Origin of the sequence: Kitasatospora sp. NPDC002040, from assembly GCF_040296785.1 — a bacterium.
Taxonomy (GTDB): domain Bacteria; phylum Actinomycetota; class Actinomycetes; order Streptomycetales; family Streptomycetaceae; genus Kitasatospora.
Genome location: NZ_JBEOXV010000021.1, coordinates 1 through 55,799, shown reverse-complemented (window position 1 = coordinate 55,799; position 55,799 = coordinate 1). Strand labels below are relative to the sequence as shown.

The window sequence follows — 55,799 nt, the reverse complement described above, 5'->3', positions numbered from 1 at the left end:
ATCAGCGTGCTGGGGGTGTGCACCGGGCCTCCCGAGGATGCGTCAGGCCCGGTACCGGGAGCCGGTACCGGGCCTGTTCATCGCAGCACGGCCGCGGTGGGACCGCATCTCGTCAGCGGCCGCCGCACAGCCCCCTGATCGCCAGCCGGGAGACGTTGGTCAGGCCGCGGATCAGCACCGGCGTCAGCAGGACCAGCACCAGGCCGAGCAGCGAGATGCCCGCGATGTCCCGGACCGAGGTCACGTAGTAGACGTGGTGCACCCCGGCGTCGGTGGTGTAGTCGTACAGCTGGTAGCCCGGCCAGTCGGTGTAGCGGGCGAACACCCACTGGTAGGCGGGGAAGAGCGCGAGCGCCCAGCCGACGGCCAGGAACACCACCGTGAGCGTGAAGCTCAGGATGCTCCACGGCAGCATCAGCACCTGGTACAGCGCCGCCTTCCAGCCCGCGCCGTCGCCCAACCGGGCGGTGACGGCGCCCCAGAAGCCCGGCCGCTTGGGCGCCACCGGCGCCGGGGCCGGCACCTCGGTGGCCAGCAGGGTGGCGGCCCGGTACCGGTCCAGGGCGGCGAGGCCGCGCGAGCCCGCGGTGAGCAGGGCGAGCACCGGCAGGCCCAGCGCGGTGACGAACAGGCCCAGCCCGAGCGAGAAGAAGCTGACCACGAAGGCGAACCCCAGCACCGCGAGCGGCAGCGACGTCAGCACGAACCCGACCTCGCGGTAGGTGGCCGCGGCGAAGGGCGCGCGCCAGAACCCCGGCTGCGCCCTGCTGCTCCGCCGCTCGGCGTACGGGTAGGTCTGGCTGGTCATCACCGGCTCCTCGGTCTGCTCGTGCTGCTCACTGCCCACCCCTCCAAGGTGCCCGATCCCGGCCGCCGCCGACATGAGGGCCACCGGCGGGTTCGGGGTAGGGAGAACCCCACCCCCGCCCGGGTGAACGGTCCCCCGCCCGGGCACCGGCTACCGTACGAGGGTGAACGACGACGACCTCCGGCTCAGCCCGCGTACCCGTGCCGACGACCTGCTCCGCTGGGCGGCCGAGCAGGGCCTGGAGCCCGTGCCGGTGGAGGCGCTCCGCACCGTGCTGACCCTGCTCGAACTGGGCGACGGCCGGATGCACGACGGCTACCCCGAGGTGAGCTCGCCGGTGGTCGAGCAGCTGCTGTACGAGCGGATCTACATGTACGTCCAGCCGGAGTCCGACCCCGGCGCGTACGGTCGGGCGGTGCGGCTGCTGATCGAGCATCAGCGGGCCGCCAAGCGGCTGAACGCCAAGCGGCAGGAGCGGCTGAACGCCGAGGTGGAGTGGCAGGGCGAGCTGCTCTGCGGGCTGCTCCGGCAGCCGCACCTGGTCACCTGGCCGCGCCTGTACGCACTGCTGCTGCGCGCGGACGGGGTGGACACCGCCGATCCGGCGGCGGTCCGCGGCTGGCTGGACGGCTTCCGGGAGCTGACGGCGGAGCAGCGGGCCGAGGCCTTCGGCGCCCTGACCGGGCTGGACGAGATCGACGCGGACGGCGGCTGGGGCCGGACCAGGCTGATCTCGATCGGGATGGCCACCGACGGCGCCCGGCTGCTGCTGGAGAACCGGCTGATGCAGCGCAGCTACCGCAACCTGGCCGGGCTGAACGCGCTCGGCCTGCCGATGCCGGACGAGCTCTCCGGCGACTTCGACGGCTTCGAGGCGGCCGTGGCCGAGGAGGCGCTCCGGCTGTGCGGCGAGTGGACCGTCCCCGGGCTGCCCGCGCTGCTGGTGCACGAGTACCCGGACCTGGCGCCCGAGCCGGGCACGGAGGAGATCGAGGCCTACCTGAGCGAGCAGGCCGCCGAGGAACAGGCCGCTGCCGAGCAGGCCGCCGAGGAACAGGACTGACGCGTCGGGCCCCACCGGAACCGGTGGGGCCCGCTCGGGTCAGGGGTTGACGCCGCGCTCGCGCAGCCAGTCCAGCGGGTCGACCGGGGTGGCGCCGCCGGGGCGGACCTCCAGGTGCAGGTGCGGGCCGGTGACGTTGCCGGTGGCGCCGACCTTGCCGAGCACCGTGCCGGGGGCGACCTCGCCCGAGGCGGTGGCGATCGAGGACAGGTGGCAGTACCAGATCTCGGTGCCGTCGGAGAGCGTCTCGATCACCCGGTAGCCGTACGCGCCGGACCAGCCGGCCGAGGTGACCGTGCCCGCGCCGACGGCGGTGACCGGGGTGCCGGTGGGGGCCGCGAAGTCCAGGCCGGTGTGCAGGTGGGACCAGTACGAGCCGGACTGGCCGTAGTGCGCGGTCAGTTCGTAGTTGGTGGTCGGCGGGGCGAAGGAGCCGTGCTGCTCGGCCCGCTCGGCCGCGGCCGCCTGGACGGCGCGCTTGGCCTCCGCCTCCTGCGCGGCGGCCAGCCGGGCGGACTCGTCCGCGGCGGTCCGCTGCCCGTCGGCCTGCTGCTGGATCCGGGCGGCGAGGGCCAGGCCCGGGTCGGCGGAGAGCGGGAACTGCTCCCCGGCCTGGTCGGCGGAGTCGGCGGCCGAGACGGCGGGCGGTACGGCCACCGGCGCGGCGGCGGCCGGGGTGGCCGCGAAGGCGGTGGCACCGAGCGCGGCGGTCATCGCGGTGACGCCGATCAGCGGGCCGCCGGAGCGGGGCTGACGGGGCATCCGGTGCCGGGCGGGGTCCGGGTGGTCCAGCAGCAGCTGGCTGCCCGAGTCGGTACGGGGGTGTGCCGGGGAGTGCGTCGACGCCACGGAGGCGCGCTCCTTTCCTTCCTTCGCGCCTACCGGGTTAGCTGACGGGTTCGGAGCAGGAAGGTCTCCTACGACCGGGTTGGGGCCCGGCCGATTCACCCCAAGGAACGGTGGTTCCCCGGCTCCCGGACCCCCGGTGAAGGCGGGGTCCTGAGGATTAGGCGACGGCGCACGGTGCCGTTCTGGTACGGCGTTGCCGACCGCGCTGCGTTATCAAACGTTAATCCTAGGAGCCCATGATTCCAAGCGGCTTGAGAGGTGCAGTCCACTTCTTCTGACGACCCGTGACCGGAATGCGGCTTCTGTCCGTTCACCCGGTGACTGTGCGCCACCACCGGTTGAGTATGCGTACTCAGGCGTGCGGCAAGGGAGTTGGAGATCCTCGGGGCATGAGCAATTCGATGAAGCCGCAGACCACCAACGCCTACTACCTGCAGGCGGTCCTCTCCTTCGCCCTGGCCACCGCGGCCCTGGCGATCGGGATCGCCTACCTCCCGGTCAGCCCCTGGATGCGCGGCTTCCTGGCGGTCGGCCTGCTCTACGAGATCACCTCGGCGTTCACGCTGGCCAAGGTGATCCGCGACCGCCAGGACGCCGGCCAGATCCACTCCCGGGTCGACCAGGCCCGCCTCGACAAGCTGCTCGCCGAGCACGACCCGTTCCGGGTGGACGGGATCTGAGCGGCGCCCGCAGCGGTCAGCCGGCCGCCCGCTTGGCGGCGTAGGTCTCCCCGCCGGCCGCCCAGTTCTCCAGCGCGACCTCCTCGATCACCACGGTGACCGCCGCCGGGCTCACCCCGGTGATCCGGACGTAGGTCTCGGTGAGCTCGCGGGCGATCTCGGCCCGCTGCTCCACGGTCCGACCGGCCAGCTGCTTGACGGTGATGAACGGCATGACGGCCCCTCGGGTTCGGTGCGGTGCGATCACCGGAACGCTATCCCACCGTCCCTTGACGGCTAAGGCTATTAGCCTTAGCTTTATGGCTATGACGCAGACCTTCACCACCCAGTACCTCGATCTCCCCGCCGGCCGCCTGGCCTACGACGACACCGCCACCGAGACCGGCCTGCCGGTCGTGCTGCTCCCCGGGATGCTCGACTCCCGGGTGGTCTACCGGCACCTGCGCCCGCTGCTGACCGCGGCCGGCCACCGGGTGATCACGCTGGACCTGCGCGGCTTCGGCGAGTCCTCGATCGCCTGGGACGACTACTCCCCCGCCGCGATCACCGAGGACACCCTGGCCCTGCTCGACCACCTCGGCATCGAGCGGGCCGCGCTGGTCGGCAACTCCTACACCGGCGCCACCGTGGTCCGGGCCGCCGGGCTCGCTCCGGAGCGGGTCGCGGGCATCGCCCTGATCGACGCCTTCATCGAGAACCTGCCGCCGACCGCGGTCCAGCGCGCCCTGTTCAAGGTGCTCGGCTCCGCCCTGGTGCACTTCCCCGCCGTCTGGGGCACCTACCTCGGCAAGGCCTACCCGACCGCCCGGCCGGCCGACTTCGAGGAGTACCGCACCGCCGCCGTCGCCGCGCTGCGCACCCCGGGCCGCAAGGCCGCCACCCGGGCGTACGCCACCGGGGACTCCGCCCCGACCGGCTGGAGCGCCGAGGTGCGCTGCCCGGCCCTGGTCCTGATGGGCGAGAAGGACCCCGACTTCCCCGACCCGGCCGCGGTGGCCGACCGCCAGACGGCCGCGCTGAAGGCCCGTAAGGTGATGATCGACGGTGCCGGGCACTACCCGATGGCGGAGTTCCCGCAGGCCACCGCCGACGCCCTGATCCCCTTCCTGCACGAGGTCGCCTGATGCCCAGGGCCGGACTCTCCCCCGCCGCCGTGGTCGACCACGCCCTGGAGCTGATCGACGGCCAGGGCCCGGAGGGCCTGACCCTGGCCGCCGTGGCCGCCCGGGCGGGTGTCGCCACCCCCTCGCTCTACAAGCACGTCACCGGCGGCCTGACCGAGCTGCGCCGGCTGATCGCCGTCCGGGTCACCGAGGAACTGGCCGAGCGGCTGGCCGAGTCGGTCCTCGGCCGCAGCCGGGACGAGGCGATGACCGCCCTGCTGAACGCCTACCTGGACTACGCCGAGCGCTACCCGCGCCGGTACGCCGCACTGCCGCAGGCCCCCGACCCGGACCAGGACCTGACCCGGGCCGCCGCCCGGCTGGTCGGGGTGATCGTCGCGGTGCTGGACGGCTACGGCCTGACCGGGTCGGAGGCGGTGCACGCCGCCCGGGCGGTCCGTTCGACGGCGCACGGTTTCGCCTCGCTGTCGGCGGGCGGGGCGTTCCAGCTCGGCGTGGATCTGACGGTGACCCGGGAGCGGCTGGTCCGGGTCATGGTGGAGGGCTTGCGGGCCTGGCCGGACCCGGAGTAAACCTCAGTTCGTCGGAACGGTATCCGTTCGGGTGGTTTTCGAGACCATTCCGTCGCCAAGCCCGTCCGACACTGGCAGCCTGCAGGCATCCCGCCTGTCACCAGCACGAAGGATGTGGGCAGATGACGCAGACCGCCCGGACGGCCCGTCCCGCCACCACCCTCATCCCCGGCCAGCGCGCCCCGCTCGCCGCCCCGGCCTCCGCCGCGCCGCCCCGGCCGCAGCCGGGCAGCGGCCGCCGCTTCCTGGAGGTCCTGTTCGGTGCCCGCTCGCTCCGGCCGGTCACCGCCGGAGGCCCGCAGTCGTACGGCGAGTGCGACGGGCAGTAGCAACGACCGGGCGGTGCGGGCAGCAGGGCCCGTTGGCCGTCGATAAAAGGTATGAACCGGACATCTGACGCTAGATTGGCCTGACGGAAGGTCAGCCCCGGCGGAGGACAGGTGCCCGCAGTCACCACGATGGCCCGGCGGTTTGCCGGGCGGCTGCGACGCGGGCCGGCCGGCCGGTGGTCCAGCCAGCTGCTGGACGGCGACCCGGCCGCCGAGAAGGCCGCGCTCGGCCTGCTCCTGGTCCTGGTCGGGCTGCTCGCCCTGTTCGCCATCTGCTTCCCCACCGGGTGTCCGCCCTCCGCGCTGGTCCTGCCGCTGATCCTCGGCGGCTTCCTGCTGCACACCCGGCGCCAGTTCTCCCTGCTGCTCGCGGTCGCCACCGGCCTGCTCGCCTGCTGGTTCCTGCGCCGGCCGCTCGGGGTGACGCCCGGATCGGCCTGGGTGGTCGCCGCCTCCGCCCTGGTGGTGCTGCTGACCTCCCGCTACCGCAGCCGGCTCGGTCTGCGCGGCACCCGGGGCGACTCGATGCTGCTCGAACTCTCCGAGCGCACCACCGCCCTCGGCCGCCTCCCCGACCGGCTGCTGGACTGGCGCTTCCATCAGGCCCTCGCCCCGGTCAGCGGCACCTTCTTCTCCGGCGACTTCCTGCTCTCCGCGCACCGGCCCGACCAGGACCTGCTGGAGGTGCTGCTGGTCGACGTCTCCGGCAAGGGCAGCCGGGCCGCCGCCCGCTCGATGCACCTGTCCGGCGCCTTCGCGATCCTGCTCGGCTCGGTGCCGCCCGAGTCCTTCCTGCCCACCGCCAACGACTACCTGGCCCGGCTCGGCTGGGACGAGGAGTTCGCCACCGCGGTCCACTTCGTCCTGCACCCCTCGGACGGGCACTACCGCATCTTCACCGCGGGCCACCCGCCGGCCGCCCAGTACCACCGCGAGGCCGGCGGCAGCTGGCTGCTCGCCGGGGAGGGCGGCCCGGCGCTCGGCATCCTGCCCGGCGCCCCCTACCCGCCCACCGTGGGGCGGCTCGCCCACGGGGACTCGCTGCTGCTCTACAGCGACGGCCTGGTCGAGGTGCCCGGCGAGGACATCGACGACGGGATCGCCCGCCTGCTCCGGGCCGCCACCCCGCTGCTCCGCTACGGCAGCGGCGACCCGGCCGCCGAACTCCTCGGCACCGTCGCCCGCAACGTCGCCGACGACCGGACCCTGGTCGTCGTCCGCCGCCTCGGCGCCGGCGCCTGAGGCCCGGCCCGGGCCCGGTCGCCCGTGTGCCTAAACCGCCAAATATCGGGTGATCAAATAGGATGTTCAGCATTACGTAGGGCAGGAGAGCGAGCGGAAGGGCGGGGCTTCCGATGGACCTGACCTCGCCATGGCTGCCGCCCGAGGACGACCCCAGGACGCAGGGCCCGCGGACGCCGATGCGGTGCGTGCGGCTGCTGCTCCGCTGCGGGAGCGCCACCGAGCTGCTCGGCACCGTGCTGGCCGAGGGGCCGACCTGGATCACCGGTGAGGGCTCCGCGCTGTACCTGACCGACGGCGAGGGGATGCTCCGCCTGGCGGCGTCGCACGGCCTGCCGGAGTGGGCGCACGAGCTGTACAGCGTGGTGGACCCGGAGTCGGACCTGCCGGCCGCGCTGGCGCTGCGGCGCCGCGAGACCCTGCTGCTGAGCCCGGAGCAGACCAGCGCCGACTACCCGGACACCCATGCGGGCCGGGGTACGGGGCTGGTCGCCCTGGCCGTGCTGCCGTTGCTGGTGGACGGGGTGGCGCTCGGTGCGCTGGCCGTGGCGCTGGCCCACCGCGGCACCGTGCCGCACCGCGACATCGACGTGCTGGAGACCCTGGCGGAGGCGGTCGCGCACCGGCTCTCGCACCTGATCGACCACGTCCAGGCCGCCGACCACCACGGGCCGGTGCCCGGGGTCAGGGAGGGCGGGGTGCCGAGCGGGCAGCCGCTGCTGGCGCTGGCGGCGCTGGCCGCCGGGGCGGGTGCGTTCGACCGCGACCTGGTCACCGGGGAGACGGCCTGGGACGCCCGCGCGTACCGGCTGTTCGGGCTGGAGCCGCCGCCGGACGCGGACACCGCGCCCGCACCGGACCTGGCCAAGCTGGTGCACCCGGAGGACCTGGCGGACCTGCAGGCCGCGATGGCCGAGGCGCTCGCCTCCGGCGGTCCGTACCGGCTGAACTACCGGGTGCGGCGCGACGACGGCTCGACCGCGCAGGTGCAGGAGGACGGCGAGGTGATGCTCGACACCCACGGGCGCCCGGTCCGGGTGGCCGGGATCCTGATCGACCGTCACCGCACCGGCGCCCCGGCCGGGTCGGCGCCGGGCCGGGCCGACGGGCCGGTCGCGGGGGCCAGGTCGGCGCTGCTGCTCGCGCTGACCCGGACGCTGTCCCGGGCGGTGAGCGTCCGGGACGTGACCACCGCGATGACCGACATAGCCAGGCCCGCGCTCGGCGCGGCCGGGCTGGTGCTGGACCTGGTGGAGGAGGGCCGGCTGCTGCCGATCTCGCACACCGTCTTCGGCGGCCCGTACCGGACCGAGCTGAGCCGCCTGCACGACCTGTCCACCGGGGTGATGCAGACCGCACTGGCCCGGGCCGTGCCGCTGTTCAGCGAGCCGGGCCGGCGGGGCGGCGACCGGACGGCGCCGGCCGCCTGGGCGGTGCTCCCGCTGGTGGCGTCCGGGCGGCAGGTCGGGTCCTGCCTGATCACCTTCGCCACCGAACGGTCCTTCAGCCGGGAGGACCGCACCATGTACTCGGCCTTCGCCGGCATCCTGGCGCAGTCGCTGGAGCGGGCCCGGCTGTACGACACCCACCACCACCGGGCCACCGAGCTGCAGCGGGCGATGCTGCCGCGCAGCCTGCCGAAGCTGGCCGGGGTGGCGGCGGCCGCGCGGTACCTGCCCAGCACCGAGGGGATGCAGATCGGCGGCGACTGGTACGACCTGATCCGGCTGCCGGAGGACCGGGTCGGGCTGGTGATCGGGGACGTCCAGGGGCACAACGCCGAGGCGACCGCCGTGATGGGACAGCTCCGCAGCGGGCTGCGGGCGTACGCCACCGACGGGCACGACCCGGCGGCCACCCTGGCCAGGACCAGCCGCTTGCTCGCGGAGCTGGACACCGACCTGTTCGCCACCTGCCTCTACCTGACCCTGGACCCGGCCACCGGGGTGCTGACCGGCGCCCGGGCCGGGCACCCGCCGCCGGTCCGGATCGCCCGGCACCGGGCGGTGGAGCTGGAGCTGCCCGGCGGGCCGCCGCTGGGCGTCGACCCGGGCGGCAGCTACCCCCTGACGGTGGGTCGGCTGGAGCTCGGCGAGACCCTGCTGGTGTACACGGACGGCCTGGTCGAGGACCGGGGCGAGGACTACGACGACTCGGTGCAGCGGATGATCGGCGGGCTGGAGCTGTGGAGCCGGCGGACCGGCGGCCCCGAGCGGTCCACCCCGGACGCCGGGCTGGACCGGCTGGCCGACCTGCTCACTCTGAACGTGACCGAACGAAACTCCCGGCCGGACGACGTCGCGCTGCTCCTGCTGCACCGGACCTCGGCGATCGACTGAAACTACTTGCCGGTAGCGATAATTGACCGTACACGGCCGCCGACCTGCGGTTTCTGAGGCGGTCTTAAGGCGGCCGGTCCAGGTTTTGACCGGATCAGATCACTGAACGTCAGATCCGTTCATACTTCCGTAGGATCACCACCCTAGAATTCGCCGCGTGACGATGACTCAGTGGTTCGGTGCGGCCCTCGGCGCCATCGCCGTCCTCGCGTTCCTGGCCGCCACCCGCTCCCGCGCGGTCAACCGCACCCTCCGGACCCGGCTGGCCGGGCACGAGCGGCAGAACGCCGAACTCCGCGAGCAGCTCAGGGCCGAGGCCGAGCGCCGGACCACCGAGAGCGCCGCCGTCCAGCAGGAGCAGGAGCTGAACGCCTCTACCCAGCGGGCCTTCCTCAGCGTGGCCCGCCGGATCCTGGTGATGGCGCACGACCAGCAGGCCGGGCTGGACGAGATGGAACGCACCCACGACGATCCCGAGTTGCTGGAGGGCCTGCTCCGCGCCGACCACGCGGCCGCCCAACAGGCCCGGCTGGCACAGACCCTGGCCGTGCTCTGCGGCGCCAGGGCGGGCCGGCACTGGCCCGAGCCGGTCGCCCTGGAGGACGTGGTGCGCGGCGCGCAGTCCCGCATCCTGCCGTTCCAGCGGGTGGTGGTCAGCAGCCGGATCGAGACCGCCGTGGTCGGCGCGGCCGCCGAGGCGCTGATCCACGCGGTGGCCGAGCTGCTCGACAACGCCACCCGCTACTCCCCGCCCAGCACCCAGGTGTTCGTCTCCCTGATGCCGGTGCACAACGGCGCCGTGATCGAGATCGACGACGGCGGCGTCGGGATGCCCGAGCACGCGATCGAGAAGGCCGCCGCCGCGCTGGCCGGCGGCTCCGGCCTGGAGGTCTCCCGACTCGGCGAGGTGCCGCAGCTCGGCCTGGCGGCGGTCGGCCGGCTGGCCGAGCAGTACGGCTTCCGGGTCACCCTCAGCTCGGCCCCCTCGCCGTACGGCGGGGTCCGGGTGGTGGTGCTGCTGCCGACCGTGCTGCTCACCGAACCGCTGCCGACCCCGTCCGGCCCCTCCAGCGCCCAGCGCACCTCGGTGCCGACCAGGCCGGTCGCCCCCGCCACCGCGGGCAACGGCGGCCTGCCCCGCCGGACCAACCGGCGCGGCGGCAGCGAACCGACGGCCACGACCTTCGGCGGTACCCCCGTGCCGCCGCGCTCCGCCCGGGAGGCGCAGGCCTTCATGTCGCTCTTCCAGGCGGGCACCGCCAGCGGCCGCTCGGCCGCCAGGCAGCAGCAGGACCCGTACCCCGACTCCCCCCAGCGCACCGGAGACTTCCATGACCCCGAATCCTGACCTCGGCTGGCTGCTCGCCGACATCGTCACCGTTCCCGAGGTCCAGCACGCCATCGTGGTGTCCAACGACGGTCTGGAGATCGGCCGCAGCCAGCAGATCGCCCGGGACGATGCCGAGCGCCTGGCCGCCGCCTGCTCCGGACTGCAGTCGCTGGCCCGGGGTGTCGCACACGGCTTCGGCGGCCCGCAGAGCAGCACCCGGCAGATCATCGTCGAGTACGGCGGCGGCTACCTGTTCGTGGTGGCGGCGGGCGCCGGGGCGCACCTCGCGGTGGTCACCGGCGAGGCGGTGGACGCGGGTCTGGTGGCGTACCAGATGCAGGTGCTGGTCGAGCGGATCGGCAGCCACCTGACCAGTCCGCCCCGGGCGGAGCATGCGGCCGGGGGCGCCCGGTGAGCGGCCCGGTCCGCCCGTACGTGATCACCGGCGGCCGGAGCCGTCCGAGCCGCAACGTGCTGGCCCTGGAGAGCCTGGTCTCCACCGTCCCGGGCACCGCCCCGGAGCCGAGCGCCCTGAACCGGGAGCAGCAGCGGATCCTGACGATCTGCCAGGAGCTGCTCTCGGTCGCCGAGATCGCCGCCCACCTGCGGCTCTCGCTCGGCGTGGTCAAGGTGCTGATCGGCGACCTCTGGGACCTGGGCGCCGTCCTGGTCCGTCCCCCCGTGCCGCAGGCCGAGCGCCTGCCCGCCACCCTCCTGGAGGAGGTGCTCCTTGGCCTCCGCCAACTCCGTTGAGCCCCGGCCCGCCTATCTGCCGGACACGGTCCAGGGGGCGGTGAAGATCCTGGTCACCGGACCGTTCGGGGTCGGCAAGACCACCCTGGTCGGCTCGCTCAGCGAGATCGCCCCGCTCCGGACCGAGGAGACCATGACCGCCGCCGGGGCGGACGTGGACGACCTGACCGGGCGGCCGGACAAGACCACCACCACGGTGGCACTGGACTTCGGCCGGATCACCCTGAACCCCCGGCTCGCGCTCTACCTCTTCGGCACCCCCGGGCAGCAGCGGTTCTGGCCGCTCTGGGAGGACCTCTCGCGCGGGGCGCTGGGGGCCATCGCGCTGGTGGACCCGCGCCGGATCGAGGAGAGCTTCGACGTGCTGGGGCAGTTGGAGGAGCAGCGGATCCCGTTCGCCGTGGCCGTCAACACCTTCCCGGACTCGCCGGACCACCCGGAGGACGAGCTGAGGACGGCGCTCGACCTGCTGCCCGAGGTGCCGATCCTCAAGTGCGACGCCCGGGACCGCCGGGCCTCGTACGACGTCCTGATCGACTTCGTCGACCATCTGCACGCGACCGCCGTTCTGGAGCTCCAGTGACCACGCCCACGCCGGACGGGGCCGTCTCCCCGCCACCCGGCTGCCCCGCCCACCGGCCCGCGGACCGGCCCCGGGGCGTCACCCCGCTGTTCGGCGCCGCGGTGGCCGAGGACCCGCACGGCCTGTACGCCCGGATGCGGGCGCAGCACGGACCGGTGGCCCCGATCGAGCTGGAGCCGGGGGTCGAGGCCTGGCTCGTGCTCGGCTACCCCGAGCTGCTCGAACTCACCCGGAACGAACAGCTGTTCTCCAAGGACTCGCGCCGCTGGCGGGTCCCCGCCGAGGGCCGGCTCAAGCCGGACTCCCGGCTGCTGCCGATGACCTCCTGGCGGCCGACCCTGCTCAACCTGGACGGCGCGGAGCACCAGCGGCTGCGGGCTGCGGTCTCCGAGACGCTGGCCCGGATCGACCACCGGCAGCTCCGGCAGGCCACCGAGACCGCCGCCGACACCCTGATCGACAGCTGGGGCCCGGACGGCACGGCCGACCTGATCGCCCAGTACGCCCGCCGGCTGCCGCTGATGGTGTTCACCCAGCTGATCGGCCTGCCGGCCGCGGCCGGGCCGCACATCGTCGAGCTGATCAGCCACTTCGTGGACAGCAGCGACAAGTCGGTCCGGGCCAACGCCGAGTTCCAGGCGATCCTGCTCGACCTGGTCCGGCAGCGCCGGGACCGCCCCGCCGCCGACCTCACCTCCTGGCTGTTGGCCCATCAGGCCGCGCTCAGCGACGAGGAGGCGGTGCACCACCTGGTGGTGATCATGGTCGCGGGCAACGAGACCACCATCAACTGGACCGGCAACACGCTCCGGCTGCTGCTCACCGACCGCCGGTTCCGGGCCACCCTGGCGGGTGGGCGGCTGACCGTCTCGGACGCCCTCGACGAGGTGCTCTGGCGCGACCCGCCGACGCAGAACTTCCCCGGCCGCTGGGCCACCGGCGACACCGTGCTCGGCGGCCAGTACATCAGCGCCGGCGACATGCTGGTGCTCGGCCTGGCCGCCGCCAACGCCGACCCCTCGGTGCAGACCGCCGACGGGGTCAGCGGCAACCGGGCCCACCTGGCCTGGGGTGCGGGCAAGCACGTCTGCCCGGCCCAGCACCCGGCCCGGCTGATCGTGGAGACCGCGGTGGAGACCCTGCTGCACCGCCTCCCCGATCTCCAACTCGCCGTCCCCGGCCACGAACTGGCCTGGCGTCCGTCCCCGTGGTCGCGAGCCCTGGTCTCGCTGCCGGTGCTCTACAGCGCCTTCACCCCGCCGCGCACTCCCCCTTCCGAAAGGCCCGTATGGACGCCACCGTCGCCCCCGTCAGACTCGACCCCTTCGGCCGGGACCAGCACGCCGAGAACGCCCGCCTCCGGGCGGCCGGGCCCGCGGTCCTGGTGGAGCTCCCTGGCGGGGTGGTGGTCTGGGCGATAACGCAGCACGACACGCTCCAGGCGCTGCTGAACGACCCCCGGGTGGGCAAGAACGCCCAGCTCTGGACCACCTTCAGGGAGGGCCGCCTGCCGGAGGGCTGGCCGCTGCTCAACTTCGTCACCGTGCCGGGCATGGTCACCGCCGACGGCGACCACCACCGCCGGCTGCGCGGGCTGGTCACCCAGGCGTTCACCCCGCGCCGGATCGCCGAGCTGGCCCCCGCGATCGAGGCCAGGGCGGCCCGGCTGCTCGACGGGGTGGCCCGGCTGGAGGGCGACTTCGACCTGCGCGAGCACTTCGCCTACCCGCTCCCGATGCAGGTGATCGGCGAGCTGCTCGGCCTGCCGCCGAAGCAGCAGGACGAGCTGCACGAGCTCTCCAACACCCTGGTCTCCAGCTCGGCCACCCCCGGCGCCGCGATCGCCGCGCAGCAGGGCCTGTTCGCGCTGCTCGCCTCGGTGGTCGCGGGCAAGCGGGCCGAGCCCGGCGACGACCTGACCACCGATCTGATCGCGGCCCGGGAGGACGACGACCGGCTCACCGAGCAGGAGCTGGTCGGCACCCTGCTGCTGATGCTGGTCGCCGGGCACGAGACCACGCTCAACCTGATCACCAACGCGGTCCGGGCGCTGCTGGCCCACCCGGAGCAGCTGGCGGCCGTGCTCGACGGCAGGTACGGCTGGGCGGCGGTGGTCGAGGAGACGCTGCGGTACGACTCGCCGGTGGGGCAGTTCCCGCTCCGCTACGCGACCGAGGACATCGAGGTCGGCGAGGTGGTGATCCGTCAGGGCGACGCCCTGATCGCCTCCTACGCCTCGGCCGGACGCGACGACGGGCACTACGAGGACGCGGACCGCTTCGACCTCGGCCGCAAGCCCGCCAAGCACCTCTCGCTCGGCCACGGCCCGCACTTCTGCCTCGGCGCCGGGCTCGCCCGGCTGGAGGCCGAGACGGCGCTGCGGCAGCTCTTCACCCGGTTCCCCGGCCTGCGGCTCGCCTCCGACGCGGCGCCGGAGCCGATCGCGTCCTTCGTGAGCAACAGCGTCCAGACCCTGCTGGTCCGCACGGACTGAGCCGGGGGCACGTCGAACGCCCCTGATGGCTCAGGTCGAGGTAACCGTTCCGGCTACGCCTCGTTGGACCGGCCATGCGTAAGATCACGGCTCTTGCCGCCCTCACCATGGCCGGTCTGGCCTTCGCCGCGCCGGTCGCCCAGGCGGACAACAACATGGGCGGGAAGCTCAGCACGGACCACCCGGTGGGTGCGGCGGGCACCTGCGTGGAGCAGCTCGGCAGCATTCCGCTGGTCGGCAAGCAGGCGTCCGCCGCCACCCCGGTGTGCGGCGCGTACGCGGTGGTCCCCCGGGGCTGATTTCTAACCGAACAGGGCGTTCAACTCGCCGTACTCGAGGCCGCCTTCGAGGGCGCCGTAGGTGCCGGTGCCATAGACCTCCGCGGCCGCGCGGCGGACGGCGGCGTAGGCGACCTTGGCGAGCCCGGGGCCGAGGCTGATCCGGGCGACGCCGAGGGCGGCGAGTTCGGCCACGGTCGGGGCGCCGGGGCCGGCCATCACGTTCAGCGGGACGTCGGGCAGGGCCTTGACCAGCTCGGTGATCGTCGCGGCGTCCGCGACACCGGGGACGAAGATGCCGCTGGCTCCGGCCGCGACGTAGGCCCGGGCCCGTTCGACCGCCTCGTCCAGGTCGCCGGCGCCCGCGAGGAAGACGTCCGTACGGGCGTTGAGATAGAGCCGGATCCCGGCCGCCTCCGCCGCCGCCCGGGCCGCCGCGACCCGCTCGGCCGCCTCGGCTACCGGCCGGAGCGGGGCGGCTCCGCCGTGGTGGGCATCCTCCAGGTTGAGGCCGACCGCGCCGATCGCCAGCAGGGCCGTGACCGTGTCGCCGACGCCGGCCGGGTCGGCGGCCAGGCCGTCCTCCAGGTCGGCGGTGACCGGGACGTCGACGGCCCGGACCACCAGCTCGGTCTGGGCCAGCGCCCCGGCCAGGTCGAGGCCGCCGCCGTCCGGCACGCCCCTGGTCCAGGAGACGCTGGCGCTGGCGGTCGCCACGGCGGGCGCCCCGGTGGCGGCGACCAGGCGGGCGCTCGCCGCGTCCCAGACGTTGGCGAGCACCAACGGGGTGCCGGGTACGTGCAGTCGGTGCAGAAGTTCGGCCTTGGCCTGCTGAGTCGTCGTCATACCGCTCACCCTGTCAGCTGGTGCCGGTCCCGGACCGGCGGATTTCGGACCCGGACGGATCAGTTCTGCTTCGGTGCCGGGCTCAGGCGGCAGGTGACGCCGATCCGGTTCCAGGAGTTGATCGAGATGATCACCGCGAGCAGCTGGGAGAGCTCGTTCGGCGCGAACTGCTTGGCCGCCTCCTCGTACACGTCGTCCGGCACATGGCCCTCGCTCAGCCGGGTGACGGACTCGGTCAGCGCCAGGGCGGCCCGCTCCTTGGCGGTGAAGTACGGGGTCTCCCGCCAGGCGGGCAGGGCGTACAGGCGGTGCTCCTGCTCGCCGGCCTTCCGGGCGTCGGCGGTGTGCATGTCCAGGCAGTAGGCGCAGCCGTTGATGCTGGAGGCCAGGGTGCGGACCAGCTCGCCGATCACCGGGTCGACCAGCGGGCGGGAGGCGGCGTCCAGGCCGATCATCGCCCGGTACCACTCGGGGGAGAGCTCCGGCATCGAGAAGCGCTGCTCGGGGGCGGGGACGTAGTCAGGGGTTCCGTTCGTCATGATCTTCACCCTAGGTGCGCTGCGGCCCGCCCGTGTGGTTCATTGGGCCGATGGAATCCTGGGCCACTTTCGGCGGCGACCTGCACCTGGATCTCTCCGCCGGCCGGGCGCGCGGCCTCGGGCTGCGCGCCGCGCTGGAGGATGCGCTCCGCTCGGCGGCCCGGGACGGGCGGCTGGCGGCGGGTACCAGGCTGCCGTCCTCCCGGACCCTGGCGGCGGACCTGGGGATCGCCCGGAACACCGTGGCGGAGGCGTACGCGCTGCTCACGGCGGAGGGCTGGCTGACCGCCCGTCAGGGGTCGGGCACGGTGGTGGCGGAGCGCGGCACCCCGACGGTGTCGGCCGCACCCGTCGGGCCGCAGCGGACGCCCGCGGTGCGGTTCGACCTGATGCCGGGGCGGCCCGATCTGGCGCTGTTCCCCCGCTCGGCCTGGCTGGCCTCCGCGCGCCGGGCGCTCGCGGTGGCCCCGCACGAGGCGCTCGGCTACACGGACCCGCGCGGACGGATCGAGCTGCGCCGGGCGCTCGCGGACTACCTCGCGCGGGTGCGTGGGGTGCGCACCGATCCGGAACGGCTGCTGATCTGCGCCGGTTACACCCAGGGGCTCGGGCTGCTCTGCGGCGTGCTGCGCGAGCGGGGGGTCGGCGCCGTCGCGGTGGAGGAGTACGGGCTGCCGCCGCAGCAGGCGGTGATCACGGCCGCCGGGCTGGCCGCCGTCCCGCTGCCGCTGGACCGCGACGGGGCCAGGACGGAGCTGCTCGGGGGCCTGGACGTCGGTGCGGTGGCGCTCACTTCGGCGCACCAGTTCCCGACCGGGGTGCCGCTGCGGGCGCACCGCCGGGCGGCGGCGGTGCGCTGGGCCCGGGAGACCGGCGGGATCGTGATCGAGGACGACTACGACGGCGAGTTCCGCTACGACCGCCAGGCGGTCGGGGCGATGCAGGCGCTGGACCCGGAGCGGGTGGTGTACGCGGGCACCGCGAGCAAGAGCCTGGCGCCCGGGCTGCGGCTCGGCTGGCTGGCGCTGCCCGCCGCGCTGGTCGAGCCGGTGATGCGGCAGAAGGAGCTGGCCGACGGCCAGTCCGGCGTGATGGACCAGCTGACGCTGGCCGAGCTGATCATCTCGGGCGGCTTCGACCGGCACGTCCGGCGCTGCCGGCTGCACTACCGGAACCGCCGGGACCAGTTGATCAGCACGCTGGCGGCGCGGGCGCCCGGGGTCCGGGTGACCGGTATCGCGGCCGGTCTGCACGCCGTGCTGGAGCTGCCGCCGGGCTCGCTCAGCGATGCCGAACTGCTGCGGCACGCGGGCTGGTCGGGCCTCTCGCTGAACACCATGTCGGGCTGCCGGGCCGATGCCGCCGAGCCCGTCCCGGACGCCCCGTCCGCGCTGGTGATCGGCTACGGCACCCCGCCCGACCGGGCCTGGCCGGGGGCGCTGGACGCGCTCTGCACCCTGGTCAACCTCTGACCCGGGGTCAGTTCCGGGAGCCGAGCGCGAACAGCAGGGCCAGGAAGCCCAGGAAGGCGTGGGTGGCGACCATGTAGATCAGGACCCGGTTGAGCACCCGGCGGTCGGTCCGGTGCCCCGCGTCGGTGGTGAGCTTGGCCATGACGGCATCCCCTTTCAGTGCGGGTTGCCCAGGCAGAGGTTGCTGCCGGGGCTCTGGAGCAGGGTGTGCAGGAAGAGCAGCTCGACGCCGTCCGACGACTCGGCGGCGATGCAGTGCGGGGTGAGCGAGTCGAAGTGGGCCGAGTCGCCCGGGTCGAGCAGGTGGGTCTGCTCCCCGAGGGTCAGCCGCAGCCGGCCCCGGGTGACGTACAGCCACTCCTCGCCCGGGTGCACCCTTACCACCGCGTCCTGGAGGCCGGGCGGGACCTGGACGTGCAGTGCCTGGAGCGCGCGCCCCGGCGCACCCGCCCGCCGGTAGCCCCAGCCGCCGGCCCGGTCGGGCTCGATCGCACCGCCCCGGATCACCGGCTCCGGCTCGCCGGGCTGCTCGCCGAGCAGATCGGAGACGGTGGTGCCGTACGCCCGGGCCAGCCCGAGCAGGACCGGGAGGGAGGGCTGGCGGAGCCCCGTCTCCAGCCGGGAGAGATAGGCTGGGGAGAGACCGACCCGGGTGGCCGCCGCCTCCAGGGTGAGGCGGCTGGCCGACCGGTGTTCGCGCAGTCGGGCGCCGAGGCCCCCGACCTCCTGGTCCACGTTCATGGCTTCAGTTCACACCCGCCGTGCCTCAGCGGCAAGCAGTTTGCCCCAGAGGCAAATCAGGGGCGCGGGATGTTCCGCAGGTTGCTCCGGGCCAGGTCGATCATCCGGCCGACCCCGCCCGAGAGCACCGTCCGGCCCGCCGCCAGCGCGAAGCCCTTCAGCTGGGCCGCCGTGATGTGCGGCGGGATGGAGAGCGCGTTCGGGTCGGTGACCACGTCGACCAGCACCGGCCCCGGCCGCTCCAGCGCCTCGGCCAGCACCTCGCGCACCTGCGCCGGGTCGGTGACCCGCCACGCCTCGATGCCGACCGCCCGGGCCAGCGCCGCGTAGTCCACGTCACCGTTGTCGATCTCGGCCTCGGGGTACCCGCTGACCAGCATCTCCAGCTTGATCATGCCGAGCGCGCCGTTGTTGAACACCACCGTCTTGACCGGCAGCCGGTACTTCGCCACCGTCAGCAGCTCACCCAGCAGCATGCCGAGACCGCCGTCCCCCGACATCGAGACCACCTGCCGCCCGGGCGAGGCCAGTTGGGCCCCGATCGCGTGCGGCAGCGCATTGGCCATCGAGCCGTGCAGGAACGAACCGATCACCCGCCGCCGCCCGTTCGGGCTCAGGTAGCGGGCCGCCCAGACGTTGTTCATCCCGGTGTCGACGGTGAACACCGCGTCCTCGGCGGCGAGTTCGTCCAGCACCGAGGCGACGTACTCCGGGTGGATCGGCACCTGCTTCTCGATCTTCTTCGTGTAGGCGCCGACCACCTCCTCCAGCGCCTTGCAGTGCTTGGTCAGCAGCGCGTCCAGGAAGGTCCGGTCCCGCTTCTGCTCCAGCAGCGGCAGCACCGCCCGCAGGGTGGCCGCCACATCGCCGTGCACCGCCAGCTCCAGCGGGGTGCGGCGGCCCAGCCGGGTGGCGTCGTGGTCCACCTGGACCGTGTTGGCCCCGGGCAGGAAGGAGTCGTACGGGAAGTCGGTGCCGAGCAGCAGCACCAGGTCGGCCTCGTGCAGCGCCTGGTGGCAGGCCCCGTAGCCGAGCAGCCCGCTCATCCCGACGTCGTACGGGTTGTCGTACTGGATCCACTCCTTGCCGCGCAGCGAGTGCCCGACCGGCGCCAGCACCCGCCCGGCCAGCTCCATCACCTCGCCGTGCGCCTCCCGCACCCCCGCCCCGCAGAACAGCGCGACCCGCTCGGCCGCGTTCAGCCGCTCGGCCAGCGCCTGCACCTGGGACCACGGCGGGGCCGCCACCGCCTGCTCGGTCAGGAAGCTGCCGGTACCGGTCGGGTTGGCCGCAGGCAGCGCGGCCACGTCCCCGGGGAAGACCAGCGTCGAGACACCCCTGGCCCCGAGCGCGTGCTGCACCGCCACCCGGAGCAGGCGCGGGAGTTGGGCCGGGGTGGAGACCATCTCGCACCAGCTGCTGCAGTCCGCGAAGACCCGTTCCGGGTGGGTCTCCTGGAAGAAGCCGGTGCCGATCTGGGCGCTCGGGATGTGCGAGGCCAGCGCGAGCACCGGCAGGCCGCTGCGCTGGGCGTCGTACAGACCCTGGATCAGGTGCGTGTTGCCGGGGCCGCAGCTGCCCGCGCAGACCGCCAGCCGCCCGGTCAGCTCCGCGTCGGCGGCGGCCGCGAAGGCGCCCGCCTCCTCGTTCCTGACGTGCACCCACGCGATGCCGTCGGTCCGCCGGATCGCGTCCACCACGGGGTTGAGGCTGTCGCCCACCACCCCGTAGACCCGCTCCACCCCGGCCTGCCGGAGCACCTCGACCATCTGCTCGGCCACAGTGACCACGGATTCACCTCTCGCTTCTTGCCCGGTGGACGCCGGGCACTCGGCCGTGCGGTTCGGCGGGTGCCCTACTCGGCAGCCAGGTGGGGCGGTTCGGCGCCGCTGCCGACGGTTGGGCCGGGCTGCTGCTGGCGGCGGGCCGGCTCGCGGCCCGGGGGCTGGGTGCAGCGCTCGGGTGTGTCCGGGACGGACATCGGGCGGGAGGCGGGCTTCCCGGCCTCGACCCGGAGCGGTTCGCCGTCGTGCAGGACGGTCAGGACGGTGCCCCGGCGGAGCGTGTAGGTGGTGCGGGTGTGGGTGATCTCCACCTGCAGCAGGTTGCCCCGGACCTTCATCGCGAAGGCCAGCCGCCGCAGCCCGGCGGGCAGCCGGGGCCGGAACGACAGGTGCTCGCTGTGGTCGCGCAGGCCGCCGAAGCCGGCCACCAGCGCCAGGCAGGCACCGGCCAGCGACGCCATGTGCAGGCCGTCCCTGGTGTTGCCGCCGAGGTCGTACAGGTCCATCAGGGCGGCTTCGGCGGTGTAGTCGTACGCGAGGTCCAGCTGGCCGACCTCGGCCGCGATCACCGCCTGGGTGCAGGCGGAGAGCGAGGAGTCCCGGACCGTCAGGCGCTCGTAGTAGGCGAAGTTGCGGGCCTTCTGCTCGTCGGTGAAGGCGTCGCCGCGCACCTGCATGGCCAGCACCAGGTCGGCCTGCTTGACCACCTGCTTCCGGTACAGGTCGAAGTACGGGTAGTGCAGCAGCAGCGGGTACTTCTCCGGCGGAGTCGCGTCGAAGTCCCAGAACTGGTGGTCGGTGAAGCCGTCCGCCTGCGGGTGCACGCCCAGCTTCTCGTCGTACGGGATGTACATCGCCCGGGCGGCGTCCCGCCAGGCGGCGGTCTCCTCGGTGTCGACGCCGAGCCCGGCGGCGATCACCTGGTGCCGGGCGGCGGCCTCGGCGGCGGCCCGCAGGTTGGTCTGCGCCATCAGGTTGGTGAAGACGTTGTTGTCCGCCACCGCGCTGTACTCGTCCGGGCCGGTGACGCCCTCGATCCGGAACCGCCCGGCCGCGTCGTGGTGGCCGAGCGAGCGCCACATCCGGGCGGTCTCGACCAGCAGCTCCAGGCCGTACGCCTGCTCGAACTCCACGTCGCCGGTGGCCCGGACGTACCGGGCCGCCGCCACCGCGATGTCGGCGCCGATGTGGAACGCGGCGGTACCGGCCGGCCAGTAGCCGGAGCACTCCTCGCCCCTGATCGTCCGCCAGGGGAACACCGCTCCGGCCAGGCCGAGTTGGGCCGCCCGCTCGCGGGCCAGCGGCAGCGTGGTGTGGCGCCAGCGGAGCGCCTGTTTGACCGCGTCCGGCAGGCAGTAGGTGAGCACCGGCAGGACGAAGGTCTCGGTGTCCCAGAAGCTGTGCCCGTCGTAGCCGGGACCGGTCAACCCCTTGGCGGGGATGGCCCGTTCCTCGCTCCTGGCACCGGCCTGGAGCACGTGGAAGAGCGCGAACCTGACCGCCTGCTGGAGTTCGACGTCGCCGTCGATCTGGATGTCGCTGGTCTCCCAGAACTCCTTGAGGTACTCCCGCTGTTCGGCCACCAGGCCGTTCCAGCCGGTGTACCGGGCGGCGGTCAGCGCGGCCTCCACCTGGTCCCGGACGGCCGGCAGCGAGCGGGTCGCCGACCAGCCGTACGCGGTGAACTTGGTCAGCCGCAGCTCCTCGCCCGGGTGCAGCACCGTGGTGACGCTGATCCGGCCCTGGTCCTCGGCGCACTCGGCGGTGACGTGGAAGCCCTCCGGCCCCTCGATCAGGTGGTCCATCCCGACCGCCACCCGCTGGCCGCTGTACCTGGTCCGGTGCACCAGCACCGCCTTGGTGCCCGACGCCAGCCCGGACTCGGCCACCAGCGGCGCCTCCAGCACGGCCGCCGCCCTGGGATCGGCCTCGGTGCCGCCCGGCAGCTGCTCGTTGGCCACCAGCTCGGACTGCAGCACCACCCGGATCGGGCCGTCCACCGCGGTCACCCGGTAGTCCACCGCCGCGATCGCCCGCTGGGTGAGCGAGACCAGCCGGGTCGAGCTGACCTTGACCGTCCGCCCGGCCGGCGAGGTCCACTCCGCGTCCCGCCGGAGCAGGCCCTCGCGGAAGTCCAACCGCCGCTGGTGACTCTTGAGTTCGCCGTACCTGAGGTCGAAGGGCTCGTCGTCCACCAGCAATCGGATGATCTTGCCGTTGGTGACGTTGATGACGCTCTGGCCGGACTCCGGGTAGCCGTAGCCGCCCTCGGCGTACGGCAGCGGGCGGAGCTCGAAGACGCCGTTCAGGTAGGTGCCGGGCAGGCCGTGCGGCTCGCCCTCGTCCAGGTTGGCCCGCAGGCCGATGTGGCCGTTGGAGAGCGCGAAGACCGACTCGGACCGGGCCAGGTTGCCCAGGTCGAGGCCGTGCTCGGTGACGCCCCAGGGGTCGACGGTGAAGGCGGACTGCGGGCTCATCGGGCGTCCTCCTGGCCGTCCTGGCCGTCCTGCTGACCTTCGATCAGTTCGGCCAGGTCGTCCACCACCAGGTCCGCGCCGTGCTCGCGGAGCGCCTGCGCCTGGCCGGTCCGGTTCACCCCGACCACGGTGCCGAAGCCGCCGGCCCGGCCGGAGGCGACGCCCGCCAGCGCGTCCTCGAAGACGGCGGCATTCCCGGGTTCGGTGCCCAGCGCCTTGGCGGCGGCCAGGTAGGTGTCGGGGGCGGGCTTGCCCGGGAGGTGGTCGCGGGCGGCCACCAGGCCGTCGATCACCACGTCGAAGAGCTCGTCGATCCCGGCCGCGCGCAGCACGTCCCGGCAGTTGTTGCTGGACGAGACCACCGCGCGGGGCAGCCCGAGCTCGCGCAGGCGGTGCAGGTACGCCACCGAGCCCGGGTAGGGCTGGACGCCCTGTTCCTTGATCATGCGCAGCACGGTGTCGTTCTTGGCGTTGCTCAGCCCCTGCACGGTCCGGCTGCCCGGCCGGTCGTCCGGACCGCCCTCGGGCAGCACGATGCCGCGCGCGGCGAGGAAGGTCCGGGTGCCGTCCAGTCGTGGTCGGCCGTCCACGTAGGTGTCGTAGTCGGCGGCCGGGTCGAACGGGACGAACTCGCCACCGCTGCGGGCGGATTCGGCCCGGAGGAAGGTGTCGAACATGTCCTTCCAGGCAGCCGCGTGCACCTTGGCCGTCTGCGTCAGCACGCCGTCGAGGTCGAACAGGAACGCTTGAATGTGGTCCGGAAGCCCCAGCATGACTATCAGTCTGGTCCTCTCCGGGCGCGAAACCGCCCATTCGCAGCGTGCTTGGCGCGTCGCGAACGGGCGGCTCCCCGGATGCCCCGGGACGTCACATCGGTGCGGGCGTGATCAACGAGAAGGTGGCGCCGTCCCGGTCCTGGACCAGCGCGACCCGGCCCCAGGGCTGGTCGGTCGGCGGGCTCAGCACGTTGCCACCCGCCTTGACCAGCGCGTCCACCGTGCTGTCGACGTCGTCGGCGGCGAAGTAGGTGCGCCAGTGCGGCGGCGTCCCGGGCGGGTCGTCGGCGAGGTTCAGCACGCCGCCGACGCTGCGGCCCTCGACCTCGTACGAGAGGTACTCCGGCATCTGCTCCATCGGGGCGACCCTGGCCCCGAAGACGGCGTTGTAGAACGCGCCGACCTCGCCGGGGGCGCTGGTGTGCAGTTCGTTCCAGACCACCGCGCCGGCCTCGTTCACCACCTGCGCGCCGAGGAACTCCAGCGGCTCCCAGACCCCGAACACCGCCCCGCTCGGGTCGGCCGCGACCAGCATCTTCCCGGTGTCGCCGACCGTCATCACCGGCAGCAGCACCGTGCCGCCGTTGTCACCGATCGCGGTCAGGGTGGCCTCCGCGTCGTCGGTGGCCAGGTAGGTGGTCCAGCTCGGCGGCACCGCCGGCTGGCCGGGGCCCGGATCGACCGGGCCCATGATCCCGGCCACCGGCCGGCCGTTCAGCGCGCAGACCGCGTACCCGCCGAACTCCGGCGCTCCGACCTCGCCCTGCCATCCCAGCAGGTCCCGGTAGAAGTCCAGGGCGGCCTGCTGGTCCCGCGAACTCAGGTCCACCCAGCACGGTGTTCCCACCGCATACCGTTCAGTCACCTCGACCATGCGTCATCTCCGATCGAACCGGCCCCCGCGCCCACCCTCACCGCCGGGCCGCCGTCCCGCCACCGGAACAGGGCCGGGGCGGTGGCGGGGAACCGGCGGCTCAGCCCGGCTCGGGGGCGCCGATCCGGACCTCGTGGCGGGCGGCCGCCGGGGCGAGGAAGCGGCTGAGCCGCTCACCCTCCTCGGCGAGTCCGGTGCGCTCGGGCGCGGTGAGCCGGCGGAACGGGCGGACGGTCACCACCGCCTCCTCCTTGGTCGCGGCGAACCGCCAGGTCGCGCCCACGAAGCCGTCCAGCAGCACCGAGCGCGGCATCTCGTTGCTCCGGGCGAGGAAGCCCTGCTCGGTGAAGTCGACCGTCAGCACCCGGTCGCGGTCGGCGTGCGAGAGGAGCAGGTTGTCGAAGTCGTACAGGTAGCGCACCGGGGCCGGGGTGTCGGCGGGCGGACGGGGCGCGTCCGGCAGGTCGAACAGCTCCCGGCCCTGCTCGTCCCGGAACACCGCCAGCTCCGGCCGGAGCCGGTCCACCACCTCGGCCAGCCGGGTCAGGCCGCACCACTGCTGGACGTCCTTCACCGAGGCCGGGCCGAAGCCGGCCAGGTAGCGGCGCACCAACTCCTCGATCCGGGCGGCCGGTTCGAGCTCCCGACCGGGCCACTGCTCGACCGGGGTGTGCGCGACCGGGCCGCTGCGGCCCCAGAGCCCGCGCGGCGGCACCTGCACCAGCGGCACCGAGGCCCGGACCGCCTGCGCCATCGCGGCACCGTCGTACGCCGGGAACCGCTCGGCCAGCAGCTTGCCCAACTCGGCGAAGGTCAGCGGCCGTTCGGCGAACGCGGCCCGGCCGGCCGCGGTCAGCGCGTCCCGGTCGATGCCCTTGAGCTTCCGTCCGAACGCACCCATCGTGCCGCGCTCGATCATCGGCTCCACCAGCGGCCGGAGCCAGAGCGCGTCCTCCAGCGTCGCCAGGTGGATGGTGCCGCGCATCAGCGCCATCCGCAGCAGCCCGCCCTCGGCCAGCAGGGCGGAGGTCTCGTCCGGCGTGTACCCCGCCAGCCTGGTCCACAGGCCGACGTACCAGGTCTGCGGGGTCTGCGCCTGCAGGCCGACCAGCCGCTCCAGTGCCTGCCGGACCGTCAGGTCGGACCGCTCCAGCAGCAACTGGCGGGCCAGGGTGGCCCGGTTGAGTGCCCTGGCGTCCATCGTGGTCATCGCTCCCCCTCGGGTCCGGTGCTGGCTGCGACCGTACCGGCAGCGATCAGGCCGCGCTCGGCCGACGGGCCGCCAGCGGCACCAGCGCGGCGAACTCCAGCGGGGCGGAGGGGTCGACGGACATCTCCGCCGGGGCCGGTTCGGCGCCCGCGCGGACCAGCAGGTCGCCGATCGCCGCGATCATGGCGCCGTTGTCGGTGCACAGGCCCAGCGGCGGCACCCGCAGGGTGATCCCGGCCGAGGCGCAGCGGCGCTCGGCCAGCTCGCGGACCCGGGAGTTCGCGGCCACCCCGCCGACCACCACCAGGGTGGTGATGCCGTGGTCGGTGCAGGCCCGGACGGCCTTGCGGGTGAGCACGTCGGCCACCGCCTCCTGGAGCGCGGCGGCGGCGTCCGGCACGTGCGGGTGCTCCTGCGCCTCCACCCAGCGGGCGGCGGCGGTCTTCAGGCCGGAGAACGAGAACGCGTACGGGTCGTCCTTGGCCCCGGTCAGCGGGCGCGGGAAGCGCACCGCCCTCCGGTCGCCGGTGCGGGCGGCGCGGTCGATCGCCGGTCCGCCGGGGTAGGGCAGGCCGAGGATCCGCGCCACCTTGTCGAAGCACTCGCCCGCCGCGTCGTCCAGGGTGTCGCCGAGGTGCACGATCGGGTCGGTGGCCAGGTCGCGGACCAGCAGCAGCGAGGTGTGGCCGCCGGAGACGATCAGCACCACGCACGGGTTCGGCAGCGGCCCGCCGTCCAGGGTGGCGGCGGCCACGTGGCCGGCCAGGTGGTGCACCCCGTAGAGCGGCACCCCGAGCGAGAACGCGTAGCCCTTGGCGGCGGCCACCCCGACCTGGAGCGCCCCCGACAGGCCAGGACCGCTGGTCACGGCCACCGCGCCGACATCGGCCAGGGTCAGCCCGGCCCGCTCCAGCGCCTCGGCGACCACCGGGGCCACGGCGTGCACGTGCGCCCGGGCGGCGATCTCCGGCACCACGCCGCCGAAGCGCGCGTGTTCGTCCATGCTGGAGGCCACCGCCTGCCCGAGCAGCACCCCGTCCCGCACCAGCCCGGCACCGGTCTCGTCGCAGGACGACTCGATGCCCAGCACCACCGGTGAATCCGGCATGACCTACCTCGCTGCTCCTGGAAAGTACCTGCACATAGTGTGCAACAAGGCCGATGGCCGTCGTACCGGCGGCCCGGGGCGGCCGACCCGCTGATCGCCTGTCAAGCCCACCCTCACGGCGGCAGGTTGAGGGTGTGGGCGACGCGGGGCGGGAGCGCGAAGGTCCTGCTGGTCGTGCACAACGTCACGTCCGCGACCAGGCTGCTCGACGTGCTGCCGCCGTTCCGGGGCGGGGTCCGTTGCCCGAACCGGCCGCCCCGCTGACCGGGCCCGGGGCCGGTCCCGACCGCCTCGGTAGAGTGCGGGCATGTCACTCGGTCAGATCCTCCTCGGCCTCCTGGAGTCCCAGCCGCGCCACGGCTACGACCTGAAGCGGGCCTACGACGAGCAGTTCGGCCGGACCAGGTCGCTGCACTACGGGCAGGTCTACTCGACCCTGTCCCGGCTGCTGAAGAGCGGGCTGGTCGAGGTCGAGGGCGTCGAGCCGGGGGACGGTCCGGAGCGGAAGCGGTACGCGATCACCGAGGCCGGGGTGACCGACGTCGGCGAGTGGCTGGCCCGGGCCGAGAGCCCGGAGCCGTACCTGCAGAACACGCTGTACGCCAAGGTGGTGCTGGCGCTGCTGACCGACCGTCCGGCGGCGGAGGTGCTCGACCTGCAACGGACCGAGCACCTGAGGCAGATGCGGGTGCTGACCCGGCGCAAGGACGAGGGCGATCTGGCGGACCAGCTGATCTGCGACCACGCGCTGTTCCACCTGGAGGCGGACCTGCGCTGGCTGGAGCTGACCGCGGCCCGGCTGGACGAACTGCGCGGGCAGGTCGGCCGATGACCGCGCCGGCCTGCGCCGCCCCCGGGCAGCGGACCGCACCGGCCCTGCTCAGCGGCACCGGTCTGGCGAAGGCGTTCGGTCCGACCACCGCGCTGCACGACGCCTCGCTGAGCATCGAGGCGGGCGAACTGGTCGCCGTGATGGGCTCCTCCGGCTCCGGGAAGTCCACCCTGCTGCACTGCCTGGCCGGGATCGTCCGCCCGGACGCGGGCAGCGTCAGCTACCGGGGCACCCGGCTGGAGCAGCTCACCGACACCGGGCGGAGCGCCCTGCGCCGCAGCGACTTCGGCTTCCTGTTCCAGTTCGGCCAGCTGGTACCGGAGTTGACCTGCCTGGAGAACGTGGCCCTGCCGCTGCGGCTGAACGGGCTGCGCCGCCGCCCGGCCGAGCGGCTGGCCCGGGAGTGGCTGGACCGGCTGGAGGTGGCCGACGCCGCCGGGCAGCGCCCGGCCGCCGTCTCCGGCGGCCAGGGCCAGCGGGTGGCGATGGCCCGGGCGCTGGTGACCTCGCCGAAGGTGGTGTTCGCGGACGAGCCGACCGGCGCGCTGGACTCGCTGAACGGCGAGCGGGTGCTCCGGCTGCTCCGGGCCGCCGCCCGTGAGTCCGGCGCGGCCGTGCTGCTGGTCACCCACGAGGCCCGGGTCGCCGCGTACGCCGACCGCGAGGTGGTCGTGCGCGACGGCCGCACCCTGGCCCACTGAGCCGCCGGACCACGCAGCGAGCCGCAGACCCCGGGGTCTGCGGCTCGCTGCGTGGTGCTACCGGTCGGACCGGCTGCCTACCGGTCAGATCGACTGCCAGTCCGGCTTCGCCGCGTACGTGGCGCGGAAGTAGTCGGCCAGCTTCAGCCGGGACGCGGCCGCCTCGTCCACCACCACGGTGGCGTGCGGGTGCAGCTGCAGCGCCGAGGCCGGGACCAGCGCGGAGAGCGGGCCCTCGACGGTGGCGGCGACGGCGTCGGCCTTGCCCTCGCCGGTGGCCAGCAGCACCAGGTGGCGGGCCTCCAGGATGGTGCCGATGCCCTGGGTGATGACGTGGTGCGGGACCTGGTCCAGGTTGTCGAAGAAGCGCGCGTTGTCGAGCCGGGTGCGCTGGGTCAGCGTCTTGATCCGGGTCCGCGAGGCGAGCGAGGAGCACGGCTCGTTGAAGCCGATGTGCCCGTCGGTGCCGATGCCGAGCAGCTGGAGGTCCACCCCGCCGGCCGCGGCCAGCGCCTGGTCGTACGCGATCGCCTCGGCGGCGACGTCCTCGGCCGCACCGTCCGGGCCGATGAAGGAGGAGGCGGTCAGGCCGAGCGGCTCGATCACCTCGCGCAGCACCACCGAGCGGTAGGACTCCGGGTGACCGGTCGGCAGGCCGACGTACTCGTCCAACTGGCAGACCCGGGCCCGCGAGACGTCGACCGCCCCGCTGCGCACCTTGGCCGCCAGCGCCTGGTAGATCGGCAGCGGCGTCGAGCCGGTGGCCACGCCGAGCAGCGCGTCGGGCTTGCGCGTCACCAGCTCGGCCATCGCCGAGGCGATGAGCTCGCCGCCGGCTGCGGCATCGGGGACGATGACGATTTCCATGGCTCCACCGTTCTGCTTCGTGCTCGCGCTATGGTCTAGACCAGACGGATCCAAGCCTATCGCGCCGGCTGCTCCGCAGGCATCCCTGGCACCGGATTCCACCCGTCAGGTCCAGCCCTTGAGACCAATGCGACCGCGAACCGGTCCCGGCGGCAACCGGGCCCGCCGCACGCGGCTGCGTTCAGCTGCGGGCGAGCTCGTCGAACCAGCGCACCACCTCCGGGGCCGAACGGATCGCGGTGCCGGAGTGGTCGGCCGCCGGACCCTGGTCCACCACCCGCGCCCGCACGCCGTGCCGGGCCAGATCGGCCGCGCAGGCCCGGGCGTTGGCGATCGGCACGTCCGTGTCGGCGGCCCCGGCGTAGAGGCGCACCGGGACGGCGGGCCGCCAGTCGCAGCTGCCGTCGGTGGCGGCGACGGCCGCCGCGAGCGGGCCGTGCGGGTGACGGATGTTCGCGAGCCACTCGGGTGTGAGCAGCTCCTCCGGGGTCCCGGGCAGCCCGGCGGCGATGTCCTGCTCCAGGTGCTCGCCGTCGAACAGCGCGGGCACCGTCTGCGCGTAGGCCCCCCGGAACACCTCCGCCGGGTTCCGGTACAGCGGGCGGAGCCGGTTCTGCGCGGTCAGGTAGTACGAGAGGTAGAAGACGGCAGTGGCCGGGGCGACCCGCCCGTCGGTGATGCCCGGCAGCTCGGAGCCGGCCAGGTCGTACGGACCGGCCATCGGGGCCAGCGCACGGAGCGTCAACCCGTCCCGGCCACGCGAGAGTTCGCGTCCCAGCGCCATCGCGACCTGGCCACCCTGGGAGAACCCGGTGGCGTACACGTCCCGGCTCACCGGCCGCCCCAGCCGGTCGGCGGCGGTACGGGCCGCCTTGATCATGTCGACCGAGGCCGTCACGGCCGACCGGGTGTCCATGTACGGGTGCGGGCCCGGCCCGCCGCCGAGGCCCAGGTAGTCCGGGGCGGCGACCGCCCGGCCGGCCGCCGCGTGCAGGTAGGGGGTGAGCCGGTTGTCGCCCGGGGCTCCGGACGGGGCGCTGTCGCGGTGGGCCACGGTGCCGTGGGTGTCGGAGACCAGATCGAGCCGGCGCGGGCCGCCGACCGGCAGGACCAGCAGTCCGGTGGCGGTGGTGGGGCGGCCCTGCGGGTCGACGGTCGCGTAGGTCAACCGGTGCGCGGTGACGCCGTACCGGACCGTCCCGGGGTCGATCCCCAGCGTGCCGAGCGCCGCCACCACCTCCGCCCGGTCGAGCACGGCGAGCGGGGTGACCGAGAGCAGGGTCCCCCGGGCGGTGCTGCTCTGCGCGGTGGTGTTCTGCGCGGTGGCGGTCGTTGCCATGGCGGGTGCGGCGGGCGCCACGACCAGTGCCAGTACGGCGGCGACGAGCACCGCGTCGATGCTGCGCCGGAGCCCGGTCCTGTGCTGATTCATCGTCATGCCCGGAACGCTACGGACCCGGGCCGGAGCCCAACATCCGACCGTCCCCCGCCCGTTGAGGGGGTTTACCCCCGGTCCCCGCCGGGGGGAATCCACCGCCCCGGCGCTCCGCGCCTCAGCGGCCGATGCCGACGGCGACGGATTCGATGACGCCCTGCCAGACCCGGCGATAGCCCTCCCGGAGCGGGCCGCCGACCAGGTCGAGCACCGCCGAGGCGGCGTCGAGCAGGGGTTCGGGGTCGTCCGTCCGGGACAGCCGGGCGTGGCCGTCGAGCAGGGCGGCGCCGCGCTCGGGGTCCGCCTCCAGCAGGCGGCGCGGCAGCCACTTGCCGCTGCCCGTCCAGGCCCGGTGGTGGTCGCACAGCAGGTCCGCCGCGGTGTTGAGGACGAACCCGGCGACGGCCAGGCGCTCGAACACGTCGGTCGCGTCGCGCAGGTCGTCCAGGGCGTCGGTCAGCCCGTAGCGCTTGGTCTCCACCGCGTCCTGGCCGAGCTCGGCCGGGCCCTGGCGCAGGTCCGCCTCCGCCAGCGCCCGGGCCCGCTCGGCCTCCCCGTCCACGTCGACCAGGACCAGGCCGGTGGCGTACATGCTCTGCATGACCGCGCGACGGGTCGCCAGGTCCACCGCGAAGAGGTCGCGGAGACCGGCCCGGGTGTGGACGAAGAGCTCCACCACCCGCCCCTCGAAGCGGAGCGTCTCCCGGTACGTCTCGCCGCCGCTGGCGGTCAGTACCGCGAGGTCGAGGTCACTGCTGGCGGTGGCCCGCCCCGAGACCGTGGAACCCGCCAGCACCGCGGCCAGGGCGCCGGGGAACCGGTCGCTGACGATACGTCGGGCCTGGTCGATCGGGTCGTGGTTCATCCGACCACGGTGCCACACATCGTCCGGAGCGTCACACCGTCCCGGCCGGGTCGCGGTAGAGCGACGCGCCGAGGGCCGGCAGCCGCTCCGTGCACCGCAGTAACCGGGCGTACCGATCCCAGCCCAATATGCTCGGCGGCGCGATCCGCCGAGCGGAGAACGTCCGGGTGGGCGGCCCGCGCCGTTCCGCACAGGTGCACATCCGCTTTCTCGAAGTTGAGGACACTGGCCTGCAGGACTGGGTTGCTTCGGCATCCCTGGTCGGGCTGTGGCACGACGTCGCACTCTTCCGAAGCGGGGATGCCCGGTCACTCAGCCGCCCGCACCAGCTCGCCGAGGTCCGTGTCTACGCGACGCTGAACTGCGCCGCGAATCCGCACGGGCAGCGGTCGAGCAACTGCTCGCCGAGAGCACGAGCGGCGTACTGGAGCCGCTGAGCGAGAGCGCCCACGACCACCAGCAGTGGCTGACGTGGGGTCAGGGCCTGTACGGGCGGCCTTGGGGCGAGGCACCGTTCCTGTGGGCCGAGAGCTACTTCTACCGCAGGCTGCTCGAAGCCACCGGCTACTTCCGCCCCGGGACTTGGCAGGGCATCGACCCGTTCGCACCGTTCAAGAACACCGAACTGGCCAGCCCGGCCGTCGACGACGAACTCACCGCTCTCCGCGAACTGCCGTCCCTGTCCGCCGAGAAGCGGTCAGAGGTGCTGCTCTCGTCAGCACTCTGGGGCAAACGGGCCGACCTCAGCTTCCAGATCACCTCCTTGTCCGGGGATACCCAGCCCTCCGCCCTGATCGCGGACGACAGCCCGCTCCTGTGGTCCACCCTCGCCGCTGCGAGCAACCCGAGGGTCTGCGTCATCGCGGACAACGCCGGGCGGGAACTGCTGCCCGACCTCGTACTGGTCGACCATCTCCTCACGAGCGGGCTGGCCGCCGAGGTGATCCTGTACGTCAAACCCTCCCCCTACTACGTGTCGGACGCGACCACCGCCGACGTGCTAGCGACCGTCGGCCGCCTTCGCACCGCACCCGAGCAGGAGGCGGAACTGATCGGCCGTCGCCTCTGGCAAGCGATGAACAGCGGCACACTCGCGGTCCGCACGCACCAGTTCTTCTGCGCACCGCTGCCGTTCCACGACATGCCCGACGACCTCAGGGCCGACCTCTCCGGCGCCGCGATGACGATCCTCAAAGGCGACCTCAACTACCGCCGCCTCGTCGGCGACCAACTCTGGGACGCCACCGCCCCGTTCGCGGAGAAGGTGAGCCACTTTCCGTCCCCGGTAGCGGCCCTGCGCACCCTGAAATCGGATGTCGTCGTCGGCCTCAACAGACTGGCGGTCGCCGGGCTGGAGACCACCGGGGAACCCTGGCGTACCAGCGGCAAGTACGGCCTCGTCCAGGTTCACACCCGGGCATAGAGCCGATACTCGCGCGATTCGGCGAAGCGGCCTCCTGTCGCCACGTGCTCACAATGCCCAAGGTAGGACGTAGGCGGCAGTGCACAGACCGATCAGGCTTCAGGACCACCCGCGAGGTGACCGTTGATGTCTCCGTGCGCCTCTCGGAAGGGTTCGCCGAAGGCGGCTCCGACCTCCGACTCCATTTCGACTCATCGGAACCGAATCATGCGCGCGAAGGGAGCCTTGGACCTCCAACCACTCTGCTGCTGATCGAACATGCCTCGCTGCCGAGCTCGAGCCCAGCGGTCGGACTCAGACGGCTCGACTCCGCACACCGCGACGGAATCGAGCGAGCACAAGTACAGCCGGGAAGCGCTGCCCCAACAGCACTCCACTGGTCGCGGTCAGAGCCCGTGCGCAGTCCGGCGACCTTGGACATGGTCCGCCGACACGGACCCACCCCGCACGGTGTCGGCAACGGATGGCAGCATGCACCCGTGCTGATCCCTGGATACGAGAACGACCCCCTGATCCCGGGCGAAGAGCTGCTCGCCCTGCCCGGCTTCTGGGCCACGCACCTGCTGTTGCTGGCCGAAGGCGAGGACTTCGAGCCCGAGCCCACCCTGTTCGGCGCTGACGATGCAGACGCCGATGCGGCCTACGAGCAGCTCTTCGACAGCGCCGCCTGGCCCGTCATTCAGCTGCCTGTGCAGAACGGCCACCAAATTCTGATCATCTTTTGCAACCACCCCGACGATTCGGGGGTCGACTACTACCTGTCCCACCGCGACTGGGACCACTTGGCTCCGCTGGCCAGCATCGACGGCCACTTCTCCGGCCCAGGCCTCGCCTGGCGAGAATTGGCACACATCGCAGGGCACCCCGGCGACGGCCCGGGAGTCACCGACCGGCACGCCCGGCTGCTCCTCCTGCTGCCGATCCTCGGCGACGCGGATCTTCCGGCGGACACCGTCATGACCGTCGCGAGCGCCCTCGCCAGCATCGGCACTCCTGCAGAGGCCCGGTCCGGCCTCGCAGAAGCCATGCTCGACCATCCCTTCTGGGACGGCGAGACCTGGTACTTCGAAGGAGCAGGCTCCCCGCTCAGGGGCGGGGCCACCACCAGCACCAGCCGCGTCCTGCGCTGCGCCGGCAGCTACAGCCCACGAATCGTCCCCCTCAGGCTCTCCCTGGAGCAGGACATCCGCCTCGCCGAAGCCCTCGGCACCGCCGAGCTGCCGCCGGCTCCCTGACCTCCCCACCAGGCAGACGAGTTGTGGGGCGGCTACAGATCGGCTCGGCCGGCCCGCCGGGCGTCGACGGCTGCCGTGCCCGGGGCGAATCACCCGACGACATCCATGGCCCTGTGATTCAGGTCGCGGAGAGTCGATTTCGCCATTCGAGGCGTCGGCAGCTACAGCCCGCAGGAGTACGGAATGCGCCAGGCACCATCCGGCACGACGACCCGGCATTGATTCAGGCAACAAGAAAGCCCCAGGTCGCTGACCTGGGGCTTTACATTGGAGCGGGCGACGAGAATCGAACTCGCGCTATAAGCTTGGGAAGCTCATGTTCTACCATTAAACTACGCCCGCACTGATGAGCCGTCAGTGACTGCTCGATCGTCCAACACTCTACCCCATCCACCGACTGGCCTGGGCCGACGTGGTGAGGGGCGGCGAGTTGGGGCGGTGAATGTCCGGTAGATCCCCTAATGTGACGCTGGCTCAGGGTGTTTGTGGCCCCTGGGGTGTGGTGGCGTCATCAGGTTTGGGAAGGGGATCGTGATGGAGCAGCGTACCGTCGTCCGCTGTGCCGAGGGGCACCTGTTCAGCACTTCGACGTTTCCGATGCAGACGCTCGGGGCGGGCCGGCTGGGGCCCGGGCGGCTGATCCGGTGTCCGCAGTGCGGGCGGTTGCGGAGCTCGGTGATGGCGGATGTGAGCGAGTTGTCGGGGGCGCAGTTGGCCCGGGCGCTGCGGCTGGAGGCTGCGGAGAGCCTGGCCTGAGCCGACACGGCGGTGGGCGGCCCCGGACGGATTCGTCCGGGGCCGCTCCATGCACGTAACCTCGGGGGCGTGCTGCTCTCTGACAAGGACATTCGAAGCGAAATCGACAAGGGCCGGGTCCAGATCGACCCGTTCGACCCTGCGATGGTTCAGCCCTCGAGCATTGACGTCCGGCTGGACCGTTTCTTCCGGGTGTTCGAGAACCACCGCTACCCGTTCATCGACCCGTCGCAGGAGCAGTCCGACCTGACCCGGCTGGTCGAGCCGGACGGTGACGAGGCGTTCATCCTGCACCCGGGCGAGTTCGTGCTGGCGTCGACCTACGAGATGGTCACCCTGCCGGACGACATCGCCTCGCGGCTGGAGGGCAAGTCGAGCCTGGGCCGCCTCGGTCTGCTGACGCACTCGACGGCCGGCTTCATCGACCCGGGCTTCAACGGCCACGTGACGCTGGAGCTGTCGAACGTGGCGACGCTGCCGATCAAGCTGTACCCGGGGATGAAGATCGGTCAGCTCTGCCTGTTCCGGCTGTCCTCGCCGGCGGAGTTCCCGTACGGCTCGGAGCGGTACGGCTCGCGGTACATGGGCCAGCGCGGCCCGACGGCCTCGCGCTCGCACCTGAACTTCCACCGCTCGGACGTCTGAGCAGCGCAACGAACGACAAAAGAGGGGCGGCCCACCGGGGCCGCCCCTCTTTCGCGTCCTCAGGCCCGCTTCGGCCGGGTGACCGCGACCAGCTCGCTGCCGTCCTCCGACAGGGTCAACTCGGTACGCAGCTCCGCGAGTTCGCCCAGGTGGTGCAGGTGGGTGCCGCCGCAGGCGATCGCCGCGGAGCCGTCCGGCAGCTCGCAGTGCCACTGTCGGCGGGCCGTCAGCTCCGGGCCGGGCACCTCGATCCGGACCGGGGCGTCGGCGGCGACCCAGGCGGCGAGCCGGGTGTTGACGGCCTCGGTGAGGGCGGGGAGGGCGTCGGTCAGGGCCGGGTACTCCTCGGTGGCCTCGGCGGTGAAGCCCTTCTTCCGGAGCGACTTGCCGAGCCGGTAGGTGTCCGTGCTGGCCTCGGTGTCCATCACCGACGAGGCCATCGCCAGGCTGTCGAAGTCGGGGCTGCCGAAGGCGTCGGAGCGGCCCGGGTCCTTGCGCCAGCGCGGCGCGAGGGCGGCGTTCAGGGCCAGCGCGAGCAGGTGGCAGCCGCTGTGCGCGGCGGAGAGCAGCGCCCGGCGCTCGGCGTCGACGGCCATGGCCGCGGCCGCGCCGACCACGTCGCCCGGGTCACCCGCCAGCACGTGCAGCACCAGCCAGGACCACTCCTCGTCGCCCCGGCGGACCGGGATGTCCGCCCCGACCAGCAACGCGCCGTCCGGGCCCACGGCACCGGTCACGCAGTCGACCACGGCGTGGGTGGTGCCGCCGACGGTGAGGGTGCCGAGGTCGGCGGGCTGGTCGGGCCAGGTGTGGTCGAGCGGGTGGAACGGGGTCGCCCCGGTGACCACCGCGTACCGGCCGTCGGCGAGCGGGTGGACGGCCAGCACGGGCGACTCACCGCTCACCGCCCCGGCCGGGAAGCTGACATGGGTGGTGGGGAGGGTGGTCATGCGGGAACTCCGTACAGAAGGACAAAAAACAGAAGGACAGAAGGACAGAACGAGGGATGGATCAGCCGAGCGTGGGGAGCTTGATCAGCACCAGCAGCGCCAGCAGCTGCAGCGCGGCCGCACCGGCGGCCTTGCCCCAGGGGAGGTCGTGCACCCGCCGCACCATGGTGGTCAGCAGCCCGGCGCAGAGCAGCCAGGTGGCCCAGCCGAGCACCTGCACCACGACGTTGTCGGCGGGCAGGAAGAGCGCCAGCAGCAGCCGGGGTGCGTCGCTGGTCCAGCCGATGATGACGGCCAGGCCGACGGTGGACTGCCAGGGGCCGTCGCCGCCGAGCTGGCGGGCCAGGCCATGGGTGACCGCACCGAGCATCGCCCCGGCCAGGGTGAAGCCGATCGCCGCACCCGCCATGGCCGAGAGGGCGACAGTGAAGGTGGAGTTGACCACCTCGTCCTTGGTCAGGCCGATGCCCAGCACCGCGAGCATGCCGTAGAGCAGCGAGACGGTGAGTGCGGGCAGCCAGACCTGGTGGTCGCGCATCCGGTCGAAGGTGGCGGCCGGGGCCCGGTAGATGCCGGTCAGCAGTTCCTTCCAGCCCAGCCGGGGACCGCCCTGGTGCGGGGCGGCCTGCCCGCCGGCCCGGTACACCGCGACGTTGTCCTGGCCGCTCGCAAGGCCCCCCGGGGGGCCTGCCGGAGCGGCCGAGTAGTACTGCTCGTCCTCGACCGAGAACGCCCGGGTGTGTCCGGCCTGATTGGGGTCGTACGCCCCGGGAGCCGGCTCGTACGCCCCCGGCGCCGCCTCGTACCCCTGCGGGGGCGCGCCGAAGTACTCCGGCTCCCCCACCGGTGCTCCCCCGCCGTCGTACCCACTGCCGTCGTACCCACCGGACGCCGCCCACCCCCGCCGGGGGTCGGCCGCGCCCTGACCGTTGTCGTATCCGTTGCCAGCCACGCCTCGAAGGTACCCGGTGGAGCTGACCGGGCGTCGGTTGATCATGGCTTCGGCGCGTGATTGCAGCACTGCTGTGACCCCGTCACGGAGTCGCAGCAGTCACCACGACCGTCACCGGAACCGCGTCAGCGCGCCGCGACCGACCGGCTGTGCACGACCGCCGCCGCGCTCTCCCCGGCCGGGCAGCCGCCGGGGCCCGCGCTGGTCCGGACCGCGCCGACCGCCAGCAGCGTGCCGCAGGCGATCCGGATGCCGGGCGGCAGCTCGTTGTCGGACTCGACGGTGGCGCCGTCGCCGATCACCGCGCCGTCCAGCGAGGTGCGCGCCCCGATGGTGGCGAACGCGCCGACGATGGAGTCCTTCACGAAGGCGTCCGGGCCGATCACCGCGCCGGGCAGCACGACGCTGCCCTCGACGATCGCACCGGGCTCGATCACCGCGTCCTCGGAGACCACGGTGCCGGAGCTGAGCACGGCGGCCGGCGCCACCCGGGCGCCCGGCAGCAGCAGCGCCTCACCGGTCGGTCCGGGCACGGCGGGCGAGTCGACCTTGCCGAGCACCAGGTCGGCCGAGCCCCGGACGAACGCGCCGGGCGTGCCCAGGTCGAGCCAGTACGAGGTGTCCACCACGCCGCGCAGCAGGGCGCCGGTGGCGAGCAGTTCGGGGAAGGTCTCGCGCTCGACCGAGACCTCGCGGCCGGCCGGGATGCGGTCGATCACCGAACGGGTGAAGACGTAGCAGCCGGCGTTGATCTGGTCGGTGACGATCTGCTCGGGCGTCTCCGGCTTCTCCAGGAACTCCAGCACCCGCCCGTGCTCGTCGGTCGGCACCAGGCCGAACGCGCGCGGGTCCTCGACCCGGGTCAGGTGCAGCGTGACGTCGGCCCCGGCGGCCACGTGGCTGTCGCGCAGGGCGGCGATGTCCAGGCCGGAGAGGATGTCGCCGTTGAAGACCAGCACCGGCTCGTCCGGGCCGCAGGTCAGCCCGGAGGCGGCGTTGCGGATCGCGCCGCCGGTGCCGAGCGGCTCCTTCTCGGTCAGGTAGACCAGCTCGATGCCGTACGGGCTGCCGTCCTTGAAGTGGTCCTCGAAGACCTCGGCCAGGTAGGACGTCGCCAGCACCACGCGGGTGACCCCGGCGGCGGCGGCCCGGGCCAGCTGGTGCGCGATGAACGGGACTCCCGCGACCGGGAGCATCGGCTTGGGCGTGTGCGTGGTCAACGGGCGCAGCCTCGTGCCCTTGCCCCCGACGAGCATGATCGCCTCGGTCATGGTCCGCGCCTCTCCCCTACCCCGTTGCTGCCGTCACCGGCTGTTCCGGGGCGACGTTCGTTGTTCCGCTGCCGACCCGCACGACACGGGTACTGCGCCTACTGTATTTCCTTCCAAAGGCGCCCTGTTCCAGTGGGGTTGCGACACGTACCGACGCACCACTCACCTGACTGAACGAACGGGTGAACGAAACCGGCCCCGGTCGCCCCCACCAGGGGACGCCGGGGCCGGTGTTGACGCTCAGTCACCCCGGGCCGGTCAGGCCTCCGCGGGCTCCGGCTGGGGCTCCGGCTCGGGCAGGGCCTTCACCGATTCCAGCAGCAGCTGGGCCACGTCGACCACCTTCAGGTGCTCCTTGGCCGCGCCGTCGTTCTTCTTGCCGTTCACCGAGTCGGAGAGCATCACCAGGCAGAACGGGCAGGCGGTGGAGACGATGTCGGGGTTGAGCGACAGCGCCTCGTCGACCCGCTCGGTGTTGATCCGCTTGCCGATCCGCTCCTCCATCCACATCCGCGCACCACCGGCGCCGCAGCAGAAGCCGCGCTCCTTGTGCCGGTGCATCTCCTGCTGGCGCAGACCGGGGACCTTGTCCATGATCTCGCGCGGCGGGCTGTAGACCTTGTTGTGGCGGCCCAGGTAGCAGGGGTCGTGGTACGTGATCAGACCCTCGACCGGGTTGACCGGCAGCAGCCGGCCCTCGTCGATCAGGTGCTGCAGCAGCTGGGTGTGGTGGATCACCTCGAAGTGCCCGCCGAGCTGCGGGTACTCGTTCGCGATGGTGTTGAAGCAGTGCGGGCAGGTGGCCACGATCCGCTTGACCGGGGCGTCCTCCAGCGCGGCGTTCAGGGTCTCGACGTTCTGCGCGCCGAGCATCTGGAACAGGAACTCGTTCCCCAGCCGGCGCGGGGAGTCGCCGGAGCAGGTCTCCTCCTTGCCGAGGATGGCGAACTTCACGCCGGCGGTGTGCAGCAGCTCGGCGAAGGCCTTGGTGGTCTTCTTCGCCCGGTCCTCCAGGGCGCCGGCGCAGCCGACCCAGTAGAGGTACTCGACCTCGGCCGGGTCGATGTCCTCACCGATCACCGGCACCTCGATGCCGGTCTCCTTCTTGAGCTCCTTGACCCAGTCGAGCCGGGCCTTGGTGGCCATGCCCCACGGGTTGCCCTTGTTCTCCAGGTTCTTGAGCATCGTCCCGGCCTCGGTCGGGAAGGAGCTCTCGATCATCACCTGGTAGCGGCGCATGTCGACGATGTGGTCGATGTGCTCGATGTCCACCGGGCACTGCTCGACGCAGGCGCCGCAGCTGGTGCAGGACCAGAGCACGTCGGGGTCGATGACCCCGTTCTCCTCGACCGTCCCGATCAGCGGGCGCTCGGCCTCGGCCAGCGCGGCGGCCGGCACGTTCGCCAGCTGCTCGGGGGTGGCGATCTCGTTGCCCTCGGCGTCCTTGCCGCCGCCGGCCAGCAGGTACGGCGCCTTGGCGAAGGCGTGCTCCCGCAGGCTCATGATCAGCAGCTTCGGGGAGAGCGGCTTGCCGGTGTTCCAGGCCGGGCACTGGGACTGGCAGCGCCCGCACTCGGTGCAGGTGGAGAAGTCGAGGATGCCCTTCCAGGAGAAGTGCTCGACCTGGGAGACGCCGAAGTTGGCGTCCTCGGCCGGGTCCTCGAAGTCGATCGGCTGCCCGCCGCTGGTCATCGGACGGAGCGCGCCGAGGGCGACGTCGCCGTCCTCCTCGCGCTTGAAGTAGATGTTGAAGAAGGCCAGGAAGCGGTGCCAGGCCACACCCATCGAGGGGTTGATCCCGATCGTGATCGCCCACGCGAACGAGGTGCAGATCTTCAGCATCGCGAACAGGTAGATCAGGTTCTCGAGCGTCCCGGTGGACAGCCCGCGGAACGCCGCCACCAGCGGGTACGACACCAGGTAGGCGGCCTCGTAGTGGTCGACGCCCGCCAGGGCGCCCTCCAGACCGCGCAGGATCATGATGCAGAGGCCGATGCCGAGGATCGTGTACTCGACGTAGAAGGCCTGCCAGGCGATCGAGCCGGCGAACCGGGACTTCCGCCCGGCCCGGCCCGGCAGGCTGAGCAGGCGGATCACGATCAGGGTGGCGATGCCGAGCGTGGTCAGCGTGCCGACCAGCTCGGTGAAGATCTCGAACGGCAGCCAGTGCCCGATCACCGGGATGACCCACTCGGCGTCGAAGAGCTGGCCGAAGGCGGTCACCAGGGTGCTGATCAGGGTGAAGAACCCGACCGCGACGAACCAGTGCGCGACGCCGACGACGCCCCAGCGGTTCATCCTGGTGTGGCCGATGAACTCGACGGCGACCGTCTTCGTCCGGCCGACCGGGTTGGCGAAACGGGTGGAGTCCGGCGCACCGGTCTTCACCACTTGGTAGATGTACGCGGCCGCGCGGGCGGCGAGCGCGGTGCCGATCACAGTGGTGACCAGCGAGATGACGATCGCTGCTAGCTGCATCGGCTCTCCGTCTCCAGCGGCTGGGTGTAGCGGGCTCCCCTGAGTGTACTCAGCAGTAACTTGCAGGGGTGACGCGCCGGAGACTACCGCGCGTTAACACCCGTTCAGAAGACGCTCAAGCTATGGCGACAGTCACTAAGGGCACACTCACCCGTCCGGCGGAGCTCGGTGCCCCCTGCGGCCCCCTGCCGATAAGCGCGCAGTAAAGTTGAGCCACCTGGACTCATGCCTGTTGACGCATACGATCAGGTCATGCATCCTTGAGCCTGTAAAGCTCAACTTCTTCATGGAGGTACCAACGATGGCACGCGCGGTCGGCATCGACCTCGGCACGACGAACTCGGTCGTCAGCGTTCTCGAAGGCGGTGAGCCCACCGTCATCACCAACGCCGAGGGCGCCCGGACCACGCCGTCCGTCGTCGCCTTCGCCAAGAACGGCGAGATCCTGGTCGGCGAGGTCGCCAAGCGCCAGGCGGTCACCAACGTGGATCGCACGATCCGCTCGGTGAAGCGCCACATGGGCACGGGTTGGAAGATCAACCTGGACGGCAAGGACTTCAACCCCCAGCAGATCAGCGCCTTCATCCTGCAGAAGCTGAAGCGCGACGCCGAGGCGTACCTGGGCGAGACGGTGACCGACGCGGTCATCACCGTCCCGGCCTACTTCTCCGACTCCGAGCGCCAGGCGACCAAGGAGGCCGGTGAGATCGCGGGCCTCAACGTCCTGCGCATCGTCAACGAGCCCACCGCCGCGGCGCTCGCCTACGGCCTCGACAAGGACGACCAGACCATCCTGGTCTTCGACCTCGGCGGCGGCACCTTCGACGTGTCCCTGCTGGAGATCGGCGACGGCGTCGTCGAGGTGAAGGCCACCAACGGTGACAACCACCTCGGTGGCGACGACTGGGACCAGAAGGTCGTCGACCACCTGGTCAAGGTCTTCCAGTCCGGTCACGGCGTGGACCTCTCCAAGGACAAGATGGCGCTCCAGCGCCTGCGCGAGGCCGCCGAGAAGGCGAAGATCGAGCTGTCCTCGTCCTCCGAGACCTCGATCAACCTGCCCTACATCACCGCCTCGGCCGAGGGCCCGCTGCACCTGGACGAGAAGCTCACCCGGGCCCAGTTCCAGCAGCTGACCGCGGACCTGCTGGAGCGCTGCAAGACCCCGTTCCACAACGTCATCAAGGACGCCGGCATCGCGCTGTCCGAGATCGACCACGTGGTCCTGGTCGGCGGCTCCACCCGCATGCCCGCCGTCGCGGAGCTCGTCAAGGAGCTGACCGGCGGTCAGGACGCCAACAAGGGCGTCAACCCGGACGAGGTCGTCGCCATCGGCGCCGCGCTGCAGGCCGGTGTGCTGAAGGGTGAGGTCAAGGACGTCCTGCTGCTCGACGTCACCCCGCTGTCCCTGGGTATCGAGACCAAGGGCGGCATCATGACCAAGCTGATCGAGCGCAACACCACGATCCCGACCAAGCGGTCCGAGATCTTCACCACGGCCGAGGACAACCAGCCGTCCGTGCAGATCCAGGTCTACCAGGGCGAGCGCGAGATCGCGGCGTACAACAAGAAGCTCGGCATGTTCGAGCTGACCGGTCTCCCGCCGGCCCCGCGCGGCCTGCCCCAGATCGAGGTCACCTTCGACATCGACGCGAACGGCATCATGCACGTCGGCGCCAAGGACCTCGGCACCGGCAAGGAGCAGCGGATGACCGTCACCGGCGGCTCCGCGCTGCCGAAGGACGACATCGAGCGGATGATGCGCGAGGCCGAGCAGTACGCGGCCGAGGACCACGAGCGCCGCGAGGCCGTGGAGACGCGGAACCAGGGCGAGCAGCTGGTCTACTCGACCGAGAAGTTCATCGCGGACAACACCGACAAGCTGCCCGAGGACGTCAAGACCGAGGTCGAGACCGCGATCGGCGAGCTCAAGGAGAAGCTGAAGGGCGAGGACATCGCGGCGATCCGCGAGGCCACCGAGAAGGTGTCCACCACCGCCCAGAAGCTCGGCGCCGCGCTGTACGCGCAGAACGACGCCGCGGGTGCCGCCCCGGCCGGTGACGCCGCCGGTGCCGCCAAGGACGACGACGTGGTCGACGCCGAGATCGTGGACGACGAGAAGCCCAAGGGCGGTGCGGCATGACGGAGAAGCCGCAGGGCACCGAGCCCGGCGACGACTCCGCCGCCGAGGAAGCGGTCCTGAAGGCTGCCGAAGAGGCGGTCGCCGGTGCCGGCTCCGACGAACTCGCCGCTGCCAAGCGCGAGTTGGTCGAGCGTACCGGTGACCTCCAGCGCCTCCAGGCCGAGTACCAGAACTACCGCAAGCGGGTCGAGCGGGACCGTCTGACGGTGCGCGAGATCGCGGTCTCCAACATCCTGGAGGCCCTGATCCCGGTGCTGGACGACATCGGCCGGGCCCGTGAGCACGGCGAGGTGACCGGCGGCTTCAAGTCCGTCTCCGACAACCTGGAGACGGTCGTCGCCAAGCTGGGCCTGCAGCAGTTCGGCAAGGAGGGCGAGCCCTTCGACCCGACCCTGCACGAGGCGCTGATGCACAGCTACTCCTCGGACGTCACCGAGGACACCTGCGTGCAGATCCTCCAGCCGGGCTACCGGATCGGCGAGCGGATCATCCGTCCGGCGATGGTCGCCGTGGCGGAGCCCCAGCCGGGCACCCAGAGCACTGCCGCGCCGGATGCCGACTCGTCGGACTCCGACAAGGCCGACGGTGCCTCGGAGAGCTGACCGAACGAGCGCTGCGGAGCCGTCCACCGTCCAGGACGGTGGACGGCTCCGCAGCGCCGTATCCGCGTACCCAACATCGAACACCCCCGGGAGGTGGCGGCAGCCATGAGCGCGAAGGACTACGTGGAGAAGGACTACTACAAGGTCCTCGGTGTGCCCAAGGACGCCACCACCGCCGAGATCAAGAAGACCTACCGGAAGCTCGCCCGCGAGTTCCACCCCGACGCCAACAAGGGTGACGTCAAGGCGGAGGACCGGTTCAAGGACATCTCCGAGGCGTACGACGTCCTGTCGGACGACAAGCGCCGCAAGGAGTACGACGAGGCCCGCGCCCTGTTCGGCAACGGCGGGTACCGGGCCGGCGGCCCGCAGGGCGGCAGCTTCGACTTCGGCGACCTGTTCGGCGGCAGCCCGCAGGGCGGCGGCGGGGTCGGCGACATCTTCGGCGGCCTGTTCAACCGGGGCGGCCGGCAGCCGCAGCCGCGCCGGGGCGCCGACGTCGAGACCGAGGTGACGCTCGCCTTCGAGGAGGCGGTGGACGGCGCCACCGTGCCGCTGCGGATGACCAGCCAGGCCGCCTGCCGGCCCTGCTCCGGCACCGGTGCCAAGGCCGGCACCACCCCCCGGGTCTGCCCGACCTGCGTCGGCGCCGGCACGGTCAGCCGGGGCCAGGGCGCGTTCGCGCTCTCCGAGCCCTGCCGGGACTGCAAGGGCCGCGGCATGCTGGTCGACGACCCCTGCCCGGTCTGCCACGGCAGCGGCCGGGCCTCCTCGGCCCGCACCATGCAGGTCCGGATCCCGGCCGGGGTCCAGGACAGCCAGCGGATCAGGCTCAAGGGCAAGGGCGCCCAGGGCGAGCGCGGCGGCCAGCCCGGTGACCTCTACGTCACCGTGCACGTCGAAACCCACCCCGTGTTCGGCCGGAAGGCCGACAACCTGACCGTCACCGTGCCGGTCACCTTCCCCGAAGCCGCGCTGGGCGGCACCATCGAGGTGCCGACGCTGAACGGGCCCTCGGTGAAGCTCAAGCTCCCGGCCGGGAGCGCCAACGGGCTGACCCTGCGGGCCCGCGGCAAGGGCGCCACCCGCAAGGACGGCACCCGCGGCGACCTGCTGGTCACCGTGGAGGTCGTGGTCCCCAAGCACCTCGAGGGCGAAGCCCTGGAGGCCCTGGAGCAGTACCGCGAGGCCACCGCCTCGGACGACCCGCGAGCCGCCCTGTTCAAGGCGGCAGAGGGAGCGTGATGACCAGATGACCCCCGACAACCCGATCGGCGCCGGTCTCGGCGAGGGCCTCCCCGGCGGCCCCGCCCTCGGCCGCCCCCGCCCCGCGGCGACCCACTACGTGCTGACCGAGGACACCCCGGTCTACGTGATCTCGGTCGCCGCCGAGCTCTCCGGCCTGCACCCGCAGACGCTGCGCCAGTACGACCGCCTCGGCCTGGTCTGCCCCGACCGCACGGCCGGCCGCGGCCGCCGCTACTCGGCCCGGGACATCCAGCAGCTCCGCGAGGTGCAGCGGCTCTCCCAGGACGAGGGCATCAACCTGGCCGGCATCAAGCGGATCATCGAGCTGGAGAACCAGGTCGCCGCCCTGCAGTCCCGGATCACCGAGCTGGCCGACTCGCTGGAGGGCGCCGCCTCGGCGCTGCAGCAGCGGGAGGCGGCGGTGCACGCGTCCTACCGGCGCGACCTGGTGCCGTACCAGCAGGTGCAGCAGTCCAGCGCGCTGGTGGTCTGGCGACCCAAGCGCTGACCTGTCGGATGGCACGAAGCCGCCGGTTCCCTCCGTCAGGGGGGTGCCGGCTGCTTGCGTCCGGTGAGAGAGTGCTAGCCGACCGGCGAACGGCTCGATCCCACCTCCCAATACGGACTGGCTCGACTACGATCGCGGCCTAAGATGCCTGGTGTAGCAGACTTTGAGTCACGTGGCCTGCTTGTTCGGTCAACGACAAGGAGCCGTAGATGAGTGCGCGAGAACAGCCGGTCACCGCACCCGGTTCGCGAATCCTTTCCCCGGATGCACGCGTGCTCTACCTGAAGGCAATCCAACAGAATGGCAGACTTCTCCGCCACGACTGCACGTCGGAAGAGAATAGTGCCCTGACCGAACTGTTGGAACTCGGACTCCTTATTCCCGACAGCGAGGAGCCCGGCACGTTCATGGCGGTGGACCCGAGCCAGCTTTCCGCGAGTCTGAGTTCCGCCTGGCAGCGCCAAGCACTCGACCTGCTGTCGCGAGCGGCCGCCCTGCCCGAGGATCTGAACGATCTCGCCGAGGCATTCCACACCCCGAATCAGCGCGGCGGGGCCATCGAGTACGTCCGCGGCAAGGCCTTGATCAACCAGCGCCTGCAGCAGGACACGGCCAGTGGAATCACCGAGGGCCTCGCCATGCAGCCCGGCGGCCCGCGCCCCCCGGCGCTGCTCGCCTCCAGCCGTGAACGCGACCTGGCGACGCTGCGCCAGGGTGCGACGATGCGGACGATCTACAACGCGAGCACGCGTTATCACCAGCCCACCAGGGACTACGTCTCGATACTGGCGAACGAGGGGTGGCAGTTCCGCACCCTGGACGAGCCGTACGCCCGGCTGATCGTGGTCAACCGGCGATTCGCGGTCATACCCGTGGTCGACGACGACCTGGCCGCATTCATTTATGACCCGGCGGTGGTGAATTTCCTCGCCGAAGAAGTATTCGAGCGGAACTGGAGTCGCGCGCTGGATTTCGACGGCGACCGGACCGTTCCGCAACAGGTCGTGTCCCGCCTGCGCCAGACCATCATCGACCTGCTGCTCTCCGGGACCAACCACCGGGTCATCGCACGCCGGCTCGGCATCAGCGAGCGCACTCTCGCGCGCCATATCGCCGAGATGCGGGAGGACTACAACGTCGACTCCCTGTTCCAACTCGGATACGTGCTGGGCCGGGCTCCCAGCAACGATCCGAACCAGGTCTGACGCTCTGCTCCGCGAAGTGCGTTCCCGTCATCTCCGGGCCGACGGGCTCCCAGGAGACTGGTCCCCACGTACCGGGAACCACCTCGTCCGACCCCGTGAACCGATCAACCCCAGTTGAGGTCTTCGAGCGCAACTACCACGTTGACCGCCTTGGCGGAGTGCTCGGCAGGCTGAGCCTGCGCGCCACCAGCCGCGACAGTGCCCACAGCGAGCACAGCAACCGTGGCGGCGACCGGCAGGAGAACCTTGCAGACAAGTCGATACATACGAGACACAGACCCACCCCTTTCAGCGAGTACGCAAGCTGAACTAATAGGACTAACGTCCACATGATGCCGTACTGATCTGGCGGTGTCATCCACCAGCCCATCCCCGGTGCGTCATTTCTCTGCCAGTCATCCAGATGACAGGCATGGAAGCTGGACGCCAGAGCCGCCCCCGATGGACGATCAGTTCGCCTCCGATGGTCCACTGCAAGATCTCCCAAACTTGCCAATGAACCGTCAATTAGCAGTTCCGAGGCACCGCACACCTTTGCTTGAGCGGCAACTATCCAAACGCCTGCCGGCACCAACCACTACCCGGTCGGCCGTCCCCCGGAGCCAACAATGAGTGAGCCGTACCTGCGCAATCGCGCCGTCCAGACCCCCGAGGGTCGGCGCGCTCGGGTGTTCCTGGCCGCGCCGCTCATGCGGCTGACCGGACCGGCCGACAGTGTGGTGACGCTGGCCAGCCGGACCAGGCTGACCACCCTGCGTTCCGCCCTGCTCAAGAGCGGCGCCGCCGTCTACAGCGCGCACCACAGCGACGCCTGGACGGTGGCCGGCCGCGCGCCGGAGCCGCGGGTGCCGTCGGACTTCCGGGCGCTGCAGACCGCGGACCTGGTCTTCGCCTACGTCGGCGCCCCGCTCTCGGCCGGCGTCGCGCTCGAACTCGGCTGGGCCTCCTCGCTGCGCAAGCCGATCGTGCTGCTGGTGGACGAGGCGATCACGCACAACCCGCTGATCGCCACCATCGAGCAGGTCGCCCCCGTGCTGCCGCTGGTCTTCGACGACTCCTGGTCGCAGGAGGCGCTGCGCCACACCGTGGAGACCGCGCTGGACTGGGCCGGCATGGCCCTCTCGCTCCGCGAGGGCTTCTGGACCGCGCCCGCCGAGGCCTTCCCGAGCCCCCGTCAGGAGTCCCCCGCCTCCGGCCCCTTCGGCTACTGGGCCCCGGGCCTCGCCACCGGCTGACCGGCGGCTCCGGGCCACCCTCAGGCCCGGAGGTCCCCGCGCATCTGCCAGCCCAGCTGGAACAGCGTCTCGGCGTCGTACCGCTCGCGCAGCCGCGAGATGTGCCCCGCCACCGTGCGCTCGCTCAGGCCGAGCCGGCTGGCGATCGCCTTCTGGGTGAGTCCCTTGCTCAGCATCAGCCCGACCTGGTCGGCGACCGGCAGCTCGGCCGCCCCCGTCCGCCAGTTGACCCGCTCGGCCCGCTCCCAGTCCCGCTCGAATCCGCCCAGCAGGAAGCTGACCACCGCCGGATCCTCGACCACCGCGGCGCTGCGGTTGTCGGCGGCGGCCGGGATCACCGCGATCCGGCGGTCGAAGATCAGCACCCGGGTGAAGTCCTCGTCCAGCACCCGGACCCGGCCGCCCCACTCGGTGACCGAGGCCGCGTTGTGCACCGTGGCCCGGTCCAGCCGGGCGGCCGGCTGGTAGAGGGTGCGCATCGTCCCGCCGTCGTCGAGGTACCGCCGGGTCCGCTCCCTGGCCTCGGCCAGGAACTCGGCCGGGCGGGCCCCGCCGGGCTGGGCCGCCAGCACCTCCTCCCGGCAGTCGGCCTCGATCTGCAGGATCCGGGACCTGATCTCCTCCATGTCCTGGATGTACAGCACCTCGTTGGAGCGCTCCACCCGGCGCGGCGCCGCGTCGTACGCCGAGGTCAGCTCCTCCAGGGCGGTCGGCATCTGCTCGGCCCGCAGCAGCAGGCCGGTACCGGCCGCCCGGAGTCCGGCCGCCATCCGTTCGGTGACCGACCGGGGGTTCACCGCCGTCAGCGAGGCATCCTCGGTGTGGTGGACCAGCAGGCCGAGTTCGAGCAGCCGCAGCGCGGTGGCGGCGTCCCCGGCGGCCACCTCGCGGAACAGCACCCGGCCGCCCTGCGCCAGGATCTCGGCGTAGAGCGCGCGCTCCGACTCGCCCGGCAGTCGCACCGGGCCCGGGCTACTCATCCCGCTCCCCCCGGAGCAGCCAGCCGAGCTGGAACAGCGTCCCGGCCGAGTGCAGCTCGCGCAGCCGGGAGATGTGTCCCGCGACGGTCCGCTCGCTCAACCCGAGCCGGACCGCGATGGTGCGCTGGGTGAGACCGGTGGCGAGCAGCCGGCCGACCTGCTCGTCGATCGGGTGGCCGACCTCCCGGGGGTCGGTGCGGCCCCACTTGACCCGTTCGGCCCGCTGCCAGTCCCGTTCGAACCCGCCGGTCAGGAAGCCCACCACGGCCGGGTCCTCGACGAAGGCCGCGCTGCTGTGGTCCGCGGCGGCGGGAACCACGGCCACCCTCCGGTCGAAGATCATCATCCGCTTGAACGGCTCGCCCAGCACCCGGACCTCCATGCCGAGTTCGCCGATCGCGGCGGCGTAGCGGACGGTGGCGGGATCGGTCCGGACGGACGGTTCGTAGAGCGCGCGGACGGTGCCGCCACGGGCGGCGAAGGCATGGGCCCGGGACACCGCGAGCTCCAGCCGGTCCGGCGGCAGCGGGCCGCCGGGCCGGGCCAGCAGGATCTCCTCGGTCGCCCCGTCCTCCAACTCCCGCATCCGGTGGACGATCTGCCCGGGGTCGTCCAGGTGCCGGACCGTGCTGGAGCGGATCGAGCGGCGCGGGGCCCGCTCGTACGCGTCGGACAACTCGGCCATCAACTGCGGGAGTTGCTCGGCCTCCAGCAGCAACCTGGTTCCCTCCGAGCGGAGTTCGGCGCTGATCCGGCCGCTCACCCGGCGCGGGTCGACCGCGGTGTAGCCCGGTCCGCGGGTGTCTGCGACCAGCAGGCCGACCGCCAGCAGCCCGGCCAGCGCGGACCGGTCCGCCGCGTCGGCCGGCTCCCGGGTGATCCGGCCGCCCTGGGCCAGCACCTCCAGGTAGAGCTCCCGCTCGGCCAGCACCGGCAGCCGTCCGCCGGGCAGTCCCGCACCGGCCGTCCGCTCAGCCATTCCGACCGCCGCGGAGCTGCCAGCCGAGCTGGAACAGGGTCTGGGCGCCGTACTGCGCCCGGAGGCGGGCGATGTGCCCGGCCACCGTGCGCTCGCTCACGCCGAGCCGGCCGGCCACCCCGCGCTGGGTGAGGCCCTGGCTCAACAGCCGGCCCACCCGGTCGGTGGCGGTGTGCTCTGCCGCGGCGCCCCACCGGACGGCGTCCGCCCGGAGCCAGTCCCGTTCGAAGACCGAGACCAGGAAGGCCACGGCGGCCGGGTCGGTGATGAAGGCGGCCCTGGTGTGGTCCTCGGCCGCCCGCACCACGGCGACCGACCCGTCGAAGATCAGCATCCGTTCGAACGCCTCGTCCAGGACCCGGACCTGGGCGCCGTGCCCGGTCACCGCGGTCGCGTACCGCACCACCGCGGGGTCCGACAGCGCACTGGGCTGGTAGAGCGTGCGGAGCACCCGGCCCCGCTGCAGCATCGGGACGTCCTGCCCGAGGGCGAAGGCCAGGTCCGCCGGATCGCGGAGGCCGGGCTGGGAGGTGCGGACACCGATCCTGCAGTCGTGCACCAGCCGGGTGATCCGCCGCCGGATCTCCTCGTGGCCCTCGATCTGCACCGCCTGGTCCGCCCGGCCGGCCGGCGGCGGGGCGGCGTCGTACGCGCGCACCAGCCGGTCGAGCGAGCTCGGCAGCTCGTCGGCCCGGACCAGCAGCCGGGTGGCCTCGGACCGCAGCTCGGTGCCGACCCGTCCCAGCACCGCGCGCGGATCCACCGCGGCGTAGGCGCTGTCCAGCAGGTTCGGCACCAGCAGGCCGATCCCGGTGAGCTGGTCGACCGCCGCCTGTCCCGCTGCGGCGGCATCGGCGAAGGGGAGGCTTCCGCCCTGGTCCAGGATGGTCAGATAGAGCGACCGGGCCGCTTCGTCGAGCGTCCCGTGCTCCCGCTCCGCCGTCACTGCGCCCTCCTACCGGATGCCCTAGACCGTCCGATCGTGAGTGGCCCACGCCGGCGCGCCTCCGGGCCGGAGCTGACGCTCCAGCCCGAGAGGCTCACCATGCCACGCCGGGTCACGGCACTTCCAACGAGGCGGAGCAGCAGCGCCTCGCCGGCTCCGGCTCCGGGGTCATCACCACACATGAACACCCGGGCGGGGCTCTCCTCCGTTGCGCCGGTGCTCTCGCACCCGGCGCCCCCCGTGAGGAGAGCAAGTGGCCGACCCCGACTTGCGGTAGTCCGGGCGACCTGGCGTGACTCCACCTTCACAGCGGGGGGGCCGACCGACAAGGGAAACCGGCTGCATGTTCCCGCAGATGCAGGAACATGCAGCCGACGGTCCGTCAGGAGGTCTTGACCAGGCCGAGCAGCCGGCCGCTGAAGACCCCGGTCACGGTGCCGACCGAGGCGACCGCCCAGGCCGCGACCAGCAGCAGGTAGAGCGCCACGGCCAGGCCGGTGAAGCCGCCGAAGCCGGTGTGCCGGGCCAGGCCCGCGGCACCGGTGACCAGGGTGCCGACCGGGAAGGTGAAGGCCCACCAGGTCATCGCGAACGGCATCCCGGCCCGCAGCGCGCGCAGGTTGGCGACCAGCGCCAGGCCCAGCCAGAGCACCCCGAAGCCGGTCATCATGACGCCGAACAGCACCGCGAAGCCGAGCGCGGGCCCGGCCAGCGCGGGGGCGGCGGTCCTGGCCGCGTCGGCGAGCTGGTTCACGGCGGTGGTGGACTGGCCGAGCGGGCCGAGCACCAGGAAGAGCGAGGGGGTCAGCACCAGGGCGGGCAGCTTGCTGTGCACCAGCCCGGCGAAGACCACCGGCAGCACCAGCACGGTGCCCAGCAGACTGGCGCCGAACAGTGCGTAGCAGCCGTACAGCACCGCGGGGCCCAGGGCGGCGGGCAGGTGCGGGATCAGCGCGGGGCCGAGCGCGGCGGCGACCATCGGGGCGACCACCGGGAGCAGCCAGGTGGGGTTGGCCTTCAGGGCCGAGACCCGGTGCCGGGTGATCATCAGGTACGGGATGCCGGCCGCGACCAGCAGGGCGTAGCCGGTGCCGGCGGTCCACAGCACCAGGTCGATCGCGACCGCAGCCGGGGTGCCGATCAGCCGGGAGCCGAGCACCAGGGTGCCGTAGCCGACCGCGATCAGGGCCATCGGGGGGCAGCCGTAGAAGACGGCGGTGGCGGGCTCGTCGAGCAACTGGGCCCTGGCCGTCTCCCGGTGCCGGGTGAGGTGGACCGCCCGCCCGGCCACCAGCGCCGCCAGGGCGAGGATGGAGAGCGCCCAGACCAGCTCGCCGAAGCCGATCAGCCCCGGCACCCGGACCGGCAGGGCGGCGGCGCCGTTGGCGACGATCGCGGTGCCCATGACGGCGGCGTACCAGTTGGGGCCGAGCCGGCCGAGGTCGAGGCCGTAGGCGGCGGTGCGGGAAGCGGTGAGGGTGGCCATGCCTCCACCGTGCCGCCCCGGATGATCAACCGGTAGCGCGCCCTGACCTATGAGCACATAGCCTGGCCCTATGCCCCTCTCCCCGCGTGTCCCCGAGCTCGGCGCCCTGGAACTGCTGCTCGCGGTGGCCCGGCTGGGCAGCGTCGGCCGGGCCGCGGCCGAGCTGGGGGTCAGTCAGCCCGCCGCCAGCGCCCGGATCAAGGGCATGGAGCGGCAGATCGGGGTGCCGCTGCTGGAGCGCTCGCCGCGCGGCTCGCGGCCGACCCAGGCGGGCCGGGTGGTGGTCGAGTGGGCCCGGAACGTGGTCGAGGCGGCGCAGGCGCTGGACGCCGGGATCGAGGCGCTGCGCGAGCACCGGGACGCCCGGCTGACCGTGGTGGCCAGCCTCACCGTGGCCGAGTACCTGATGCCGGGCTGGCTGCTGGCGCTGCACACGGTCAGCCCCGACACCTCGGTGACACTGCGGACGGCCAACTCGGCGGACGTCGCCTCCCATGTGCTGGCCGGGGACGCGGACCTCGGCTTCGTGGAGGGCCCGACCACCCCGCCCGGGCTGGCCGGGGTGGTGGTGGCGGCCGACCGGCTGGTGGTGGTGGTCGCCCCGAGCCACCCCTGGGCCCGCCGCCGGACCCCGCTCACCGGCGCCGAGCTGGCCGCCACCCCGCTGGTGCTGCGCGAGCCGGGCTCGGGCACCCGGGAGGTGCTGGAGCAGGCGCTCGCCCCGTACGGCGGGGCCACCACGCCCCGACTGGAGCTGGCCTCCTCGACCGCGCTGAAGGCGGCGGCGATGACCGGCGCGGGGCCGGTCTGCCTGAGCGAGCTGGCGGTCTCCGAGGAGCTGGCCACTCGGCGGCTGGTCGCCATCCCGGTCGAGGGGGTCGACCTGGCCCGTCCGCTGCGGGCGGTCTGGCCGGCCGGCCACCGCCCGGCCGGTCCGGCCCGGGAGCTGCTCGGACTGACCCGGAAACGCTGAATACCCTCCCTTCGCAAAGTTGAGCGAGGTAGACTCAACTTATCCAACAGCCCGTCTGTCATGAAGGAGCCGCCAGCAGTGGACGCCAGCAAGTTCACCAGCAAGACCCAGGACGCCCTGTCCGCCGCGATCCGCCAGGCCAGCGCCGCAGGAAACCCGGACGTCAAGCCGGTGCACATCCTGCTGGCCCTGCTGGAGCAGCCGGAGGGCATCGCCCGCCCGCTGCTCGAAGCGGTCGGCGCGGACGTGGCCGCCGTCACCGCCGCCGCCCGGCGGCAGCTCGCCGCCCTGCCCAGCGCGCAGGGCTCCACCGTCTCCGCGCCGCAGCTGGCCCGGGACACCATGGCCGTGCTGACCGAGGCCGGCAAGCGCGCCGACGACCTGGACGACCAGTACCTCTCCACCGAGCACCTGCTGGTCGGCCTGGCCGCTGAGGGCGGCCAGGTGGCCGACCTGCTCAAGGACCACGGCGCCACCCCCAAGACGCTGCTGGCCGCCTTCAAGGACGTCCGCGGCAGCGCCAAGGTCACCTCGGCCGACCCGGAGGGCACCTACAAGGCGCTGGAGAAGTACGGCACCGACCTGACCCAGTCCGCCCGGGACGGCAAGCTCGACCCGGTGATCGGCCGCGACCAGGAGATCCGCCGGGTGATCCAGGTGCTCTCCCGCCGGACGAAGAACAACCCGGTCCTGATCGGCGAGCCCGGCGTCGGCAAGACCGCCGTGGTCGAGGGCCTGGCCCAGCGAATCGTGGCGGGCGACGTGCCGGTGTCGCTGCGCGGCAAGCGGCTGGTCTCGCTGGACCTGTCCGCGATGGTCGCCGGGGCCAAGTACCGCGGTGAGTTCGAGGAGCGGCTGAAGGCGGTGCTGAACGACATCAGGTCCAGCGACGGCCAGGTGATCACCTTCATCGACGAGCTGCACACCATGGTCGGCGCGGGCGCCGGCGGCGACTCCTCGATGGACGCGGGCAACATGCTCAAGCCGATGCTGGCCCGCGGCGAGCTGCGGATGGTCGGCGCCACCACGCTGGACGAGTACCGCGAGCGGATCGAGAAGGACCCGGCGCTGGAGCGGCGGTTCCAGCAGGTGCTGGTCGGCGAGCCCAGCGTCGAGGACACCATCGCCATCCTGCGCGGCCTCAAGGGCCGGTACGAGGCGCACCACAAGGTGCAGATCGCGGACGCCGCCCTGGTGGCCGCCGCCACCCTGTCCAACCGCTACATCACCTCCCGGTTCCTGCCCGACAAGGCGATCGACCTGGTCGACGAGGCGGCCTCGCAGCTCCGGATGGAGATCGACTCCTCCCCGGTGGAGATCGACGAACTCCAGCGCTCGGTCGACCGGTTGCGGATGGAGGAGCTGGCGCTGGAGAAGGAGTCCGACCCGGCCTCGGTGGACCGGCTGGAGCGGCTGCGCCGCGATCTGGCGGACCGGCAGGAGCAGTTGAGCGCGCTGAACGCCCGCTGGGAGCAGGAGAAGCGGTCGCTCAACCGGGTCGGCGAGCTCAAGGAGCGGCTGGACGACCTGCACGGCGCGCTCGAACGCGCCCAGCGGGACGGCGACTTCGAGCGCGCCTCGAAGCTGATGTACGCCGAGGTCCCGGCCGCCGAGCGGGAGCTCACCGAGGCCCAGGAGCACGCCCGGGACGAGGACGCGAGCGAGTCGATGGTCAAGGAGGAGGTCGGCCCGGACGACGTGGCCGACGTGGTGTCCTCCTGGACGGGCATCCCGGCCGGCCGGCTGCTGGAGGGCGAGAGCGCCAAACTCCTGCGGATGGAGGACGAGTTGGGCCGCCGCCTGATCGGCCAACGGGAGGCGGTGGCGGCCGTCTCGGACGCCGTCCGGCGCACCCGCTCCGGCATCGCCGACCCGGACCGGCCGACCGGCTCGTTCCTCTTCCTCGGCCCGACCGGCGTCGGCAAGACCGAACTCGCCAAGGCCCTGGCCGACTTCCTCTTCGACGACGAGCGCGCCATGGTCCGGATCGACATGAGCGAGTACGGCGAGAAGCACTCGGTCTCCCGGCTGGTCGGCGCCCCGCCCGGCTACGTCGGCTACGAGGAGGGCGGCCAGCTCACCGAGGCGGTCCGGCGCCGGCCGTACAGCGTGGTGCTGCTGGACGAGGTGGAGAAGGCCCACCCCGAGGTCTTCGACGTGCTGCTCCAGGTGCTGGACGACGGCCGCCTGACCGACGGCCAGGGCCGGACGGTGGACTTCCGCAACGCGATCCTGATCCTCACCTCCAACCTGGGTTCGCAGTACCTAGTCGACCAGACCACCCCGGAGGAGCGGAAGAAGCAGCTGGTGCTGGACACGGTGCGCTCGGCCTTCAAACCCGAGTTCCTGAACCGGCTGGACGACATCGTGGTCTTCGAGCCGCTGGGCACCGCCGAGCTGAGCCGGATCGTCGACCTCCAGGTGGCGCTGCTGGGCGACCGGCTGCGCGACCGCAGGCTCACCCTGGACGTCACCCCGGCGGCCCGCGACTGGCTCGCGCTGACCGGCTACGACCCGGCGTACGGGGCCCGGCCGCTGCGGCGGCTGGTGCAGTCCGCGATCGGCGACCAGCTGGCCCGGGCGATCCTCTCCGGCCAGGTGCACGACGGCGACACCGTGGTGGTCGAGCGGGACGCGGAGGAGGACCGGCTGACCGTCAGGGCCGAGCATCCGGTCGCCTCGCTGACCAAGCGCTGACCGAGCGCCGCCCCGCCCGGGCGGGGCGGCCGCCCGGGCCCCCGGGCCCCCGAGGGCCCCGGCGGGGGGGGAGGCGGGATGGGGCGGGGGGGGGGGCCCCCCCCGGCCCCCCGGGC

Annotated in this window: 53 protein-coding genes, 1 tRNA gene, 1 pseudogene and 1 riboswitch (1 of these 56 running past the window's edge); of the genes and pseudogenes, 29 read left to right on the top strand and 26 right to left on the bottom strand. The window is 72.6% G+C overall.

Annotation, left to right across the window (positions count from 1 at the left end; translation table 11 throughout):
- Positions 1-23 carry the beginning of a hypothetical protein gene (locus tag ABT118_RS29365; protein WP_350675400.1) on the bottom strand. 727 nt of this gene lie to the left of the window's left edge, so the window shows 23 of its 750 coding nt (coding positions 1-23); it begins with the start codon at positions 21-23; its stop codon lies beyond the left edge, outside the window.
- An 89-nt stretch (positions 24-112) separates the two neighbouring features.
- Positions 113-847: a sensor domain-containing protein gene (locus ABT118_RS29360; RefSeq protein WP_350675398.1), complete on the bottom strand. Its 735-nt coding sequence runs from the start codon at positions 845-847 to the stop codon at positions 113-115.
- A gap of 124 nt (positions 848-971) precedes the next feature.
- Between ABT118_RS29360 and ABT118_RS29355 the strand changes: the two genes are divergently transcribed.
- Complete coding sequence (locus ABT118_RS29355) at positions 972-1,871, top strand: hypothetical protein (RefSeq protein WP_350675395.1); 900 nt, start codon at positions 972-974, stop codon at positions 1,869-1,871.
- Between the two features lie 39 nt (positions 1,872-1,910).
- Here the strand turns inward: ABT118_RS29355 and ABT118_RS29350 are convergent, their stop codons facing one another.
- Entirely contained in the window at positions 1,911-2,720 is an 810-nt protein-coding gene (locus tag ABT118_RS29350; protein ID WP_350675393.1) for a M23 family metallopeptidase, read from the bottom strand.
- 12 nt (positions 2,721-2,732) lie between these two features.
- A riboswitch (cyclic di-AMP (ydaO/yuaA leader) is annotated at positions 2,733-2,894 on the bottom strand.
- 215 nt (positions 2,895-3,109) lie between these two features.
- Here ABT118_RS29350 and ABT118_RS29345 point away from each other — a divergent pair.
- Entirely contained in the window at positions 3,110-3,400 is a 291-nt protein-coding gene (locus tag ABT118_RS29345; RefSeq protein WP_350675391.1) for a YiaA/YiaB family inner membrane protein, read from the top strand.
- Between the two features lie 16 nt (positions 3,401-3,416).
- On the opposite strand, the gene ABT118_RS29340 is transcribed toward ABT118_RS29345, so the two are convergent.
- Positions 3,417-3,647, bottom strand: coding sequence for a tautomerase family protein (locus tag ABT118_RS29340; RefSeq protein WP_350675389.1), 231 nt, complete (start codon positions 3,645-3,647; stop codon positions 3,417-3,419).
- Positions 3,648-3,699: 52 nt separating this feature from the next.
- Between ABT118_RS29340 and ABT118_RS29335 the strand changes: the two genes are divergently transcribed.
- From ABT118_RS29335 to ABT118_RS29280, 12 genes are all read left to right on the top strand, one after another.
- Positions 3,700-4,524, top strand: a complete 825-nt coding sequence (locus ABT118_RS29335) for an alpha/beta fold hydrolase (protein ID WP_350675387.1) — start codon at positions 3,700-3,702, stop codon at positions 4,522-4,524.
- The gene (locus tag ABT118_RS29330) at positions 4,524-5,096 is read left to right on the top strand and encodes a TetR/AcrR family transcriptional regulator (protein WP_350675385.1); all 573 of its coding nucleotides are present in this window, start codon (positions 4,524-4,526) and stop codon (positions 5,094-5,096) included. Before ABT118_RS29335 ends, ABT118_RS29330 begins: the two co-directional genes overlap by 1 nt.
- Positions 5,097-5,218: 122 nt before the next feature.
- Entirely contained in the window at positions 5,219-5,425 is a 207-nt protein-coding gene (locus ABT118_RS29325; RefSeq protein ID WP_350675382.1) for a hypothetical protein, read from the top strand.
- A gap of 111 nt (positions 5,426-5,536) precedes the next feature.
- On the top strand, positions 5,537-6,667 hold the full coding sequence (locus ABT118_RS29320) for a PP2C family protein-serine/threonine phosphatase (RefSeq protein ID WP_350675380.1): 1,131 nt from the start codon (positions 5,537-5,539) through the stop codon (positions 6,665-6,667).
- 113 nt (positions 6,668-6,780) lie between these two features.
- Positions 6,781-9,006 (top strand): SpoIIE family protein phosphatase, encoded by a 2,226-nt coding sequence (locus ABT118_RS29315; RefSeq protein ID WP_350675378.1) that lies wholly within the window; start codon positions 6,781-6,783, stop codon positions 9,004-9,006.
- A gap of 163 nt (positions 9,007-9,169) precedes the next feature.
- Complete coding sequence (locus tag ABT118_RS29310) at positions 9,170-10,354, top strand: ATP-binding protein (protein WP_350675435.1); 1,185 nt, start codon at positions 9,170-9,172, stop codon at positions 10,352-10,354.
- Complete coding sequence (locus ABT118_RS29305) at positions 10,338-10,751, top strand: roadblock/LC7 domain-containing protein (RefSeq protein ID WP_350675375.1); 414 nt, start codon at positions 10,338-10,340, stop codon at positions 10,749-10,751. The genes ABT118_RS29310 and ABT118_RS29305 overlap by 17 nt, the downstream gene beginning before the upstream one ends.
- Positions 10,748-11,089: a DUF742 domain-containing protein gene (locus tag ABT118_RS29300; protein ID WP_350675373.1), complete on the top strand. Its 342-nt coding sequence runs from the start codon at positions 10,748-10,750 to the stop codon at positions 11,087-11,089. The genes ABT118_RS29305 and ABT118_RS29300 overlap by 4 nt, the downstream gene beginning before the upstream one ends.
- Complete coding sequence (locus ABT118_RS29295) at positions 11,067-11,672, top strand: GTP-binding protein (protein WP_350675371.1); 606 nt, start codon at positions 11,067-11,069, stop codon at positions 11,670-11,672. The genes ABT118_RS29300 and ABT118_RS29295 overlap by 23 nt, the downstream gene beginning before the upstream one ends.
- Positions 11,669-13,093: a cytochrome P450 gene (locus tag ABT118_RS29290; protein WP_350675369.1), complete on the top strand. Its 1,425-nt coding sequence runs from the start codon at positions 11,669-11,671 to the stop codon at positions 13,091-13,093. Before ABT118_RS29295 ends, ABT118_RS29290 begins: the two co-directional genes overlap by 4 nt.
- Positions 13,057-14,166, top strand: a complete 1,110-nt coding sequence (locus ABT118_RS29285; protein ID WP_350675366.1) for a cytochrome P450 family protein — start codon at positions 13,057-13,059, stop codon at positions 14,164-14,166. The genes ABT118_RS29290 and ABT118_RS29285 overlap by 37 nt, the downstream gene beginning before the upstream one ends.
- A 74-nt stretch (positions 14,167-14,240) precedes the next feature.
- Positions 14,241-14,465: a hypothetical protein gene (locus ABT118_RS29280; protein WP_350675364.1), complete on the top strand. Its 225-nt coding sequence runs from the start codon at positions 14,241-14,243 to the stop codon at positions 14,463-14,465.
- Positions 14,466-14,468: 3 nt separating this feature from the next.
- Here the strand turns inward: ABT118_RS29280 and ABT118_RS29275 are convergent, their stop codons facing one another.
- The gene (locus ABT118_RS29275) at positions 14,469-15,290 is read right to left on the bottom strand and encodes an isocitrate lyase/PEP mutase family protein (RefSeq protein ID WP_350675362.1); all 822 of its coding nucleotides are present in this window, start codon (positions 15,288-15,290) and stop codon (positions 14,469-14,471) included.
- Between the two features lie 59 nt (positions 15,291-15,349).
- The gene (locus ABT118_RS29270; RefSeq protein WP_350675360.1) at positions 15,350-15,829 is read right to left on the bottom strand and encodes a carboxymuconolactone decarboxylase family protein; all 480 of its coding nucleotides are present in this window, start codon (positions 15,827-15,829) and stop codon (positions 15,350-15,352) included.
- A gap of 50 nt (positions 15,830-15,879) precedes the next feature.
- On the opposite strand from ABT118_RS29270, the gene pdxR reads away from it, so the two are divergent.
- Positions 15,880-17,301, top strand: a complete 1,422-nt coding sequence (gene pdxR / locus ABT118_RS29265; protein ID WP_350675358.1) for a MocR-like pyridoxine biosynthesis transcription factor PdxR — start codon at positions 15,880-15,882, stop codon at positions 17,299-17,301.
- 7 nt (positions 17,302-17,308) lie between these two features.
- Here the strand turns inward: pdxR and ABT118_RS29260 are convergent, their stop codons facing one another.
- From ABT118_RS29260 to tsaD, 8 genes are all read right to left on the bottom strand, one after another.
- Positions 17,309-17,443, bottom strand: coding sequence for a DUF6126 family protein (locus ABT118_RS29260; RefSeq protein ID WP_350675355.1), 135 nt, complete (start codon positions 17,441-17,443; stop codon positions 17,309-17,311).
- A 14-nt stretch (positions 17,444-17,457) separates the two neighbouring features.
- The gene (locus ABT118_RS29255; protein WP_350675353.1) at positions 17,458-18,042 is read right to left on the bottom strand and encodes a helix-turn-helix domain-containing protein; all 585 of its coding nucleotides are present in this window, start codon (positions 18,040-18,042) and stop codon (positions 17,458-17,460) included.
- 56 nt (positions 18,043-18,098) lie between these two features.
- Complete coding sequence (locus ABT118_RS29250; protein ID WP_502884714.1) at positions 18,099-19,811, bottom strand: pyruvate dehydrogenase; 1,713 nt, start codon at positions 19,809-19,811, stop codon at positions 18,099-18,101.
- An 86-nt stretch (positions 19,812-19,897) separates the two neighbouring features.
- Positions 19,898-22,303 carry a glycoside hydrolase family 65 protein gene (locus tag ABT118_RS29245; RefSeq protein ID WP_350675349.1) on the bottom strand — a complete coding sequence of 802 codons (2,406 nt, stop codon included), beginning with the start codon at positions 22,301-22,303 and terminating at the stop codon, positions 19,898-19,900.
- Positions 22,300-23,076 carry an HAD family hydrolase gene (locus ABT118_RS29240; protein ID WP_350675347.1) on the bottom strand — a complete coding sequence of 259 codons (777 nt, stop codon included), beginning with the start codon at positions 23,074-23,076 and terminating at the stop codon, positions 22,300-22,302. The genes ABT118_RS29245 and ABT118_RS29240 overlap by 4 nt, the downstream gene beginning before the upstream one ends.
- Positions 23,077-23,170: 94 nt before the next feature.
- A complete protein-coding gene (locus ABT118_RS29235) occupies positions 23,171-23,953 on the bottom strand; it encodes a VOC family protein (protein ID WP_350675345.1) in 783 nt (260 codons plus the stop codon).
- 100 nt (positions 23,954-24,053) lie between these two features.
- Positions 24,054-25,163, bottom strand: a complete 1,110-nt coding sequence (locus ABT118_RS29230; RefSeq protein WP_350675343.1) for a winged helix DNA-binding domain-containing protein — start codon at positions 25,161-25,163, stop codon at positions 24,054-24,056.
- 46 nt (positions 25,164-25,209) lie between these two features.
- On the bottom strand, positions 25,210-26,271 hold the full coding sequence (gene tsaD / locus ABT118_RS29225) for a tRNA (adenosine(37)-N6)-threonylcarbamoyltransferase complex transferase subunit TsaD (protein ID WP_350675341.1): 1,062 nt from the start codon (positions 26,269-26,271) through the stop codon (positions 25,210-25,212).
- Between the two features lie 307 nt (positions 26,272-26,578).
- On the opposite strand from tsaD, the gene ABT118_RS29220 reads away from it, so the two are divergent.
- Positions 26,579-27,103: a PadR family transcriptional regulator gene (locus ABT118_RS29220; protein ID WP_350675339.1), complete on the top strand. Its 525-nt coding sequence runs from the start codon at positions 26,579-26,581 to the stop codon at positions 27,101-27,103.
- Positions 27,100-27,804, top strand: a complete 705-nt coding sequence (locus ABT118_RS29215) for an ABC transporter ATP-binding protein (RefSeq protein ID WP_350675337.1) — start codon at positions 27,100-27,102, stop codon at positions 27,802-27,804. The genes ABT118_RS29220 and ABT118_RS29215 overlap by 4 nt, the downstream gene beginning before the upstream one ends.
- An 84-nt stretch (positions 27,805-27,888) precedes the next feature.
- On the opposite strand, the gene nagB is transcribed toward ABT118_RS29215, so the two are convergent.
- From nagB to ABT118_RS29200, 3 genes are all read right to left on the bottom strand, one after another.
- On the bottom strand, positions 27,889-28,671 hold the full coding sequence (nagB, locus tag ABT118_RS29210) for a glucosamine-6-phosphate deaminase (RefSeq protein WP_350675335.1): 783 nt from the start codon (positions 28,669-28,671) through the stop codon (positions 27,889-27,891).
- Positions 28,672-28,852: 181 nt separating this feature from the next.
- A complete protein-coding gene (locus tag ABT118_RS29205) occupies positions 28,853-30,109 on the bottom strand; it encodes an alpha/beta hydrolase (RefSeq protein WP_350675333.1) in 1,257 nt (418 codons plus the stop codon).
- 115 nt (positions 30,110-30,224) lie between these two features.
- Positions 30,225-30,971 carry a nucleotidyltransferase domain-containing protein gene (locus ABT118_RS29200; protein ID WP_350675331.1) on the bottom strand — a complete coding sequence of 249 codons (747 nt, stop codon included), beginning with the start codon at positions 30,969-30,971 and terminating at the stop codon, positions 30,225-30,227.
- A 268-nt stretch (positions 30,972-31,239) separates the two neighbouring features.
- Here ABT118_RS29200 and ABT118_RS29195 point away from each other — a divergent pair, with 268 nt between their 5' ends.
- Together ABT118_RS29195 and ABT118_RS29190 are read left to right on the top strand one after the other, a co-directional pair.
- The gene (locus tag ABT118_RS29195; protein WP_350675329.1) at positions 31,240-32,394 is read left to right on the top strand and encodes a damage-control phosphatase ARMT1 family protein; all 1,155 of its coding nucleotides are present in this window, start codon (positions 31,240-31,242) and stop codon (positions 32,392-32,394) included.
- Positions 32,395-32,873: 479 nt separating this feature from the next.
- Positions 32,874-33,629: a hypothetical protein gene (locus tag ABT118_RS29190; RefSeq protein ID WP_350675327.1), complete on the top strand. Its 756-nt coding sequence runs from the start codon at positions 32,874-32,876 to the stop codon at positions 33,627-33,629.
- A gap of 268 nt (positions 33,630-33,897) precedes the next feature.
- On the opposite strand, the gene ABT118_RS29185 is transcribed toward ABT118_RS29190, so the two are convergent.
- A tRNA-Gly gene (locus ABT118_RS29185) sits at positions 33,898-33,971 on the bottom strand.
- A gap of 192 nt (positions 33,972-34,163) precedes the next feature.
- Here ABT118_RS29185 and ABT118_RS29180 point away from each other — a divergent pair.
- Both ABT118_RS29180 and dcd read left to right on the top strand, forming a co-directional pair.
- On the top strand, positions 34,164-34,385 hold the full coding sequence (locus tag ABT118_RS29180) for a hypothetical protein (RefSeq protein WP_350675325.1): 222 nt from the start codon (positions 34,164-34,166) through the stop codon (positions 34,383-34,385).
- Positions 34,386-34,454: 69 nt separating this feature from the next.
- On the top strand, positions 34,455-35,030 hold the full coding sequence (gene dcd, locus ABT118_RS29175; protein WP_350675323.1) for a dCTP deaminase: 576 nt from the start codon (positions 34,455-34,457) through the stop codon (positions 35,028-35,030).
- Between the two features lie 59 nt (positions 35,031-35,089).
- On the opposite strand, the gene ABT118_RS29170 is transcribed toward dcd, so the two are convergent.
- The 4 genes and pseudogenes from ABT118_RS29170 to ABT118_RS29155 form a co-directional block, all read right to left on the bottom strand.
- A complete protein-coding gene (locus ABT118_RS29170) occupies positions 35,090-35,980 on the bottom strand; it encodes an alanyl-tRNA editing protein (protein WP_350675320.1) in 891 nt (296 codons plus the stop codon).
- A 61-nt stretch (positions 35,981-36,041) separates the two neighbouring features.
- Entirely contained in the window at positions 36,042-36,932 is an 891-nt protein-coding gene (locus ABT118_RS29165) for a Yip1 family protein (protein WP_350675317.1), read from the bottom strand.
- A 197-nt stretch (positions 36,933-37,129) separates the two neighbouring features.
- Positions 37,130-38,203, bottom strand: a pseudogene (gene manB, locus ABT118_RS29160) (mannose-1-phosphate guanylyltransferase); the annotation flags it as partial.
- 258 nt (positions 38,204-38,461) lie between these two features.
- Entirely contained in the window at positions 38,462-40,681 is a 2,220-nt protein-coding gene (locus ABT118_RS29155) for a (Fe-S)-binding protein (protein WP_350675315.1), read from the bottom strand.
- A 301-nt stretch (positions 40,682-40,982) separates the two neighbouring features.
- On the opposite strand from ABT118_RS29155, the gene dnaK reads away from it, so the two are divergent.
- From dnaK to ABT118_RS29125, 6 genes are all read left to right on the top strand, one after another.
- The gene (gene dnaK, locus ABT118_RS29150; RefSeq protein ID WP_350675313.1) at positions 40,983-42,824 is read left to right on the top strand and encodes a molecular chaperone DnaK; all 1,842 of its coding nucleotides are present in this window, start codon (positions 40,983-40,985) and stop codon (positions 42,822-42,824) included.
- Positions 42,821-43,426 carry a nucleotide exchange factor GrpE gene (grpE, locus tag ABT118_RS29145; RefSeq protein WP_350675310.1) on the top strand — a complete coding sequence of 202 codons (606 nt, stop codon included), beginning with the start codon at positions 42,821-42,823 and terminating at the stop codon, positions 43,424-43,426. Before dnaK ends, grpE begins: the two co-directional genes overlap by 4 nt.
- A gap of 105 nt (positions 43,427-43,531) precedes the next feature.
- Complete coding sequence (gene dnaJ / locus ABT118_RS29140) at positions 43,532-44,671, top strand: molecular chaperone DnaJ (protein WP_350675308.1); 1,140 nt, start codon at positions 43,532-43,534, stop codon at positions 44,669-44,671.
- Positions 44,672-44,678: 7 nt separating this feature from the next.
- Entirely contained in the window at positions 44,679-45,182 is a 504-nt protein-coding gene (locus tag ABT118_RS29135; RefSeq protein ID WP_350675306.1) for a heat shock protein transcriptional repressor HspR, read from the top strand.
- 209 nt (positions 45,183-45,391) lie between these two features.
- On the top strand, positions 45,392-46,387 hold the full coding sequence (locus ABT118_RS29130; RefSeq protein ID WP_350675304.1) for a helix-turn-helix domain-containing protein: 996 nt from the start codon (positions 45,392-45,394) through the stop codon (positions 46,385-46,387).
- A gap of 608 nt (positions 46,388-46,995) precedes the next feature.
- Complete coding sequence (locus ABT118_RS29125; RefSeq protein WP_350675301.1) at positions 46,996-47,622, top strand: hypothetical protein; 627 nt, start codon at positions 46,996-46,998, stop codon at positions 47,620-47,622.
- A gap of 20 nt (positions 47,623-47,642) precedes the next feature.
- On the opposite strand, the gene ABT118_RS29120 is transcribed toward ABT118_RS29125, so the two are convergent.
- The 4 genes from ABT118_RS29120 to ABT118_RS29105 form a co-directional block, all read right to left on the bottom strand.
- A complete protein-coding gene (locus tag ABT118_RS29120) occupies positions 47,643-48,602 on the bottom strand; it encodes a LuxR C-terminal-related transcriptional regulator (RefSeq protein ID WP_350675299.1) in 960 nt (319 codons plus the stop codon).
- Entirely contained in the window at positions 48,595-49,581 is a 987-nt protein-coding gene (locus ABT118_RS29115; protein ID WP_350675297.1) for a LuxR C-terminal-related transcriptional regulator, read from the bottom strand. Before ABT118_RS29115 ends, ABT118_RS29120 begins: the two co-directional genes overlap by 8 nt.
- A complete protein-coding gene (locus ABT118_RS29110; protein WP_350675295.1) occupies positions 49,574-50,527 on the bottom strand; it encodes a LuxR family transcriptional regulator in 954 nt (317 codons plus the stop codon). The genes ABT118_RS29115 and ABT118_RS29110 overlap by 8 nt, the downstream gene beginning before the upstream one ends.
- 382 nt (positions 50,528-50,909) lie before the next feature.
- A complete protein-coding gene (locus tag ABT118_RS29105) occupies positions 50,910-52,013 on the bottom strand; it encodes an SLAC1 family transporter (RefSeq protein ID WP_350675293.1) in 1,104 nt (367 codons plus the stop codon).
- A 70-nt stretch (positions 52,014-52,083) separates the two neighbouring features.
- Here ABT118_RS29105 and ABT118_RS29100 point away from each other — a divergent pair, with 70 nt between their 5' ends.
- Positions 52,084-52,986, top strand: coding sequence for a LysR family transcriptional regulator (locus ABT118_RS29100; protein WP_350675290.1), 903 nt, complete (start codon positions 52,084-52,086; stop codon positions 52,984-52,986).
- Positions 52,987-53,046: 60 nt separating this feature from the next.
- Entirely contained in the window at positions 53,047-55,683 is a 2,637-nt protein-coding gene (gene clpB, locus ABT118_RS29095; protein ID WP_502884712.1) for an ATP-dependent chaperone ClpB, read from the top strand.
- Positions 55,684-55,799: the final 116 nt, after the last annotated feature.

What these genes read in the sequence shown, in the direction of transcription:
- ABT118_RS29345 (WP_350675391.1), top strand. Translation starts at nt 3,110, where the DNA reads ATGAGCAATTCGATGAAGCCGCAGACCACCAACGCCTACTACCTGCAG.
- ABT118_RS29335 (WP_350675387.1), top strand. Translation starts at nt 3,700, where the DNA reads ATGGCTATGACGCAGACCTTCACCACCCAGTACCTCGATCTCCCCGCC.
- ABT118_RS29330 (WP_350675385.1), top strand. Translation starts at nt 4,524, where the DNA reads ATGCCCAGGGCCGGACTCTCCCCCGCCGCCGTGGTCGACCACGCCCTG.
- ABT118_RS29325 (WP_350675382.1), top strand. Translation starts at nt 5,219, where the DNA reads ATGACGCAGACCGCCCGGACGGCCCGTCCCGCCACCACCCTCATCCCC.
- ABT118_RS29315 (WP_350675378.1), top strand. Translation starts at nt 6,781, where the DNA reads ATGGACCTGACCTCGCCATGGCTGCCGCCCGAGGACGACCCCAGGACG.
- ABT118_RS29310 (WP_350675435.1), top strand. Translation starts at nt 9,170, where the DNA reads ATGACTCAGTGGTTCGGTGCGGCCCTCGGCGCCATCGCCGTCCTCGCG.
- ABT118_RS29305 (WP_350675375.1), top strand. Translation starts at nt 10,338, where the DNA reads ATGACCCCGAATCCTGACCTCGGCTGGCTGCTCGCCGACATCGTCACC.
- ABT118_RS29280 (WP_350675364.1), top strand. Translation starts at nt 14,241, where the DNA reads ATGCGTAAGATCACGGCTCTTGCCGCCCTCACCATGGCCGGTCTGGCC.
- ABT118_RS29275 (WP_350675362.1), bottom strand. Translation starts at nt 15,290, where the DNA reads ATGACGACGACTCAGCAGGCCAAGGCCGAACTTCTGCACCGACTGCAC.
- ABT118_RS29270 (WP_350675360.1), bottom strand. Translation starts at nt 15,829, where the DNA reads ATGACGAACGGAACCCCTGACTACGTCCCCGCCCCCGAGCAGCGCTTC.
- pdxR (WP_350675358.1), top strand. Translation starts at nt 15,880, where the DNA reads ATGGAATCCTGGGCCACTTTCGGCGGCGACCTGCACCTGGATCTCTCC.
- ABT118_RS29260 (WP_350675355.1), bottom strand. Translation starts at nt 17,443, where the DNA reads ATGGCCAAGCTCACCACCGACGCGGGGCACCGGACCGACCGCCGGGTG.
- ABT118_RS29255 (WP_350675353.1), bottom strand. Translation starts at nt 18,042, where the DNA reads ATGAACGTGGACCAGGAGGTCGGGGGCCTCGGCGCCCGACTGCGCGAA.
- ABT118_RS29250 (WP_502884714.1), bottom strand. Translation starts at nt 19,811, where the DNA reads ATGGTCGAGGTGCTCCGGCAGGCCGGGGTGGAGCGGGTCTACGGGGTG.
- ABT118_RS29245 (WP_350675349.1), bottom strand. Translation starts at nt 22,303, where the DNA reads ATGAGCCCGCAGTCCGCCTTCACCGTCGACCCCTGGGGCGTCACCGAG.
- ABT118_RS29240 (WP_350675347.1), bottom strand. Translation starts at nt 23,076, where the DNA reads ATGCTGGGGCTTCCGGACCACATTCAAGCGTTCCTGTTCGACCTCGAC.
- ABT118_RS29235 (WP_350675345.1), bottom strand. Translation starts at nt 23,953, where the DNA reads ATGGTCGAGGTGACTGAACGGTATGCGGTGGGAACACCGTGCTGGGTG.
- ABT118_RS29230 (WP_350675343.1), bottom strand. Translation starts at nt 25,163, where the DNA reads ATGACCACGATGGACGCCAGGGCACTCAACCGGGCCACCCTGGCCCGC.
- tsaD (WP_350675341.1), bottom strand. Translation starts at nt 26,271, where the DNA reads ATGCCGGATTCACCGGTGGTGCTGGGCATCGAGTCGTCCTGCGACGAG.
- ABT118_RS29220 (WP_350675339.1), top strand. Translation starts at nt 26,579, where the DNA reads ATGTCACTCGGTCAGATCCTCCTCGGCCTCCTGGAGTCCCAGCCGCGC.
- ABT118_RS29215 (WP_350675337.1), top strand. Translation starts at nt 27,100, where the DNA reads ATGACCGCGCCGGCCTGCGCCGCCCCCGGGCAGCGGACCGCACCGGCC.
- nagB (WP_350675335.1), bottom strand. Translation starts at nt 28,671, where the DNA reads ATGGAAATCGTCATCGTCCCCGATGCCGCAGCCGGCGGCGAGCTCATC.
- ABT118_RS29205 (WP_350675333.1), bottom strand. Translation starts at nt 30,109, where the DNA reads ATGACGATGAATCAGCACAGGACCGGGCTCCGGCGCAGCATCGACGCG.
- ABT118_RS29200 (WP_350675331.1), bottom strand. Translation starts at nt 30,971, where the DNA reads ATGAACCACGACCCGATCGACCAGGCCCGACGTATCGTCAGCGACCGG.
- ABT118_RS29180 (WP_350675325.1), top strand. Translation starts at nt 34,164, where the DNA reads ATGGAGCAGCGTACCGTCGTCCGCTGTGCCGAGGGGCACCTGTTCAGC.
- ABT118_RS29170 (WP_350675320.1), bottom strand. Translation starts at nt 35,980, where the DNA reads ATGACCACCCTCCCCACCACCCATGTCAGCTTCCCGGCCGGGGCGGTG.
- ABT118_RS29155 (WP_350675315.1), bottom strand. Translation starts at nt 40,681, where the DNA reads ATGCAGCTAGCAGCGATCGTCATCTCGCTGGTCACCACTGTGATCGGC.
- dnaK (WP_350675313.1), top strand. Translation starts at nt 40,983, where the DNA reads ATGGCACGCGCGGTCGGCATCGACCTCGGCACGACGAACTCGGTCGTC.
- grpE (WP_350675310.1), top strand. Translation starts at nt 42,821, where the DNA reads ATGACGGAGAAGCCGCAGGGCACCGAGCCCGGCGACGACTCCGCCGCC.
- dnaJ (WP_350675308.1), top strand. Translation starts at nt 43,532, where the DNA reads ATGAGCGCGAAGGACTACGTGGAGAAGGACTACTACAAGGTCCTCGGT.
- ABT118_RS29135 (WP_350675306.1), top strand. Translation starts at nt 44,679, where the DNA reads ATGACCCCCGACAACCCGATCGGCGCCGGTCTCGGCGAGGGCCTCCCC.
- ABT118_RS29130 (WP_350675304.1), top strand. Translation starts at nt 45,392, where the DNA reads ATGAGTGCGCGAGAACAGCCGGTCACCGCACCCGGTTCGCGAATCCTT.
- ABT118_RS29125 (WP_350675301.1), top strand. Translation starts at nt 46,996, where the DNA reads ATGAGTGAGCCGTACCTGCGCAATCGCGCCGTCCAGACCCCCGAGGGT.
- ABT118_RS29120 (WP_350675299.1), bottom strand. Translation starts at nt 48,602, where the DNA reads ATGAGTAGCCCGGGCCCGGTGCGACTGCCGGGCGAGTCGGAGCGCGCG.
- ABT118_RS29115 (WP_350675297.1), bottom strand. Translation starts at nt 49,581, where the DNA reads ATGGCTGAGCGGACGGCCGGTGCGGGACTGCCCGGCGGACGGCTGCCG.
- ABT118_RS29105 (WP_350675293.1), bottom strand. Translation starts at nt 52,013, where the DNA reads ATGGCCACCCTCACCGCTTCCCGCACCGCCGCCTACGGCCTCGACCTC.
- ABT118_RS29100 (WP_350675290.1), top strand. Translation starts at nt 52,084, where the DNA reads ATGCCCCTCTCCCCGCGTGTCCCCGAGCTCGGCGCCCTGGAACTGCTG.
- clpB (WP_502884712.1), top strand. Translation starts at nt 53,047, where the DNA reads ATGAAGGAGCCGCCAGCAGTGGACGCCAGCAAGTTCACCAGCAAGACC.